A 56,810-nucleotide genomic window follows, 5' to 3' on the forward strand; every position below is an offset into this window, starting at 1 on the left:
CCGGTGCTGTGTTGCCTGCCAGGGCCTGCCGTGCTGTGGAGATTCGGAGGGGAGCTCCGGTAGCCGCCGGACTCCCCTCCCCCACACCCCTTGCGTGCGTGGGTGTCTGAGATGCGTGGCGGGCGTCGGTGCGCCAGCGCTGCGCCGTCTCACGGACCACGCCGAAGCGACGCATCAACTCCGCCGCGCTCATTCCCCCCGCAGCGGCGCGGCGGCCGGCCGCGGCCCGCTCGCGCTGCCCGTCCGGCGGGAGCAGCCCGAGCCGGGCGTCCACGAGCTCGAGGCCGCGTTGGTGGCGTAGCGCGTTCCGTTCGGCCGGGGTCGTGCCGCCGGCGATGCCCTCCGGCAGCACCCGCAGGGCGTAGTCGAGGCACTGGGTTCGGACGGGGCAGCCCGCGCAGACCCGCTTCGCTGCGGTGACCTGACGGTCGAAGGCGGTGCCGCGGTCGGTCTCGGGGAAGAACAGGTCCGGGTCGACCTGGACACACAGCGCGTCAGCGCGCCAGTTCCGGGCCTCGTTACGCGCGGTGGTCATCCCACCGCCTCCGAACCCGCCGGCGGCTGGTGGTTGAGCGCCGGGGTGGTCGAGTCGTCCACCGTCGACAGGAACGACGCCACCGCCTCCGGCAACCCCTGCCCCGCCGGAGTCGCCACGAACAACACCAACGCGACCAGCGAGAACACCACCGCACCCGCCGGGACGCGGCACTTCGCACAGATCACCGCGCCGACGATCGCGAACACGATCAGCACACCCACGCTGCTCACGCCACACCGTCCGGGACTGTGCGACCCCAGGTGTCCACGACGTCCGAGCACTCGACACACCCTCCTGCCGCGCGTGCCCTCCTCAGAAGTTCGTCGACGGCCTCTGCGGGGACCACGTAGCGCCCTTGGCCGCGTCCGGCTCGCATCTGGACCGCAGGAAAGGCGTCGGCCTGGACAAGCCTGTAGAGGTGCTCCTTCGAGACGCTGAGGAGCGCCGCGGCTTCCGGGATCGAGTAGGTAGGCACCCCATCTGCACGCTTTTGCAGCGCCTTCCGCAACGTTCGTGCTTGAAGAACGTCCCTCCAGCTTTCGGCCTGAACGGCGTCGTCACTCATAGTTCCCTCCTGCGTCTGCAAACGGGTGCATTCACAATTGCGAACGCCATCCCGTCACACTCTGTACAAGTCGTGACCTGCACAGACAACAGAACCGCAGTTTGCAGTGCAGGAACAGGAGACTCCGTGTAACTAGACGTAACGGGGCAGCAGTTACGCCTTCTCGTCGTAGGCAAGATATGCAACAATTGCTTCTCATCCACCCCGCCGGAGGACTAATGTCTTCTCCACTCCGGGACGCACGCCTCTCCCGCGGTTGGTCTTCGACGAGATTGCGACATGAACTCACCCTCGCCGCCAGACGCCTGAATGTCCCGATCGCGACGGACGCGAGCCTCCGCGTCCTCATCTCCCGTTGGGAGAACGGTCACGCCTCTCCGGACCCGGTGAACCGACTGCTCCTTCTGGAGGTCCTGCACCTCGACGCCGCAGCTCTCGGGTTCGAAGAACCGGTTGACTCATCGCACAGCGACGTCGCCGGGCTACTGACACAGGCCATTCGACGGAACCAACCGCCAGTAGCCGTCGTCAACTACTTCGCCCGACAGCTGGCGGACCACGTCATGCTGGACAACCTCGCCGGCCCGGCCCACCTGCTGGACACGGTGATCGGCCAGCTCCGCCAAGTTGAACTGCTCGCGGAGTGCGGCGCGACTGATGTTGCCGAGGTCGCCTCTCGTTATGCGGAGTTCTGCGGCTGGCTCCACCAGGACGTGGGGCGCAACGGCGAGGCTCTGCGGTTGACCAGCCGGTCGGTGGATTTCGCTGAGATGGCGGGGAATCTTGAGCTTGCGACATACAACCGGATGCGAAAGGCCAACTTGCTAGCGGTGGCCGGCGAACTCCAGCTGGCAGCGTCGGTGGCCGGTCGAGCCCTGGACGACGCCTCGAGGCACTTCCCACATCTCGTGCCTGTCTGCCTTCGCCAACACGCCCTCACGTCGGCCCGGCTGAAGGATGAGCATGGGGCTCGCGCATCGATCGAGCGAGCATTAGCGCTGACAGCCGAGTCCGTCGATGGGTCCGGCCTCGCCACCTACTGCACGACCGGCTACGTGCAGATGGAGGCTGCACTGTGCCTCCTGGTACTGCGGCTGCCTGCTGAGGCAGCCAACGTGTGCGCCGAGGCGCTCAGCACCTGGCCATCCACATTGGTTCGTGATCGCACCGTGTGCCATGCCCGGCATGCCATCGCGCTCCTTGAACTACGTGAGTTCGAAGAGGCGTGCCGGACAGCGATGCTGGCGCTCGACGGCGTACGGTCGGCACCGTCGGGACGGGTGCTGCAACAGCTGCGCCTCGTCGTAAATCGCCTCCATCCGGTAGGCCGCAACGCGTATGTTCGTGAGCTGACCGAGGCGCTTGCGGAGGTCGTCTAAGCCAGGAGGATCCGCCGGTGCTCATCTCGACCGCGACGTCGACGGACGAGGCGACGCGGTCGGCGAAGGTCGCAGTTCTGCCGGTGGGCAGCTTCGAGCAACACGGGTCGCATCTGCCTCTGTCGACCGACACCTTGATCGCTGCGACGATCGCTCATCGGATCGCCACCGACTACCGTCTACTGCTTCTTCCCCCCGTGACCATAAGTTGCTCGCACGAGCACTCCGGATTCGCCGGAACGGTAAGCATCTCGGCGAGCACACTTAACGCGATAGTCACCGATATCGCTGCGTCACTCAGGCAGGGAGGAGTGCCGCGGCTCGCGATCGTCAACGCGCATGGGGGAAACTACGTCCTCTCGAACGTTGTACAACAAGCGAATGTATGTGGAACATCGACCATCCTCTTTCCTCGGTCAGACGATTGGTCCGACGCACGTCGCAGGGCCGGCGTGACGACGAACAACCACGAGGACATGCACGCCGGTGAGGCTGAGACGTCCATTCTTCTCGCAGCGCACCCGGAAAGCGTTCGACCTGAGTACAGAGATGCCGACAACAGTGTCGACGATCGACGCCATTTGCTGACCATTGGTATGTCCACTCTGGCGCCAGATGGGGTCATTGGGCGACCGTCGCTTGCCTCAGCCGAGAAGGGCAAAGCACTCCTGGACGCATTCTCGGAGCTATTTGCTTCACACCTCGAGTTACTGAAGGATCTCGAGTAAACAAGCAACTCACCACTCTCGCGGTCAGCGGTTGGAGACCTTGAGGAACCCGCCGAAACGGACCTGGAGCCCGAGGCCGCCCTACCTACTGCTGGGCCTAACCTTCGACGCGCGACTGCGGCAGCGTCATGCGGCTCCCCAAAATCTCGGACGCTTTGCGGTCCGACTCACCCACCCATGCCGCGTAGACGCGAAGCGTCGTAGTGCCGCCGCCGCCGTGGCCAAGGCGGCCAGCGACCGTGCGCAGGTCCACGCCCGCAGTGAGAAGCTCCGTCGCCGAGTAGTGCCGCAAGGCGTGCAGACGAGTCTCGATGCCGACGCCCCTGCACATCCGGCCGTAGCGATGCGTCACGGCGCTGGGATCCGCCGGCCGAGTCCGCAGCGGATCATACGAGAAGAGATACGTGTCATTCCGTGGCTCGGCGCCCACTGCTCGCACTTGTTCTTCATAACGCTGCCGGTGCTCGGCAAGCATGGCCACCGTCGCCGTATCCAAGGCGATCCGACGCATCTGGTGGGTCTTTGTATCCTTCTCGATCCGCTGGGCTCCGGAACGTATGAAGTTCCGCCGGATGGCAACCATGCCTGCGTCAAGCTCGACATCGGACCAACGAAGCGCGAGTGCTTCTGCGCGACGCATCCCTGTCACCATCACCAGCCAGACGAGAGCGCCCCAGTCCGAGTCTTGTCGCCACGCAGTTTCCAGAATCAACGCAGCCTCGGCAGCACTCGGCGGGTCAGGCTGCGGCCGAGGCTGCCGCGGCTTGCGCGCCTTCTCCGCCGGATTCGTGCGTATCCATTCCCACCTGACAGCGGCGGCCAAGGCGGCGCTGATGATCCAATGGACCTGCCGGATCGTCGACGCCGCCATCGGACGGCACGAGTGCGGCGGGCATTCGACCACCGTGCAGCCCGCTGCGTCGCACTCATGCGGCTCAGGCCCTGGTCGTCCGGGACGCCGTTTATGACGCACCACTCGGCATTCGTGCGGCCTACTCGTCCGGTGATCCACGGCGCCTTCACGCCCGTCGCACAGCTGACCGCAGCGACGGAGGTCCGCGTAGAACTCCTCCAGGACCTGCGTGGTGACCTTGGCGATCGGCACATGCCCCAGCCGGGGGTCGATGACGCGCCGGACGTATCCGCGATACCCCTCCATCGTCGACGCTTCCGCCTCATGCGTGCGCAGCCAGGACGTCAGGGCAGTGCCGAACGTCGCCTTCGTCCGAGGGTTGCGCTGCTCGTCGACAGTTCCCAGCAGGCGCGTGAGGATCTTTTGCGCCTCGCGCTCGTCCCGCGTGGACTCAGTGAGGTAGTTCGGTTTGCCCGTCACCGGGTCGACACCCGCGTACACAAGGACCTGGAACGAGTTCCCACGGCGGCGGACGTGACCGCGAGGGCGCGAAGGCTTTCCGCTGGTCCGGGCCACGGGTAAAGCATAGCCGATGACACTGTCATTGACAGGCTTCGCTCGGCAGCGCCGTAGACGACATGAACGTGCAGGTCAGTAACGGTGGGCCCCCGGGGGATCGAACCCCGAACCCGCGGATTAAAAGTCCGCTGCTCTGCCGATTGAGCTAGAGGCCCCGCGAGCGCCGCAGCGCCCACGCCAGACTACGACGTACCACCACCTTGCACCGCGACCCCACCGGGACGAGCCGGTGACCTTCGTCGCGCCGCCACCCCTCCCTGACGTCTGTCACTGTGCGTCATCGGCGATCCTGCTCCGATGCGTGCATTGCGGACTTCCGCGACGTTTCTGATCGCCGCCCTCGTGCTCGTCGGCTGCGCGAACTCCGAGCGCCCGTCGGACGCGCCCGCCACCGCGGCGACCGCCCAGACCCGCACCGCGGACGTCGCCAAGGAGTTCTCCGCCTCCGACACGGCCGCGATCACCTACAAGCCCGATCTCGTGCCGGTGGGCGCCTCCGTGGCGGTGTCGTCGCGGTCGGGGGGCGGGTCGTCGACTGTCACGCTGACGGTCACGGGCCTGGAGCCCGACCACCACTACGGCGCGCACGCCCACAGCAAGCCCTGCGGCGCAGCGGCTGCCGACTCCGGGCCGCACTTCCAGAACAAGAAGGACCCGGTGACGCCCAGCGTCGACCCCGCCTTCGCCAACCCGCAGAACGAGATCTGGCTCGACCTCTCGACGGGTGGGTCGGGCGCCGCCTCGGCGACGTCGACGGTGGCGTGGGACTTCACCGACGCGGCGGCGCCGAAGTCGGTGGTGGTGCACGCGAACCACACGTCGATGGAGCCGGGCAAGGCCGGTACGGCGGGTGACCGGCTGGCCTGCGTGAACGTCGCTTTCTAGACGGAGGACAATCGGCCGGGTGAGCGTGCAGGACCTCGACACCCGCCCGGCCGTCGCCGAGGCAGCACCGGCCACCGCGCCGGTCCTGCCGCCGTTGCGTATCGGGAAGTTCTCCGTCGACACCCCGGTGGTGCTGGCGCCGATGGCCGGGATCACGAACCCGGGTTTCCGACGGCTGTGCCGCGAGCAGGGCGCGGGCTACTACGTGTGCGAGATGATCACGTCGCGCGGCCTGGTGGAGCGCAACCCGCTGACGTTCCGGATGATCGCGTTCGACGCCGACGAGCACCCGCGGTCGATGCAGCTGTACGGCGTGGACCCGGCGACGATCGGGGCGGCGGTGAAGATCGTCGCCGAGCGGGATCTGGCCGACCACCTGGATCTGAACTTCGGCTGCCCGGTTCCGAAGGTGACGCGCCGGGGCGGCGGGGCGGCGTTGCCGTACAAGCGGAAGCTGTTCGAGCGGATCGTGCGGGCCGCCGTGGAGAACGCGGCCCCCGCCGGCATCCCGGTGACCGTGAAGATGCGCATCGGGATCGACGACGAGCACCACACGTTCCTGGAGGCCGCGCACATCGCGCAGGGGTGCGGCGTGTCGGCCGTGGCACTGCACGCCCGCACGGCGGCGCAGCGCTACTCGGGGACGGCGGACTGGTCGATGATCGCCCGGCTGCGCGATGCGATGCCCGCGGAGCTGCCGGTTCTCGGCAACGGCGACATCTTCTCCGCCGACGACGCGCTGGCGATGGTGTCGGCCACGGCCTGTGACGGTGTGGTGATCGGGCGGGGCTGTCTGGGCCGGCCGTGGCTGTTCGCGGACCTGGAGGCGGCCTTCGCGGGCCGGCCGTTGCCGACCCCGCCGAACCTGGGTCGGGTCGCGGCGACGGTGCGGCGGCATGCGGTGCTGTTGTGCGAGCACATGGGCGACCACAAGGGCATCCGCGACGTCCGCAAACACATCGCCTGGTACCTGAAGGGCTTCCCGGTGGGCGGCGACATCAGGAAGCGTCTCGGCATGGTCGAGAGCATCGACGAGCTCGACGAGCTGCTGGCGATGCTCGACCACGACGAGCCGTTTCCGGCCGACGCGGAGGGCCCGCGGGGCCGGCAGGGATCGCCGGGGCGCGTGGTGCTGCCGGAGCACTGGCTCGACGACCCGTGCGATCCGTCGGTCCCGTTCGGCGCGGAACTGGATCATTCCGGCGGGTGATCACCTCTACGGCCGGTGCATGCGTTCTCGCCCGGTCGTGTGGAGTCGCGCGCTAAAGGGTTGTCAGGGCCCGGAAACCTCAAGGGCCACACCCGTCACGACGAGACAATCGGCATGGCGACGGGGGTGATGACGTGGGGGACGTGACCGTGACGGCGGGACCGGTGCCGATCGGTGACGTCGAGCAGACTCCTGCGGCGGCCGCCGCCCGCGCCGCGATGCACACCGCCGAGGCCGAGAAGCTCGCCGCGCAGGGCCTGTGGGAGCAGGCGTACACGCATCTGCGTGCGGCGGTCCGACTGCACCACCTGGCGGGCAGCGCGACGACGGGCCCCGACGAGCTGGACCGGCTTCGCCGCGAGCACGCCGAGGCGCGGGAACAGAGCCTGCGCGACAGCCTGACGGCGAGCTACAACCGTCGTTATCTCGACGAGCGGCTCGGTGCCCTGCTCACCGACCTGGCCGGGCTGGGCGACGACACGGCTGGGGCGACGGGCATCTGCGTGGCGCTCGCCGACATCGACCACTTCAAGCTGGTCAACGACACCTACGGCCATCTACTGGGCGACCGGGTGTTGCAGCGCATGGTGTCCGAGCTCGACGCGGCGCTCCCCGACGGCGCGTTCTGCGCCCGCTACGGCGGCGAGGAGTTCGCGTTGGTCATGCCGGGCCGTGACCTCGGCGACGCGGTGCGCTGGTGCGAGGCGGCGCGGGAGCGCATCGCGCAGCACCCGTGGCACGAGCTGCACCAGGACCTGCGGGTGACGGTGAGCATCGGGGTGGCGCACTCCGACAGCCGCCCCACCGACGTCGAGCGCCTCATCGGAGCGGCCGACGCGCATCTCTACACCGCGAAGCAGGCCGGCCGGAACGCCGTGGCGTACCGCGCGGCGCGCACGGGGCTGGTGCGGCTGGCGGGTCCGGCGTCACGCCGCCGGTCGATCCCGCAGCCGGTGCGCACGACCGGGTGATCACGCCCCGGGGCGGTCACGGGGAGTCGGCTCCGTAAACTCGACGGACGCGGGGGCGGATCGTTCGGTCGACAACGACCGGGTCCGCCCTCACGCGTCTGGCCGAGGAGGTGACCGTGCCGAACGGGTCGGACCGTCCGCGAGACCCCTCGGCTCGTCGCCGCCCACGCCCTCCCGCCGACCCCGGTTCGCCCGATCCGCGCGACGACAGGTCCGCCGATCGGCGCAACAACGGCACCCGCCGAGGCGAACCGGCCGACCGGAGTGCCCGCGGGTCAGGGCACTCCGGCCCCGCAGATCGTGCGCTACCAGACGACCGTCGCCCTCGGGACGACCCGGCGCCCCGCACCTCGGCACTGCCCGCCGTCGGCCGGGATCCGGTGACGGAGCAGTTCACGCAGCTGCAGCCACGTATCGACGACGCCCCCCCGCGCCGACCCGACCGACCCCCGGCCCGCGACGAGGCCCGCGACGGCCCACCGACGACCGCGATCCGCCCGGCGACGCCCCCGACGCCCCCGACGCCCCCGACCGAAGCGATCCCGACGACGCGGAACCCGGCACGGCACGGCTCGGGACCTCGTACACCTCAGGACCCGACGCCGCAGGACCCGACATCGCCTCCCCCGGCCCGGCCACGGGAAACGGGCCGCCCCGCGACCCGCGAACCCGACCCGGACCCCGGACCCGGCTCCGGCAACCCCCGTCCCGCGCCGGCGGCGGCTCGGCTGCCACGACGCCCGAGCCCGCTGCCGCAGGCCTCGCCCTCCGGCGAAGCGGCCCCCGCCGAGCCGCGACCGGCCGCGAGCTCCCTCCCGCCGGGCCTGCTCGAGGCGATCAGCGGCAGTGACGGGGCCGCACCCAGATCCGGCAACGAGCCCGACGACGACAGCGACGACGACGAGGGGCCGCAGGACGCGCCCGTCGACCTCGCCACCCCCGACGACGGCCATGCCCGCCGACGCCGGATCGACGAGAGCCTGACGCGGTTGTCGGCGGCACACCGGGGCCCGGTGGAACCCCGCACCGCCGGCGACGAGGACGACGACCCCCGCGACACACCCGACCCCCGTGACGAACCCGAGGACCACCCGGTGGGCCCCGTCCCCGCCGGCGGACCCTGGTCGCAGGACATCGGCCACCGGGCGCGCAGGCTGCGCTGGGCGGCGGTCGCGGTGGCGCTGGTCGTGTTCGTCGCGATGACGGTGGGCTGGTCGTCGAAACTCGGGCTGGACGAGGGCATCCACCAGGTCGCCGGCCTCGACCCCGAGTCGGCGGCGGTCCTCGACGCCGACGCCCAGGCCGGCAGCCACAACGTCCTCCTGCTCGGCGTCGACACGACGACGGGAGCCGATCCGGGGGCGGACACGATCGTCCTCGCCCATGTCCCCGCCGACGGCGGCGCGGTGACGCGGCTGTCGTTCCCCCGGAACCTGGAGATCAACCGGCCGCCCTGCCAGGGCTGGGACGCGGCCACCGGCGCCTACCTCGACCAGACCGTCCCCGCCGAGACGCGCACGACGATCGACTCGGCCTACCGCTCCGGTGGGCCCGCGTGCGCGGTGCGGGTGGTGCAGCAGCTGACCGGGCTGTCGCTGTCGGGGTTCGCCGCCGTCGACCTGGGCGGGCTCGGCGACATGGCGGGCGCGCTGGGTGGGCTCCCGGTGTGCCTGGACCGCCCGGTCGTCGACGGGGTGCTGGGCACGGTGGTGCCCGGCGCGGGCGAGACCAGTCTCGACACGACGACCGCGGCCGGAGTCGTGCGGGCCCGGCACGTGCAGGGCGACCCGGGTACCGACGAGGGGCTCGTCGACCGTCAGCAGCGGGTGCTGGCGGCCGCGCTCGACGGCGCGTTGTCGACGCCGGCGTTGCTGAACCCGTGGCGCAGTCACGCCTTCGGGCAGGTGCTGGCGCGGTCGGTGGTCGCCGACGGGATGGACGCCGACCAGCTGCTCGCCACGGCGTTGACGTTGCGCGGCATCGGGGGCGGGCCGTTCGTCACGGTGCCGACGTCGGCGGAGAACAACTCGCGCGGTAACGCGATGATGCGCGACCGGGACGCATCGGCGCTGTTCAAGGCGTTGCGGACGGGTGCGCCGATCCCGGACTCCGCGTCGGCGCCGCCGAGCACGGCGTCGGTGCCGTCACCGTCGACGATCACGGTGGACGTGCTGAACGCGTCGCAGCGCCAGGGACTCGCCCAGGAGGTGGCGTCGCGGCTACGGGCGGTGACGTTCGGCATCGGGTCGGTGTCCAATGCGTCGCGGCCCGCGGCCGACACGGTGATCCGGTTCTCCCCGGACCGGGCGGCGGAGGCGCAGGTCGTGGCGTCGGCGGTGCCGTCGGCGAGGTCGGTGGCGGATGCGACCGCGAGCGGGGTGCTGCAGCTGGTGCTGGGCGACTCGTTCGACGGGATGATCCGGGCGATCCCCCCGAACTCCCCCGCCACGGCAACGGCCGGGCTCACGTCGGGCGCCTGCTCCTGAGTGGACCGCCGACGCCCGTGAGCAGGGGGAATACGTCGATCGTTCACCCCGGGTTCACCCGTAGGAACGGACTTCGGGGACGGTTCATCGTAGGCTCCCTCTCATGCGTGACCACTACCAGGAACAACTCGACGGGCTGGCCAACCGGCTGGCGGACATGTGCGACGGGGTGGCGGCTGCGCTCGACAAGGCTTCCCGCGCGCTGCTGAACGCCGATCTGCAGCTCGCCGAGGAGGTCATCTCCGAGGACACCGGGATCGACGGCATCCGCGCGCAGGCCGAGGAGCAGGCGTTCGCACTGCTGGCCCTGCAGGCGCCGGTGGCCACCGACCTGCGGATCGTCGTGTCGGCCATCCACGGCGCCGGCGACATCGAGCGCATGGGCGACCTGGCGCTGCACGTGGCGCAGGCGGCCCGTCGCCGGCACCCGCAGCCCGTGCTGCCCGACGAGATCGCACCCTACTTCGCCGAGATGGGCCGGGTCGGTGTCGAGCTGGCCACGAAGGCCGCAGCCGTCATCCGCACCCGCGACCTGACGGCGGCGGCCGAGCTCGAGACCGACGACGACGCGATGGACGACCTCCACCGGCACATGTTCACGGTGCTGATGGACCGCGACTGGGACCACGGGGTCGCCGCGGCGGTCGACGTCACGCTGCTCGCGCGCTTCTACGAGCGCTACGCCGATCACGCTGTCGCCGTGGCGCGCCGGATCGTCTACGTGGTCACCGGCCAGATGCCGGGCCCGATCACCGTCTGACGTTCCGCCCGCCCCGGACCGGTCCAGCCGTTTGACGCGGGTCCGGTCCGGGGACACAAGCGTCATGCCGGATAACTCGAGCAACGTGTACCGCGTGACCGAGATCGTCGGGACCTCCACGACGAGCGTCGACGAGGCGATCACCAACGGGGTGACGCGCGCGTCCCAGACGTTGCGCAACCTGGACTGGTTCGAGGTCACGGAGATCCGCGGGCATCTCGCGGAGGGTGGCGTCGACTACTACCAGGTGGGCCTCAAGGTCGGGTTCCGTCTGGACGACTGACGGTCGGAGGCCTTGCGACGCATGGCGTTCACCGGCCGTTCACCTGGATCACCGGATCCGGCGACGTCCGTTTCCTAGCCTGTCGCGGTGCGTGATGCGCTGCAGGTGCAGCTGACCGATCTGACCGCCCAGCTGTCGGTGATGGCGCGCGACGTCGCCCAGGCGATGCGCGACGCGACCACGGCCTGTCTCGACGGCAGGGTCCGTCTCGCGGAGCGGGTGATCTCCGGCGACGCGGCGATCGACGCGCGGCGCGACCAGATCGAGGAGCAGGCCGTCGCGATCCTGGCGCTGCAGCAGCCGGTCGCGACGGACCTGCGCCGGGCACTGGCGGTCATCCACGTCGCCGACGACATCGAGCGGATGGGCGACCTGGCCCGGCACGTGGCCAAGGCTGCCCGGCGCCGGCATCCCGGCACAGCCGTCCCCACCGAGGTGCACCCGCTGCTGGAGCGCATGTCCGACACTGCGATCGCCATGGCACTCAAGGCGTCCGAGGTGCTGCGGACGGGCAATGTGCTGCTCGCCGCCGAGCTCGACGGTGACGACGACGAGATGGACCAGCTGCACCGTGACGTGTTCGGCGTCCTCATGGACAGGAGCTGGCCGCACGAGGTGACGGCGGCCGTCGACCTGACGCTGCTGGCCCGGTTCTACGAGCGCTACGCCGACCACGCCGTGGCGGTCGCGAAGCGCACCATCTACGCGGTGGTCGGCGGCGGGCCCGACCCCCTCCCGACCTGACCCGCCGCCACTCGCGGTCTCCCGCCACCTCGGCTCAGCCGAAGCGGCCGGAGATGTAGTCCTCGGTGGCCTGCTCGGTGGGGTTCGAGAACATCTTCGGGGTGTCGTCGATCTCCACGAGACGACCGGGCTCGCCCGTCGCGCGCAGGTTGAAGAAGGCCGTCTGGTCGCTGACGCGGGCGGCCTGCTGCATGTTGTGCGTGACGATCACGATCGTGTACTCGGTCTTCAGCTCGGAGATCAGGTCCTCGATGGCGAGGGTCGAGATCGGGTCGAGCGCCGAGCACGGCTCGTCCATGAGCAGGACGTCGGGCTGCACCGCGATCGCGCGGGCGATGCAGAGTCGCTGCTGCTGACCACCGGAGAGGCCGCCGCCGGGCTTGGTGAGCCGGTCCTTGACCTCGTTCCACAGGTTCGCCCCGCGCAGGGCGCGCTCGGCGACCTCGTCGAGCTCCTTCTTCGCCTTGCGACCCTGCAGCTTCAGCCCGGCCACGACGTTGTCGCGGATCGACATCGTCGGGAACGGGTTGGGCCGCTGGAACACCATGCCGATCGTGCGGCGCACACCGACCGGGTCGACCGACGGCCCGTAGATGTTTTCCCCGTCGAGAAGGATCTCCCCGTCGACGCGGGCGCCGGGGATGACCTCGTGCATGCGGTTCAGGGTGCGGAGGACGGTCGACTTGCCGCAGCCGGACGGGCCGATGAAGGCCGTCACACTCCGCGGGGGCACCGACAGGCTGACACCGTCCACGGCGTGGAACTTGCCGTAGTAGATGTCGACGTCCTTCAGGTCCAGACGCTTGGCCATCAGGCGCTCTCTCTCACTTGGTCTTCGGGGCGGTGATCTTGGACAGGACCGCCGCCAGCAGCTGGAAGATCGTGATGATCAGGATGAGGGTGATCGCGGCACCCCAGAGCCGGTCGGCGCCGGCGTCGGTGGGGTTGGCCCGCTCGACGGTCATCATCAGCGGCAGCGACGCCATGTTGCCGCCGAAGATGTCGAAGTTGATGTACGGGGCGTACGCCACGAGGATCAGCACCGGCGCCGTCTCGCCCATGACGCGGGCGAGGGCCAGGACGATGCCGGTGAGCATGCCCGAGAGCGCCGTCGGGATGACGATCTTCACGATGGTCTTCCACTTGGGCACGCCGAGTGCGTAGGACGCCTCGCGCAGGTCGTCCGGGACGATGCGCAGCATCTCCTCGGTCGACCGGACGACGACGGGCAGCATCAGCAGCACCAGGGCGAGCGACACCGCGAGCGCGCTGCGGGGCAGGCCGAAGATCGAGATCCACACGGCGTAGACGAACAGCGCGGCGACGATCGACGGGACACCGGTCAGGATGTCGACCATGAAGGTCGTCGCCCGGGCGAGCCGGGTACCGGCGCCGTACTCGACGAGGTAGATCGCGACCATGATGCCGATGGGCGTCGCGATGACCGCGCAGACGAGCCCTTGGAGCAGGGTGCCGATGATCGCGTGGTACGCCCCGCCACCCTCCTGCCGGGCGAGGAGGCCGTTGAGCGACTGCGACCACCAGGTCGAGCTGACGACCGCCGCGATGCCCTGACTGACGACCGTCCAGATGACCCACACCAGCGGCACGAGCGCGATGAGGAACGCCAGCGTCATCAGCACCGTGGCGACGCCGTTGCGGGCCTTGCGGCCGGCGCTGATGCCGGTGAAGGTCGGCGCGGTCGCGGACTTCTCGAGATCGACGGTGGTGCTCATGCCTTGGCCCCCGATCGGCCGATGACCCAGCGGGCCGCGGCGTTGACGAGGAACGTCAGCACGAACAGGACGAGGCCCGCCGCGATGAACGCCCCCGCCGACAGGTTGTTGTTGAGCTCGGCGAACGACAGGGCGATCTTCGATGCGAACGTCGCACCACCGTCGAACAGGCTGCCCGTGAAGATCGCCGGCGTAGCCGCCAGGATGATCATCAGGGCGATCGTCTCGCCGAGCGCGCGGCCGAGGCCGAGCATCGACGCGCTGACGTAGCCGGCCCGGCCGAACGGCCACACCGTCATCCGCACGACCTCCCACTTGGTCGCGCCCAGGGCGAGGGCCGCCTCGATCTGGGTGCGCGGGGTCCGCTGGAACACCTCGCGGCTGATGGCGGTGATGATCGGCAGGATCATGACCGCGAGCACGATGCCTGCGGTGAAGACCGTCGCCCCGGCGATCTGGACGTTGCCCGGGGAGAACAGGAAGAACCAGCCGAGGGTGTTCTGCAGCCACAGCGCGAACGGCTGGATCGCCGGCGCCAGTACGAACAGGCCCCAGAGGCCGAAGATGATCGACGGCACGGCGGCCAGCAGGTCGACCAGGTAGCCGAACGGGCGCGCCACCTTGGCCGGCGCGTACTGGGTGAGGAACAGGGCGATGCCCAGTCCGACCGGCATGGCGAGGACCAGCGCGAAGATCGACACCTCGACGGTGACGAGCAGCAGGTCCAGGATGCCGAAGTGCAGGTTGTTCGGGTCGCCGGCCTCGAACTGCCGGCTGGTCAGGAAGTTGGCGTTGTTCTGCAGGAGCGGCGGGACCGCCTGGATCAGCAGGAACAGACCGATGGCGCCGATGAGCGCGACGACGAAGGCGCCCGACCCGGTGGCGAGGAACCGGAAGATCCGGTCGCCACGCTGGACGAATGTCGCGCCTGCCGTGCCCTCTTCGGGGGGCGGCGGTTCGGTGGGAGGAATGCCTGCCTCCGGTACTGCGGCGGAGACGGAACCGCCCCACCGGTCACCGGGTTCACCGGTGCCGGTGGGGCCGTCCGTCACGGTCGGATCGCTCATCGCCCGCCCTCGCCTGAGCTCGGGCGGCGCTGCGCGCACGCGCTGTACTGATCGGTCGCTCGCTCGCGCTCGCTCATCGCGTCTCGGTCTCCGTGATTGTGCCAGTCGAGCAGATCAGGCGATGGCCTGAATGGCGGTCAGCAGCTTCTGCTGGAACTCCGCGGGAAGCGGGGCGTAACCCGCGGCGGAGAGGTTGGCCTGGCCGTCGGTGGCCGCGACCGTGAGGAACGACTTCACCGCAGTGGCGGTGGCGGCGTCGTAGCCCTTGGAGCAGACGATCTCGTAGGTCGCCAGGAACAGCGGGTACGAGCCGGCGGGCGGCTGCGCGTAGGTCTTGGTCAGGTCGAGGGTCAGGTCGTTGCCCTGACCGATGACCGTGGCGCCGGCGATCGCCTTGCCGACGTTGGCGTCGGTCAGCTCGACCGCACCCGAACCACTGTCGATCTTGGCCATGCCCAGCTTGTTGTCCTGCGCGAACGACAGCTCGACGTAGCCGATGGAGCCCTCGGTGGCGGCGATGGCCTGCGCGACACCCGCGGAGCCCTGCGCGCCGGAGCCGATGCCACCGGTGAACTTCTTGCCGGTCTCCTGGGTCCAGGCACCCTTCGAGGCGGCCTTCAGGTACTTCTGGAAGTTGTCGGTGGTGCCCGAGTCGTCGGAGCGGAAGACGACGTTGATGGGCGTGGCCGGCAGGGTCACACCGCTGTTGAGGGCGGCGATGGCCGGGTCGTTCCAGGTCTTGATCTGGCCGTTGAAGATCTTGGCCGCGACCTCACCGTTGAGGGTGAGCGAGTCGGCGCCGGCGACCTTGTAGGCGATGGCGACCGGACCGAACACCAGCGGCAGGTTCCACGCCGGGTTGCTCTGGCACCGGGTGGCCGCGGGGCCGGCTTCGGTGGAGCTGAGCGCGGAGTCCGAGCCACCGAAGTCGACGAGGCCGGCGGTGAACTGCTTGACGCCCGCACCGGAACCGGTCGGGTTGTAGGCGATCTTGCTGCTCGAGCACTTGGCCTGGTAGGCCTGCGCGAACACGTCCATCGCGTTCTTCTGGGCCGAAGAGCCCTCGGCGGTCAGGCTCGCCTTGCCGTTGCAGTCGACGGCGGGAGAGTTCGCCGACGACGTTCCGCCGGCACCCGAGCCGCCGGCGTTGGGGTCGCTACCGCACGCGGCCAGCAGGATCGCGCCTGCCGCTGCAAGAGCGACCACGAGCCCGTGACGCTGGAGCTTCACTGGAATTTCCTCCGCTTGGATCACGTTTGGACGGCTCGGGGCGGCCGTTCGCGGAGGACGCTAAGCAGGCTGAATGGACAACCGGCCCCGATCAGATGAACGAGAAATGAACTCATCACCGTGGGTGCCTGGGATCACTACCCGATCGTGATCATCGTGACCCGTTTGACCTGCGTCGACACCCCGCCGAGCGTGATTGCGCGACGGTGAACGACGATCAGCTGCGGTACATCGAGTGGACGCGCCACGGGGTGAAACCGAGCCGCTGATAGACGGCCACAGCGGGCGCATTGTCGGACTCGACGTAGAGCATCACGGCGTCGAGCCCGTGGGACCGCAGATGCTCCAGCCCGGCGATCGTCAGCGCCCCACCGAGACGCCGGCCCTGCGCCGCCGGGTCGACCCCGAGGACGTACACCTCGCCGATCGCCGGCCCCTCGGCCCCGGCCGGGTGGACCTTGGTCCAGTGGTAGCCGAGCAGCCGCTCGCCGGCCCCGTCGCCCTCGACGGCCAGCAGGAACCCTGCGGGGTCGAACCAGGCCTCCGTCTCGCGCTGCGCGACCTGCTCGTGCCCCCAGCCGCCCTGCTCGGGGTGCCAGTCGAACGCCGCGTTGTTGACGCGCAGGAACTCGGCCTCGTCGCGGGCCGGGTCGAACGCGCGCAGCCGCACACCCTCGGGGAACTCCGCGGCCGGCAGCGGCTCGTCGAGCTCGCGGCGCATCTGCCACAACTCCCGGACCTTGGTCAGGCCGTGCGTCGCGGCCAGCCGGGCCGCGCCGGGGTGCTCGCCGTGCGCCCACACCTCGAGCGGGCCGCCCGCGCGGGCGACGACGGCAGCGACCAGCGCCGTCCCGATCCCCTGCCGCCGGTGCCGCGGACCGACGACGAGCTCCGCCGTCCCCGCGCCGTCGCCCGACGTGGCGAGCTGCGCGTACCCGGCGACGACACCGTCGGCCGCGGCGACCACGTGCACGATCCCGTCGCCCCCGTGGCGAAGGTTGATCAGGATCTGCTCCGACAGCGGAGCGATCCCGTCGGCCTGCGCGGCCGCGTCGGCGAGGGCACGCACCGCAGCGGCGTCCTCGGCGCCGATGAGGTCCGAGATGGACGGTGAGGCGACTCCGGTCATGCCCGAAACCCTACGCGGGCAGGCAGACGGTCAGCCGCCGCGCGACACCGGCTCCGGGGCCCGGTGCTCCTCCTCGTCGTCGTCGACGGGACCGTCGAGACCACCCGCCGGCACACCCATCGCGCCCCGCGCCGGCCGCACGAACTTGTAGCCGACGTTGCGGACCGTGCCGATCATCTGCTCGTGCTCGGTGCCGAGCTTCGCGCGCAGCCGCCGCACGTGGACGTCGACCGTGCGGGTGCCACCGAAGAAGTCGTACCCCCACACCTCCTGCAGCAGCTGGGCCCGGGTGAACACCCGTCCCGCGTGCTGCGCGAGGTACTTGAGCAGCTCGAACTCCTTGTACGTGAGCTCCAGCAGGCGACCCCGCAGCCGTGCCGAGTACGTCGCCTCGTCGATCACCAGCTCGCCCAGGACGAGCGCGCCGCCCGTGGTCGCGGCGTCACCGCCGGGGCGGGCCCGGAGCAGACGCAGCCGCGCGTCGACCTCCGCCGGACCCGCGCCCGGCAACAGGATCTCGTCGACCGCCCACTCCGAGGACACGGCGACCAGCCCGCCCTCGGTGAGGATCGCGACGACGGGCACGTCGGTTCCGGTGCTGCCGAGCAGGCGGCACAGGCTGCGCGCGGCGACCAGGTCGCTGCGCGCGTCGACCAGAACGGCATCGTGGGGGCCCGCGTCGAGCAGGGCAGCCACCTCGGGCGCAGCCGTACGCACCCCGTGTGGCAGCAACGTCAGCGCGGGCAGGACCGCCCCGGGATCCGGATCAGCTGTCAGCAGCAGGAGTTCCACCGCCGGCTCCTCTCCGCCGGCGGCGCGACCAGGCAACCGGCACGTCACGCACGGCGTTCGACCCGCGGCGACAGGAGCCGGTCCGCCCGGTGCCCGCCTCCGCGCGACCCGGTCGGGGCTACCACGCGGAACGCTCGAACCATATCGGTTCAGTCGTGCGGTGTCCGGGTATCGCGGCGCACCTCACGGGACCGCCCCGTCGTTCGGAGGGGGCCAGCAGGGGCGGTGCGCGGCGCGCCCACTACCGTCGACTGGTTCGTTCGTCCGTGTCGGAGGTCTGAGTGAAGCGCCTGCTCATCGCGCTGGTGGTGCTCGTCGGTGCGCTGCTCGCCGCCGACTACGGCACGGCCGCCCTCGCCGAGTCCGCGGTCTCGCGGCAGATGCGCGCACAGCTCGCGCTCACCGACGACCCCGACGTCCGCATCAACGGGTTCCCGTTCCTCACCCAGGCGATCTCCGGCGACTACCGCAGCATCGACGTCTCCGCCACGCACCTGTCCGTCGGCCCGCTGCGCGAGGTCGAGGTCCGCGCCCAGCTGCGCGACGTGAACGCGCCGCTGTCGATGCTCCTCGGCTCCGGCCCGAAGTCGTTCACCGTCGCCGAGGCCGACGGGACCGTCCGCATCGACGCCGACGACCTGCAGCGGCTCATGCCCGGCGTCACCAAGATGCGCATCGAGAACATCGACCGGGGTACCGTCACCGACCTCGTCGACGAAGGTGGCCGGTCGTCCCTGCTGGGGATCGACCTCGACTCGTCGGCGCGGGTCGTCGGCACCCTGACGGTGCCGGGGATCGGTGAGAAGGAGGTCGCGGTGATCGCGTCGTTCCTGCTCGACGGACGCGACATCCTGATCGTGCCCCAGGACGTCCGCATCGACGACGGCCACGGCGACCGGCTGCCGCTGCCCACCACACTCGTCCGGACGCTGAGCGACGAGTTCGGCCTGCGGATCAGCCCCGGTACGTTGCCGTTCGAGGTGACGCCCCGGCTGCTACGGCCCCGTGACGGCACGATCGAGATCAGCGGCACCATCGAGAACATGACCATCGGCGGCGCGTCCCCGCTCGCCCGGTGACCCGGGCCCGCCGCGCTGACGCAGGAATGCCGGCCGCCCGTCCGACGTTGCGCCGGAGGTGAACACCACCGGGTTGTGGGTCGTCCTCGGCGTGCTCGTCGTCGCAACGGTCGCCGGTCTCGTCCTCCGCGCCCGGTCGGGCCGTGTCCGGACATCTGCGCGTCCCACGGGCCGGTCCGCACCCACGGCCGGCTGGTCGCTCGCCGGACACGCCCCCGCCGACGACGACCGCGTCCTGCTGCTGCAGGTCTCCTCGCCCGTGTGCACGCCGTGCCGGCAGACCGCTGCGCTCCTCGACGACCTCAGCACCACCACTCCCGGCCTCGTCCACGTCGAGGTCGACGTCGCCGACCGGCCCGAGGTCGCCTCCGAGCTGGGCATCATGCGCACGCCGACCGTCGTCGCGTTCGACCGGTCCGGCGCCGAGCTGCTGCGCGTCTCCGGCGTGCCCCGCCGTCCCGACCTCGAGGCAGCCCTCGCTCCGGCGCTGTCCGCGTGACAGCGGCCGGCGGCACCCCACGCGACCTGGTGACGAGGCCCACCCGTCCCGCCCTTCGGACCGGGCATTCCCGCTTTGCGGGATCCTCGGCTACCCTCGGCACCGTGAACTGGCCGCTGACCAAACGACGCGCAGTGGATCTGTGTCGCGTCGGCAGCTGCCTGTGTCGCGTCTCCTGACGCCGGCCACCTGAGTTCCGCCCGCACCTGCGCGGGCCAGGGTGTGTCCCGGACACGAACATCCGATCCTTCGTTCGTTCGTCCCCAGGAGTCCCCATGTCCACACCGGACGGCCCTGTCACGCCCGTGGCGGGTCCCGGTCACGTCCCCACCGAGCCCTCGCTCGACCCGCGCGGCGTGCGGTTCGCGGCGGCCCTCACCACCGTCGTCCTCGTGCTCGTCCTGCTCGCCGGCAGCGGATGGCTGGCCGCGGCGCAGGCCGTCGTGTTCGGCCTCGGAGCGTTCGCCGGTATGCGGTTCGCGCCCTACTCGCTGCTCTACCGGGCGCTGCTCGCCCGCCGGCTCGGGCCGCCCGCCGAGCGGGAGGACGCCGCACCCGTGCGGTTCTCCCAGCTCGTCGGTTTCCTCTTCGCCGTCGTCGCCGCGGTGGGCTACCTCACCGGCCTGACGACGCTCGGCATCGTCGCCACCGCGTTCGCACTCGCGGCGGCATTCCTCAACGCGGCCTTCGGCTTCTGCCTCGGCTGCGAGATGTACACGCTGATCTCCCGTACCCGGGCCCGGTTTCGGTCCCGCAACCCGCACACTGCAGAAGGAGCGACCGCATGAGCCGCGAAGACGTCCTGGTCACCACGGACTGGGCCGAGAAGAACCTCGGCGCTGAGGGCGTCGTCTTCGTCGAGGTCGACGAGGACACCACGGCCTACGACGGGGGCCACATCCCCGGCGCCGTCAAGTTCAGCTGGACCACCGAGCTGACCGACCCCGTGCGCCGCGACGTCCTCACCAAGGAGGACTTCTCCGCGGTGCTCTCGGCCAAGGGCATCGGCAACGACGACACCGTCGTCCTCTACGGCGGCAACAACAACTGGTTCGCGGCCTACGCGTACTGGGAGTTCAAGCTCTACGGCCACCAGGACGTCAAGCTCATCGACGGTGGCCGCAAGAAGTGGGAGCTCGACGGGCGCACCCTCACCACCGAGGTCGCCGACCGTCCCGCCGCCACCTACACGGCCAAGGACGCCGACCTGTCGATCCGCGCGTTCCGTGACGAGGTCGTCGCCTCGATCGGCGCGAAGAACCTGGTCGACGTCCGCTCGCCCGACGAGTTCTCCGGCAAGATCTTCGCCCCGGCGCACCTGCCGCAGGAGGTCTCGCAGCGTCGTGGCCACGTCAAGGGCGCCATCAACGTGCCGTGGAGCAAGGCGGCCAACGAGGACGGCACCTTCAAGTCCGACGAGGAGCTCAAGGCCCTCTACGGCGACGCCGGCCTCGACGACGGAAAGGCTGTCATCGCCTACTGCCGCATCGGTGAGCGCAGCTCGCACACCTGGTTCGTGCTGCGCGAGCTGCTCGGCCACAGCGACGTCAAGAACTACGACGGCAGCTGGGTCGAGTACGGATCGCTCGTCGGCGTGCCGATCGAGCTCGGGGCGGGCTCCTGATGTGCGGCGCGCCTGACCAGGCCGTCGCGCTGCCCGCGGGCACCGACCTGGAGAAGCAGACCGTTCTCGCCGGTCGCGTCGTCGCGGGTGAGAGCCCGGTCGGCGGCGCGTTCGTCCGGCTGCTCGACGGCACCGGCGAGTTCACCGCCGAGGTCGTCTCCTCGGCGTCGGGCGACTTCCGCTTCTTCGCCGCGCCCGGCACCTGGACCGTCCGCGCGCTGTCGCGCTCGGGCAACGGCGAGTCGGTCCTGACCGCCGACGGGCCCGGCCTGCACCAGACGAAGGTCGCGGTCGCCTGACCGGTCCCACCGGGACCAGCACGCAGCCGCAGCGAACGCTGCCACCGACGCCGCTCCGGGCACCCGCCCGGGGCGGCGTTCGGCGTGGGGGACGCGGCACGCGACTATGCTCCGCGGCCGTGCACTGGATGTTCACCGGACTGTTGATCGCGGTCAGCGTGGGGATCGCCGGCTACACCGGCCATCTCCTGCGCCGGCTGTTCACCACCGCTCCCGCCACGACCGCCACCCACCACGACGAGGCCTCGTGAGTTCCGACCTTCCCGACGACACCACCGACGACGCCGACCTGCGCACGACGATCCCGGGCCCGGCCCACGCCGCGCCCGACTCGCCGCAGCGCAACCGGCCCCGCTGGGACGACCTGCCCGTCCCCGACGACACCGCGAACCTCCGTGAAGGTCCCGACCTGAACGAGGCCTGTCTCGGGCTGCTGCCCCTGATCGGGGTGTGGCGCGGCACCGGTGAGGTCGTCTACCCGACGATCGACGGGCCGTTCCACTTCGGCCAGCAGCTCGTCTTCGCCCACGACGGCCGCCCGTTCGTCAGCTATGAGGCGCGCGCCTGGCTGCTCGACGACGACGGCAAGGTCATCCGCCCGGCGGCCCGGGAGACCGGCTTCTGGCGGCCCCAGCCCGACGGCACCCTCGAGGTGCTGATCGCGCACGGCACCGGGATCGTCGAGATCTTCTACGGCAAGGCCCGCACGCTGACGTCCTGGGAGATCGAGACCGACGCCGTCGCCCGCACCGCGACGGCCAAGGACGTCACCGGCTCGCACCGGCTCTACGGCCTCGTCGAGGGCAGCGACCTCGCCTACGTCGACGAGCGGGCGATGATGGGCCGGCCCATGCAGCCGCACCTGTCGGCGCTGCTGCACCGCATCGCGGGCTGACCCCCGACGGCCGCCCGCGTCGGCACACCGGCAGGCGGCCGCCGGGTCGGCACACCGGCGGGCGGCCGCCGGGTCGGCACACCGGCGGGCGTACGCCGGGGTCTGTGGGTCTGCTCGGGGCTGCCGGGTCGGCGCGGGCCCGCGGGGGCTTCTCAGCAGCCCGCAGGCCTGCTCACCAGCCGGGGGCCCGCAGGGTCCCCGCTCGGCGGCCGGCGGTTCGCAGGGTCCGCTCAGCGGCCGGCGGAACCGCTGGGTCCCGCTCAGGGGCCGGCGGTCCGCAGGGTCGACACCTCGGCGACCGGGATGCCGGCCAGGCGGGCGATCTGCTCGTCGCCGAGGCCGGCCGCGGCGAGCCTCTCGACGAGGCCCGCGAGGGCGTCCTGCTCGTGGCGGACCGCATCGAGGAGCCGGTCGAGCTGCCCCTGAACCCGGCCCAGCTCGACCGTGGCGCCGACGGCACGGTCCGGGTCCTCGAGCAGGACGGCGAGGAGCCGGTCGCGCGCGGCGACGTCGGGTTCCTCGGGCTGCGGTCGGCCCCGGTCCGCTGTCGCGGTGCGGTCGGTCGCGGTGCGGCCGGCCGCACCGCGACCGGCTGCCGCCTGGGTGGCCGCTTCCCGGTTCGCCAGCGCGTTCGCGACGGCGCCGGCGAGGCTGTGCCCGGCGCCCGGGGACTCGTCGGCCGGGGTCCGGTCGAGAACGGCGCCGGCCGCCGCCGGGACGGCACGCAGGACGGTGGTCGCAGGACCGGCCGGCTCCGCGGGGTCGTGACGCGCGGGGTCGTGGTGTCCCACAACCAGTCGCGGCCCGGGCACTTCCGGTTGTGCAGCAACGGGTTGCCCTGTGTCCGCCACGGTTGCGGCCGAGTCCTGGAGCCCGGCGCCGGGGGCACCGGCGCCGGGCTCGTCCCCGGCGGACGCCGTCGCGTCCCCGGTGGTCACGGGACCGTCGTCCGGTCCGGTCGCGTCGTCGGCGAGCGTCAGGTCGACGCGGAGCCACGGCGCGGCGACGTTCGTCTCGTCTGCGGGCCGCTCCGCGAGCGCCGCCGCACCGCGCTCGGGCACCCGCACCCGCACCGACGTCGACGCCCGGCGGGCCGCCGCCCGCTGCAGCAGCACGTCGGAGCTCACGGGTAGCGGCGTCGTGTCGGGATCGCGTCGCACCGGCGCGACGACAGGGCTCCCACCGCGTAGGGCGGCGAGGTCACCGACCGTCGCCACCGAGGGCGCCACGGCGGCCTTCGCCGCGGCGGGCACCTCGGCGACCGGCAGCGGCGCTGCGGTCTCGTCGGGAGCGGCAGGCTCGTCGTGAACCGCGGGCTCCTGCTGCGGGGCGGCGACGTCGGCACCGGCCGACGCCGGCTCACTCACGACGTGTGGCGGCTCCCCCGGGACGGCCGCCTCCGCGACGGGCGCCAGCAGCGCGGCGGTGGTCCGCTCCGCAGCTCGGCGACGTCGTCGGCGCAGCGCAACGACGACACCCACGACGACGGCGACGAGTACGACCCCCGCGACCACGAGCCAGCCGATGGGCACACCAAGCGGCGCAACCGCATCAGCCGAGGACGGCGACACCATGGCAGCGCACGGTACGCCAGGTGACATCACCCAGCGCAACCGTTGTCACCCGGAGCGTGACTGCGAGGTCGACCGCCCCTGACGGGCGTCCTCACCCCTGTCGGACCCCTTCGCGGACGTACCACCGTTGGCGTCGTTGCTGCCGGTGTCCGCACTCTCACCGGCCGGCGACGACCCCTGTGACGTGCGCTTCACCGCGTCCTTCGCCCCGATCGAGGCGGGCGTCGCGCGCGTGCCGGCCCGCTCGTCGGCCGTCGTCGAGGCGCTCGTCGAGCCGACGCCGCCGGTGCCGGACGACGACGCGGCGCCGCCGTTGCGGCCCTGCGATTCAACCGATCCGGTGGTGCCGTTGGCCTTGTCCCGGGTCCCGCCGCCGCCCTTCGGCGCGGACTCCGTCGCGGCCTGCTTCGCCTGGCCGGACGTCGGCGGTGGCCCGGTGAGGGCCGATCCCGACGCTCCCGCGGGCTTCGCGGTGTCAGTGCCGGGTGTGCGGTTGCGCGTGGTCGGCGCATCCTGGGACGCCTGCTCCGAGGCGGGCCGGAAGAGGTCGGCAACCTGGGCCGCGTCGCTGTGGGGGCGCATCGACACGGTGGCTCCGTCGCCCGCTCCCAGCCGCGCCTGGCCGGAGCGCGCTGCGGGCATGTCGGCGGGCGACGGGTGGCCCGCACCCTTCTGGGCGCCCTTCGGCGCCGTCGTGGTGCTGGGACGGGCCGACTGCGCCGGCGGGGTCTTCTGAGGAGTCTTCTGGGTCGCGCCCGGCCCGGTTCCCTGTGCGGACGCCGCCGGACGGTCCGCGTTCTGCGCGGGTGTGGCCGGCGCGGATCCGCCCTTCGTCGGCCCGGCCTGCGTCGGCCCTGGTGCACCCGTCCCGGACGACGTGGGCGCCGCCGGCAGCTTCTGCGCCGCGGGCCGGCCCGCCTGTCCTGAAGGCTCCTTCGGCGGCCGCGTGGCCGGGGAGTCGGAACCCCACGAACCCGCCGGCCCGGTCGGGACGGGGCGGGACCCGCCGGGCGGGGCGGAGGTTCCTGCAGCCGTCGGCGCCCCGGCCTGCGGCAGCCCGCCCGGCTTCGACCCGACCGACGGCTGCCCCCCGGGCCGCTGACCGCCCACGGGCGGCCCGGCAGGCTCCTGACCGGTGACAGGCGACCCGGCAGGCTTCTGACCGGTGACAGGCGATCCGGCAGGCCGCTGTGCCGTCGCGGGCGGACCGGCCGGACGCTGACCGCTTGCCGAGGCAGCCTGCGGCTGTCCGGCCGGGGACGTCCCGGCCTGCATCGCCGTCGTGGACTGTTGCCCTCCCGACGCCGCGGACCGCTGCCCGGCACCCGACACCCCGGGCGCCGACGTCCCCGTCGGCGACGACCCACCCGTCGACGATCCGGCCTGCGATCCAGCCGCCGGTCGACCGGCCTGCGGCGAGGGACCCGACGCGGCGGGGGCGCCGCCCGGACGACCGGATGCGCCGCCCTGGGCCGCAGGAGCGTTCGGGGGACGTTGCGGCGCAACGGGTGACGGCGCACCGGGCGTGCCCGGACGACCGGGCCCACGCTGCGCACCGGCGGCTCCCGGACCCGCAGCGGCGGCAGAGCCCGATGGACCCGCAGCGGCGGCAGGGCGGCCCCCGGCGGGAACGGAGCCGGCTGCAGGACCGGCAGCAGGACGAGCAGGGATCGGAGGCGCGGAGACGATCATCGGCATCGAGGCGGGCTGCCCCATGGGCGCAGCGGGGCCGGATCCTGCACGGCTCGGGCCGCGGGCCGCGTCGAGCTCGGCGCGCATCCGTTCCACGTCGCGGGCGAGGGAGTCACGCCGCTGCGTGAGCTCGTCGACCTCGCGGCGGGCGCGGCCGCGGATCTCCTCGGCCTCCTGCTCCGCGTGCGCGATGATGCTCTGCATCCGGTCGGACATCCCGTCGATCGGGTCGACCGGGCGGGGACGCGGCGATGGTGGGGGTCCGGGACGGGGCGTCGGAGCGCTCACGGGACGGGTGCGGTCGGCTGCCTGGGCCGCGTCGAGATCCGCGCGCATGCGGGCGAGGACCCGGTGCAGCCGCTGGATGTGGTCGTCGACCTGGCGACGTGAGTAGCCGCGGAAGACGACGTCGAAATGCGTGGCACCGGGTGACCGGTCGCCGGCGTCGGCAGACATCGCGTTACCTCCTGACCCGGGCGTCCACAACGCCGAGCGTACCGTCAGCGCAGCACCGCGTTCACCCTCTCGGAGCAGAGATCAGCCGGTCGGTTGGCTCGGGGCCTCGATGCCTGCAACGACGGAGCGGTACGTGAGGGTGCACGGTCGCCGGGTTTCCGACGGCTCACGTCGGCCCCGCCACCGCCGGGTGAGGTAGGCCTACGATCGGGTCGTGGACACCTCGCTGCGGCAGACGTTGCACCGGCGTGGCCTGCGCATGACACCTCAGCGTCAGCTCGTCGTCGACGCGGTCCGCCAACTGGGCCACGCGACGCCCGAGCAGATCTGCACCCGTGTCCAGCAGACCGCCCCGGCCGTCAACATCACCACGATCTACCGCACGCTGGAGCTGCTGGAGCGGATCGGTCTGGTCCGTCACACCCACCTGGGCCACGGCGCGCCGACCTACTCCGAGCAGGACCACCAGCACGTGCACCTGGTGTGTCATCACTGCGGAGCGGTGGTCGAGACGCCGACGGACCTGATGGACGCGCTCGCGACCCGGCTGCAGGACGAGTCCGGCTTCACCCTCGACGCGACGCACGTCGCCCTGTCGGGGCGCTGCGCCGACTGCGCCGAGGACGGCGAGGACGGCGACGGCGATGCTTCGGACGACACGATCACGTTGTCCGACCACCATGCAGAAGGGAACGCGCGGTGACCGAACCGCAGACGGACGTCGAGACCACCGAGCCGCAGGCCCAGGTCGACCCCGACGAGGCGGTTCCCGCACACCGCGGCGACCCGTTGGCCGAGCAGCGGGCGATGGCCCGGTCGGCGGCGGTGGTGGACCGCGGGCACCGCGAGGTGATCGCCGTGCCCGGCGAGGACCGGTTGAGCTGGCTGCACCTGCTGCTCACCCAGCACGTGAGCGAGCTGCCGGAGGACACCGGCACCGAGGCTCTCGTCCTGGATCTCAACGGCCGTGTCCTGCACCACATGTCGGTGGCTCATGTCGACGGCGTGGTGTGGCTCGACACCGATCCGGGCGGCTCCGCTGAGCTGTTCGAGTACCTGTCGAAGATGGTCTTCTGGTCGAAGGTCGAACCCCGGGACGCGACGGCGGAGCTCGCGGTGCTCAGCGTCGTCGGGCCGGACACGGCCGCCGTGCTGGCGGCGGCGGGCGTACCGGTGCCGGAGGCCCCGTCGGGGGCGGCGGCACTGCCGGGCGGCGGCTTCGTCCGCCGGATGCCGTGGCCGGGCAAGGACGCGGCGGACGTCGTCGTCCCGCGCTCCGAGCGGGAGGCCTGGTTCGCGACGTTGACGGCCGCGGGCGCCCGTGCGGCGGGGGCGATGGCGTTCGAGGCGTTCCGGGTGGAGTCGTTGCATCCGCGGCTGGGCATCGACACCGACGAGCGGACGATCCCGCACGAGGTCCGCTGGATCGACTCGGCCGTGCACCTGACCAAGGGCTGCTACCGCGGGCAGGAGACCGTCGCGCGGGTCGCGAACATGGGACGGCCGCCGCGGAACCTGGTGCTGCTCCACCTCGACGCGGGCGACGAGGAGCTGCCGGTGCCGGGCGACACCGTGTTCAAGGACGGCCGCGCGGTCGGCCGGGTCGGGACGGTGACGCTGCACCACGAGCTGGGCGCGGTGGCGCTCGCGCTGCTCAAGCGGTCGGTGCCGGTCGACGCGGAGCTGGTGGCGGGCGTCGAGAGCCGCGCTGCACCCGCCCGGATCGACCCGGACTCGGTGCCGCCGGAGGAGGCGGCGCCGCCGCCGGGGCGGGCAGCACAGTCGGGTCTGCGCGGCTGACCGCGCGCCGGGCCTGTGGTCAGCCGTTGCCCCTGTTGGCGGCGACGGCGCCCCAGTACTCGCGCAGCTGCTCGTAGCAGCTCTGCGCAGTGTCGCCGTCCCCGTCCTGGAGCGCCTGCAGCGCGTCCGCGACGAGCTCGGCGGAGGTGTCGGCGCGGAGGGCGTCGTCGTCGAGGAACGCGACGAGGCCGCCGTAGTCGAGCTCGACGACCGAGGAGCGGTCGAAGCGGGAGAGCCAGCTCGTGGTCTCGGCGAGGACCTCGGCGGGTCCGTCGTCGCCGATGCCGGAGCGGATCACCTTCTCGGCGCGTTCGGCGCGGGCGATCGCGGCGCCGATCGGGGCCTGCCAGTGGACCCGGCGTGGGACGTCGAGATGCAGGTTCCGGGTGTCGGCGTCGACGAGCGCGAACCAGGGCAGCGGCACGGTCCACGCGGACGTGACGACGTGCGCGGCGCCGGCGCCGATCTCGGCGAGAGCGGCCTCGGCGTCGCGGCGGGCGACGTTCTCCGGTCCGGTCAGCACGGCGGCGCGCAGCACCGGGGGCTCCTCGGCGAGGAAGGCGAGGAGCGCGGCGGCGGCGCGGGGGCGGGTGTCGAGGGGGCAGACGACGGTGTCGCCGGACTCCGACGTCGTGACCAGGACGTCGACGGTGGGGGCGGGCAGCAGCCGGGATCCGAGACCTGCGCGCAGGCAGCGTTCGCGGTCGTGCGCGCCTGCGTCGTCGGCGGCGAGAGGCCCCCGGCGGAGGGCTTCGCGGACGGGCGCACCGCTGGGGCCGTCGAACGCCCGGAGGGGTTCGTAGACCCGTAGGTACGACAGGAACGGCTCCGGCATGGGTCGGATGATTCCAGGCGGCGGGCCTCGGCGGGCCGATCCGGGTCACACCATCGATGCCACGTCGCACGGTCCTGGGTCAGCAATGTACGGTGGACCCCAGGATATTGATGACATGAATGGGGCCGCCGAGACATCCGGCCGCCCCTTCCCTGTTGTAAGGGGGACCAGCCATGGGGCGCGGACGAGCCAAGGCCAAGCAGACGAAGGTGGCCCGCGAGCTCAAGTACAGCTCCCACACGATGGATCTCGACGCGCTGCAACGCGAGATCGGTAGTGGGACGGCTCCTGCTGACGACGAGGAGCCCGACGAGTACGACTCGTACTACTCCTCGTACGCCTCCAAGGGCGACGACGAGGACGAGGACGCAACCCGCCGCTAGCCGGCGAGCCCTCGTTCCATCGCCGTCACACCGGGCGCTTCGGCGCCCGGTGAGGTGTGCCCGTGTGTCGCCGGAGCTTCGGCTCCGGTCGCCGCACGCTCCGAAACTTGTTATAGTTGCTACATAACAAGCAGTAAGATCGGATCGGGGTGACGCGACGATGGGACGGACGGCCAGAACTCTCCTCGCGGGGGGCCCGCACCTGGTGGCGGTACTGCCGGCCCTGGTGACCGCGCTGGTCGCGGCCGACCGGATGCCCGCGGAGGTGGGCACCAGGTTCGGGTTCGACGGCACCGTGGTGAGCTCGATGCCGCACGCTGCACTGGTGACGACGATCGTCGTGCTCGGTGTCGTCCTCCCCGCGGTGTTCGGCGCGATCGGCGGGCGCTCGGCCGCGGCGAGGGTGTCGTCGTACGACACGGCCCGGTTCTTCGGCCTGGTCTCCTGGGCGACGGCGGGCGTCCTGGGCACTGTGCTGTACGCCGCGACGGCGGCCAACGTCGACGTCGCCACCGCTGCCGACGCCCACCTGCCCGCCGACCGGCTGCTGATCGCGGTCGGGGTCGCCGTCGTCGCGGGCACCGTCGGGTACCTGGTGACGCCGTCGCTGCCGCCCGCCCCCGACGAGGCCGCGGGTGTCCCGCTGGTGGTCGGGGCCACGGAGCGGGTGAGCTGGTCGCGTCGCGTCGAGTCGCGGATGTCGTTGGCACTGGGGGCGGTGATGGTCGTCGCCGGCCTGGTGACCGGCTGGCTCGCCGGATGGCTCGCCGGTGCCCTGCTGCTGGTCGTGGGGCTGGCGGTGCTGCTGTTCGGATCGTCGGCGCTGGTGACGGTCGACCGGCGCGGGCTCGTCGTGGCGCTCGGCGCGGTCGGCCGGCCGCGACTGCGGGTCCCGGTGGAGGACATCGCGTCCGTCACGACGGGCGAGGTCTCCCCCGCGCAGTTCGGCGGCTGGGGCTACCGGCTGGTGCCGGGCGGCTCGGGTGTGGTGCTGCGCGGCGGCCCGGCGTTGATCGTGACGCGGCGGTCGGGGCGGCGGTTCACCGTCACCGTCGACGACGCGCAGACGGCCGCCGGACTGCTCGCCGGCCTGCCCCACGAGGCGGCCTGACGTGCTCTTCCGGGTCGACCCGGCCCGGCCGGTCCCCCTCGCCGACCAGATCGCGGCCAACGTGCGCCGCGGCATCGCCGACGGGACGGTCGTGCCGGGTGAGCGGCTGCCGCCCGCACGGGAGCTGGCGGCGTCGCTGGACGTCAGCATCCACACGGTGCTCGCCGGCTACCAGCGGCTGCGCGACGAGCAGCTGATCGAGCTGCGTCGGGGCCGCGGCGCGACGGTGCGGGAGGGCCTGCGTCCCGACCGGGCCGTCGTGGTGGGCCTGGTGCACGATCTGGTGGCCGCGGCGCGGCGGATCGACCTCGACGACGACGAGCTCGTGGACCTCGTGCGGTCCGCGGCATCGGGTGCCTCGGGGGCGTGACCCGACGGGCTGAGCGTCGCGACCAGGTGCAACGAGGCCGCCGCGCAGGGCGATCGTCCGGACAGGTACCCGTCATGGCGGGCTCCGGGAACACGACCGTGGCGGAGGAGTCGATCACGGGGGTAGTGTCACCCTGACGAGAATTTCGGACGTCAGGAACGGAACACGATGCGTGGCAACCTGTTCGCCGTAGGTGTGGACCTCGTGGTCCTCACCGTCCGCAACGACGAACTGTACGTACTGCTGGTACGTCGCGACGAGAAGCCCTTCGAGGGCACCTGGGGTCTGCCCGGCGGGTTCGTCGCCTCCGACGAGGACCTGCCCGACACCGCGGCCCGCGAGCTGGTCGCCCAGACCGGCACCGGCACCGCCGGCCGGGTCAGCGGCCATCTCGAGCAGCTCGCCGGGTACGCCGCGCCGGACCGCGACCCGCGCGGGCGCGTGCTGTCCGTCGCGTTCCTGGCCGTGCTGCCCGACATGCCCGATCCCGACCAGCCCGACGTCGTCAGCGGCTGGCACCCGGTGGCCGACGTCACCGAGCTCGCGTTCGACCACGCCCAGATCCTCGCCGACGGTGTCGAACGCGCCCGCGAGACGCTCGAGTACACGACGCTCGCCGCCGCCTTCTGCCCGCCCGAGTTCACCGTCACCGACCTGCGCCGGGTCTACGAGGCCGTGTGGCGCACCGAGATCGACCCGCGGAACTTCTCCCGCAAGGTCACCTCGACGCCCGGCTTCCTGGTGCCGACGCACCGCCACGTCACCGGCGGTCCCGGCCGCCCGGCGCAGCTGTTCCGCCGTGGGCCCGCCACCCGGCTGCACCCGGCGATGCTGCGGGAGCCCGCCGTCCGGGTCGTGGGCTGAGCGGCGCCCACCGCACCGCACGACTCGCCCGCGCGCAACCTGACGATCGTCCGGGAGGCGGATCGCAGCGCTGAGGTCGCGTACGGAGTCGGGTGGCGTCAGAAGCGCGGGTGCTCGCCCTTGAGCTGCACCCGGGCGCCGACGCCCGTCGGCTCGTCGCCCGTGCCGCGGCTGACCTCGCCGAGCACCCATGCGGGCACGTGCCGCGCGGTCAGCACGGCCATGGCCCGGTCGACGTCGTCGGGCGGGAGCACCGCGACCATGCCGACGCCCATGTTGAACGTCTTCTCCATCTCGGAGCGCTCGACGCGGCCACGCGAGGCGATCAGCTTGAACACCGGCGCCGGCGTCCAGCTGCCACGGTCGGCCACCGCGACCAGGCCCGGCGGGAGCACCCGTTCCAGGTTGCGGGCCAGCCCGCCGCCGGTGATGTGCGAGAACGTCCGCACCCCGGTCTCGGCCGCCAGCGCCAGGCAGTCGCGCGCGTAGATGCGGGTCGGGATCAGCATCTCCTCGCCGAGCGTCGTCCCGAACTCCTCGACGTGGCCCCCGAGCGGCATCCGCGCGATGTCGAGCAGCACGTGCCGGGCCAGGGAGTAGCCGTTGGAGTGCAGGCCGGAGGATCCCATGGCCAGCAGCACGTCGCCAGGGCGGACGCGCTCGGGGCGCAGCATGGCCTCGGCGTCGACGATGCCGACACCCGTCGCCGAGATGTCGTAGCCGCCGTCCTCCATGAGCCCGGGGTGCTCCGCCGTCTCGCCGCCCAGCAGCGCACAGCCGGCCTGCTTGCAGCCCTCGGCGATACCCTTGACGATCGACGCCACCTGCTCCGGGACCAGCTTGCCGACGGCGATGTAGTCCTGCAGGAACAGGGGCTCGGCGCCGCAGACGACGAGGTCGTCGACGACCATCGCGACCAGGTCGAGGCCGATCGTGTCGTGCTTGTCCATGGCCTGCGCCACGGCGACCTTGGTCCCGACGCCGTCCGTGGACGCCGCGAGCACCGGCTCGGAGTAGCGCCCGAGCTTGGGAGCGAACAGCCCGGCGAACCCGCCGATGCCACCGAGCACCTCGGGCCGCGACGCCATCTCGGCGTGCGGGCGGAAGGCCTCGACGGCCCTCTCCCCCGCCTCGATGTCGACGCCCGCCGACGCGTAGCTGGCCCGCGGGGTCTCCTCGCGGTCCTGCACATTGTCCTCGGGCACTGTCGGCGTGGGCGGCATGGGGTGATCGCTCCTGACGGCCGCCCGGGGCGACCCGTTCGTCATGGCCGCGACGCTGCGGCCTGTCTGTGAGGGCCGCGGGTGCGGCCTGTCGTCCGTCGGCCACACGGCCGTCGATCGGTCTCGTGGCCCCGGCCCGCGCCGGGGAGCCGGTCGCGACGGCGGTCGCCCGCGGGGTCGGGTGACCGTCCGGAGCCGGGATCGCTCGGGATCATCATGACCGGTCACCACCCGGGAGGTCGACCCCCGGGCGGACGCGGCCGTGTCGTTCCGGTCAGGGGCGGCGCAGCGCGTCCGCCGCACCGTAGCCGACCGACAGCGGCGTGGCATCACCAGACGACTCGGCCGCGACACCCACGAAGCTCGACGTCGCGCCGACGTCGGTCCGGTCGTCGCCGAGCTGTTCGAGCAGATGCTTGCCGAGCCGCGCCTCGTCGGGCAGGGCGATCGGGTACTCGCCGTCGAAGCAGGCGCAGCAGAGCCTGCTGCGCGGCTGCTCGGTGGCGGCGACCATGTTGTCGATCGACACGTAGCCCAGCGAGTCGGCACCGATCGAGCGCCGGACACCCTCGACGTCGAGGCCCCCGGCCAGCAGCTCCGCGCGCGTCGCGAAGTCGATGCCGTAGAAGCAGGGCCAGCGCACCGGCGGCGACGCGATCCGGACGTGCACCTCGAGGGCGCCGGCCTCACGCAGCATCCGCACCAGGGCCCGCTGGGTGTTGCCGCGGACGATGGAGTCGTCGACGACGACGAGCCGCTTGCCGCGGATGACGTCGCGCAGCGGGTTGAGCTTGAGCCTGATGCCGAGCTGGCGGATCGTCTGCGACGGCTGGATGAAGGTCCGGCCGACGTAGGAGTTCTTGACCAGGCCCTGCCCGTAGTCGATGCCGGAGCCCTGTGCGTAGCCGATCGCGGCGGGGGTGCCGGACTCGGGGACCGGGATCACCAGGTCGGCCTCGACAGGGTGCTCCTGGGCGAGCCTGCGGCCGATCTCGACGCGGGTGGCGTGCACCGACCGGCCCGAGATCGTCGTGTCGGGGCGTGCGATGTAGACGTACTCGAACACACAGCCCTTGGGCTCGGGGTTGGCGAACCGCGAGCTGCGCATGCCGTTCTCGTCGATGGCGATGAGCTCACCCGGCTCGACCTCGCGGACCATCGACGCGCCGACGATGTCGAGCGCCGCGGTCTCGCTGGCGGCGACCCAGCCCCGCTCGAGCCGGCCGAGGACGAGCGGCCGCACGCCGTGCGGGTCACGCGCCGCGTAGAGGGTGCGCTCGTCGGCGAACACCAGCGAGAACGCGCCCCGGACCCGCGGCAGGACCCGCATCGCGGCCTCTTCGAGGCCGGTGTCGGCCGCGTCGGCGGCCAGGAGCTCGCACAGCAGGTCGGAGTCGGTGCTGGACCGGAACGCACCACCGGAGATGCCGCGGGCGTTGATCTCGTCGCGCAGCTCCGCGGTGTTGACGAGGTTGCCGTTGTGGGCCAGGGCGACGCCGCTGCCGGCCGCGGTGGTCCGGAACGTCGGCTGCGCGTTCTCCCAGGTGCTGGACCCGGTCGTCGAGTAGCGGTTGTGGCCCACGGCGATGTGCCCGCGCAGCGACGACAGCGTCTGTTCGTCGAACACCTGGCTGACCAGGCCGAGATCCTTGAAGACCACCATCCGGTGGCCGTCGGACACGGCGATCCCGGCGGACTCCTGGCCACGGTGCTGGATGGCGAACAGCCCGTAGTAGGCGAGCTTGGACACCTCCTCGCCGGGCGCCCAGACGCCGAACACACCGCATTCGTCGTGGGGAACGTCGTCCTCGGGTGAGCTGTCGGTCTCGGGGTGGTGGGGGGCGGGGTGCTCGTTCCGACCGGAACTCAACGCACACACTCTCCTCGGCTGACGGCGGGCAACACCGTGAGAGGATTCTACGCCGCGCAGGGTCGAGAGCCCATCCCACGGGACCTGCGTCACCGATCGCCCCGTCGGGGGAATGCGGTGACCGGTCAGTGCTGCGAGCGCCGGACGAGGTCGGGCACCCAGGTCGCGGGGCCGGCATCACCGAACCAGCGGCCCTGCCCGAGGTCACAGCCCAACCGCCGCAACCGCTCGGCCTGCGTCCGCGTCTCCACCCACTCGGCCGTGACCTCGAGGCCGAGCGCGTGCGCGAGCTCCACGAGCGCGCGGACGATGCTCTCGTCGTTCGGGTCCGGGGCGGCGTGGCGCAGCCCGTCGATGAACGATCCGTCGATCTTGAGCGCGTGGACCGGCAGCCGACGCAGCCACGCGAGGCTCGACCAGCCGGTGCCGAAGTCGTCGAGGGCGAGGCGCACGTCGGCGCCGCGCAGCGCCGCCAGCACGTCGAGCGCGAGCGCCTCGTCGCCCAGGACGGCCTGCTCGGTGATCTCCAGCTGCAGTTTCTCCGGCGGCAGCCCCGACTCGGCGAGAGCCTCCTCGACCGCCTCGACCCAGCCGGGCGCGACGAGCTGCACCGGCGAGACGTTGACGCTGACATAGGGCGACACCGACCCGAGCGCGGCGTGCCACACCGAGGCCTGCCGGCAGGCCTCGCGCAGCACCCAGCGGCCCAGCTCGACGATCGCACCGCTGCGTTCGGCCAGCTCGATGAACCGGCCGGGCCCGATGACGCCCTCCACGGGATGCTGCCAGCGGACGAGCGCCTCCATGCCGAGCACCTGTTCGTCGCGGAGCCGGACGAGCGGCTGGAACGCGAGCCGGAACTCGCCACGCCGGACCGCCTCGGGCAGCCCCGCGAGGAGGGTGAACCGAGCCGCCTCACCCGCGTCGCGCTCTGGGTCGAACACCACCCGGCGCCCGCCGCCCTGCGCCTTGGCCCACGACAGTGCGACGTCGGCGGAACGCATCAGCTCCTCGGGGACCGTCGTACCCGTCGGCGCCTCGCTGACCCCGATGCTCGCCGTGACCGTCAACGACCGGCCTGCCAGCTGGAACGGCGGCGCCAACGCGTCGAGGAGCCGGTCGGCGAGGGCCTTCACGTCGTCGGCGCCCGTGGTGTCGACGACGAGGACCGCGAAGTCGTCGCCGCCGGTGCGGGTGACGAGGTGGTCGCCCGCGGCCATCTGCAGCCGGCCCGCCACTGCGAACAGCAGCTCGTCGCCGACGGCGTGACCGAGTGAGTCGTTGACGGCGCGGAACCCGTCGATGTCGACGGCGCACAGTCCGGCCCGCCGGGCTGCGCCCGGCACGAACGCCTGCCGCAGCTGCTCCTCGGCGACGGCGCGGTTGGGCAGGCGGGTCAGCCGGTCCTGCGTGGCCGCCCGTTCCAGCCGCGACCGCAGCCGGTGCCGCTCGGAGATGTCCTGGACGATCGCGACGACGCGGTCGGGTTCGCCGCGGTCGTTGCGCACCAGCGTCGCGTTGACCCGGGCCCACACGACGATCCGGTCGGGCCGCACGAGCCGCACGTCGATCTCGACGCTGTCGGGCCCGTCGGCTGACGCGACCCGGTGGTAGCTCTCGACGAAGGTCGCGAGGTCGTCGGGGTGGACGAAGTCGGCGGCCGAGTGCGGCAGCTCCGGCGGGTTGTCGACGCCGAAGAGCCGGTAGAGGGCGGGATTCACGTCGAGGATGTCGCCGGCGACGCTGCCGACGGCGATACCGACGCGGCCTCGCAGGTAGAGCGCGCGGTAGTGCAGGTCGCCGTCGGCGAGGACGCGCTGCAGGTCCTCCGCGGGCCAACGGGCGGCGGTCAGCAGGTCCTGACGTTCACTCTCGGCCCGCTCCCGCATCGCGCCGAGATAGCCGGCGACGAGCTGGTCGAGTGCGGTGGCCAGGCGCCGGGCACCGTCGGGGCCCGGGGTGCCGAGCATTGCCTGGGCGTCGCTGCGGAGCAGCGCCAGCGTCGGCGGGAGGAGCTCCTCGGGCTGGAGCCCGCCCGAACCGAGCGGCCGGCCGGCCGGTCCGCAGTGGTAGAACGAGGCTCCGATGCGCCGCGCGGCGGGCGGCCAGAACGGGTCGGCACGCAGTACGGTCGAGAGTCGGCGCAGGAGGGTGCGGAGCTGGCCCAGCGCGGGGCTGCCGGCGCCGGGGAGGAGATCGGACCAGCGGTCGGCCAGGCGGGTGACGGGGTCGGAGCTCGACGAACCGGTCGTGACGGGTTCCACCGGATCGACGGAGCGCAGGGCTCGGCCGGTTTCCGGGGTGGCCCTCTCAGCCGGCCCGGGCAGCCGCGCCACAACCATCTGCCCGTCCACCTCCGTCGCCCGGTGCGGGACGACCGCAAGATCGCGCTCCGCGGGCGCCATCTTTGACCTCCGGCGGCCTTTTGACCACCAACAGGTGTCACGGATCATCCATTCAGGTGACAGAGTCGTCACCTGAGGTCAGCGCAGCGGCAGCAACGTCGCCACCTCCGGTGCGCGCGATCCGGACGCGGTGACCGCGCCTGCGTGAACCGCATCACACCAACCCAGCGTACCCCTGGACAGTGCCAGCCATGTCCTGGGATCCGTCTCGACGACGTTCGGCGGGTTCCCCCGGGTGTGCCTGGGCCCCTCGACGCACTGCACCGCCCCGAACGGCGGCACCCGAACCTCGACCGTCCGACCGGGTGCCCGTTCCGCCAGGAGGGCGAGCGTCTGCTTGACCGCCGCCTTCACCACCGCCCTGCCGGGGTCCGGCCCGCCCGCCAGCCAGGCGTCGACCGGATCAGCGGTCGCGGGTACCTCGTCAGACACCGAAGAGCCTCGGCAGCGTGCCCTCCCACGCCTCACGCATCTCGTCGACCGACAGCGGGGGCAGCGTGTCGATGCGCAGCCCGTCGCCGCCCGTGGTGCCGATCCGCTCCGCCGGCACCCCGGCGGCCTCGGCCCGGGCCAGGAACGCGTCGGCGTCGGCCACCGTCACCAGCACCCGGCCCGCCGACTCGCTGAACAGCGCGACGAACGGGTCGAGCCCGGACGGCAGCGCCACCTCGGCGCCGTGCCCACCGACGAGGACCGCCTCCAGCAGCGCCTGCGCGAGACCGCCGTCGGACAGGTCGTGCGTACCGGTCAGGACGCCATCGCCGGCGGCCGCGGCCAGCAGCTCGGCCAACCGCTGCTCGGCGGGCAGGTCGACGGCGGGCGGCAGCCCGCCGAGGTGGTCGTGCACGACGTGAGCCCACTCGCTGCCACCCAGCTCGTCGCGGGTCTCCCCCAGCAGCACCACGGCGTCGCCCTCACCGGTGAAACCGCTGCGCACCCGGCGGGCGACGTCCTCGATCACACCGAGGACACCGATCACCGGCGTCGGCAGGATCGCGCGGTCGCCCGTCTGGTTGTAGAAGCTGACGTTGCCGCCGGTGACGGGGATGCCCAGCTGCACGCAGCCGTCGGCCAGGCCGCGCACGGCCTCCGAGAACTGCCACATGACGTGCGGGTCCTCCGGCGAACCGAAGTTCAGGCAGTTGGTGACCGCGGCCGGGACGGCACCGGAGACGGCGACGTTCCGGTAGGCCTCGGCCAGCGCCAGCTGCGCGCCGGCGTACGGGTCGAGCGCGGTGAAGCGGGCGTTGCAGTCGGTGGCGACGGCGATGCCGCGGCCGGTCTCCTCGTCGATGCGCACGACACCGGTGTCGGCCGGCTGCGCCGACGCGGTGTTGCCACGCACGTAGCGGTCGTACTGCTCGGTGACCCAGGCACGGCTGCACAGGTTCGGGCTGGCGGCCATCCGCAGGATCTCCGCGCGCAGCTCCGTCGGCGCGGCGGGCCGCGGCAGCCGGTCGGCCGCGTCGGCCTGCAGCGCGTCCTGGCCCGCACCGCGGACGACGGGGCGCTCGTAGACCGGGCCGTCGTGGGCAGCGGTGCGCGGCGGCACGTCGACGACCGTCTCGCCGTGGTGGCTGATCCGCAGCCGGTCGCCGTCGGTGACCTCACCGATGACGGTGGCGATCGTGTCCCACTTCGCGCAGACGGCCATGAACGCGTCGACGTCCTCGGGCCGCACCACGGCGCACATGCGCTCCTGCGACTCACTCGACAGGATCTCCGCCGCCGACATGCCCTCCGCGCGCAGCGGGACGGTGTCGAGCTCGACGTACATGCCGCCGTCGCCGGCGCTGGCCAGCTCGGTCGTCGCGCACGACAGGCCGGCGCCGCCGAGGTCCTGGATGCCGACGACCAGCCCCGCGTGGAACAACTCGAGGCAGCACTCGATGAGCACCTTCTCGGTGAACGGGTCGCCCACCTGGACACTGGGCAGCTTCTTGCGCCCGCCCGAGGCGTCGCCTGAGAACGTCTCACTGGCCAGCACGGACACGCCGCCGATGCCGTCGAGACCCGTCCGGGCGCCGAACAGGATGATCTTGTTGCCGGTGCCCGACGCGAACGCCAGGTGCAGGTCCTCGACCCGCATCGACCCGACACACATCGCGTTGACCAGCGGGTTGCCCGCGTAGCTGGCGTCGAACACGACCTCGCCGCCGATGTTCGGCAGGCCGAGACAGTTGCCGTAGCCACCGACGCCCGCCACGACACCGGGGAGCACCCGCGCGGTGTCGGGCGCGTCGGCCGGACCGAAGCGCAGCGGGTCGGCCACCGCGATCGGGCGGGCCCCCATCGCCATGATGTCGCGCACGATGCCGCCGACGCCCGTGGCCGCGCCCTGGTAGGGCTCCACATAGGACGGGTGGTTGTGCGACTCGACCTTGAACGTCACCGCCCACCCGTCGCCCACCTCGACGACGCCCGCGTTCTCGCCGATGCCCGCGAGCATCTTCGAGCGCATCTCGTCGGTGGTGGTCTCACCGAAGTAGCGCAGATGCACCTTCGACGACTTGTACGAGCAGTGCTCGCTCCACATCACCGCGTACATCGCCAGCTCGGCGTCGGTGGGGCGGCGGCCGAGGATGTCGCGGATCCGCGCGTACTCGTCGTCCTTGAGGCCCAGCTCGCGATAGGGCTGCGGCTGGTCAGGGGTCGATGCGGCGCGTTCGACGGAGTCGACGGAGTGCAGCTGGGGAACGGTCCCGGTCACGACATCAGGGTAGTCGGCCGCCCGGCGCGACCTGCCGCGGCCGAGACCGGTCTCACGGCAGGGCCGGCTGCTTCGCCCCGACGCCGCTCCAGGCGAAACCCGCCAGGCCGACGACGGCGGGATCGAGCAGGTTGCGTGTGTCGACGACGATCGCCGTGCCGACGAGCTCGGCGAGCCGCGACCAGTCCAGGATCCGGTACTCGGCCCACTCGGTGAGCACGACGACGGCATCTGCACCCCGGGCGGCCTCGTACGGGTCCGCACACACGGTCAACAGGGCCGGGTCGATCCCGGGCGCCGCTGGGCCGAGCGCGGGATCGTGCCCCGCCAGCTCGGCGCCCGCCTGTCGCAGCAGTGCCGCGACGCGCAGCGCGGGCGAGTCGCGCACGTCGTCCGTACCGGCCTTGAAGGTCAGGCCGAAGAGCGCGAGCCGCCGCCGGGCGAGGGAACCCGACCGGCTCCCCGTCACCGCGGTACGGACCTTGTCGACGATGCGCTGGAACTGACGCGTGTTCGTGTCGATCGTCGCCCGCAGCAGCCGGAACTCGAAGTCGGCCGAGTCCGCCACCTGCAGCAGCGCGTGGGTGTCCTTCGGAAGGCAGGAGCCACCCCAACCCGGCCCCGGGTCGAGGAATGCCTGCCCGATCCGCCGGTCGTAGCCGATGCCCTCGGTGACCGCGTGGATGTCGGCGCCGAGCCGCTCGCACAGCTCGGCCATGGCGTTGACGTAGGAGAGCTTCATCGCCAGGAAGCAGTTCGCCGCGTACTTGACCATCTCCGCGCTGGCGGCGTCGGTCAGGACAGCGGGTGCGCCGAGACGCGTGAACAGCGCCGCGACCAGCGCAGCGGCGTCCGGGTCGTCCGACCCGACGACGACCCGGTCGGGCTTGAGGAAGTCCTCCACGGCCGAGCCCTCGCGCAGGAACTCGGGGTTGCTCACCACCGCGATGTCCGGTCGGCCGAGCATCTCGCCGGTCCGGGCCGCCGTCCCGACGGGCACGGTGGACTTGTTGACGACGACCGCGCCGGCCGGCAGGTCGTCGCGGATCCCCTCGATCACCGCCTCGACCGCGGTGAGGTCGGCGACCCCGCCGACACCCATCGGAGTCGGGACGCAGAGGAACACCACCTCGGCGGGCCCGTCGTCGGCCTCCAGCTGCTTCAGCGCGATCCCCGCCCCGACGACGAACGACAGCCGACGTGCGGCGAGTCCCTCGGCCACCAGGTCGGCGAGCCCGGCCTCGCGGATGCCGACCTCGGCCCGGCGCAGGCGTTCGATCTTCACGGCGTCGACGTCGGCGCACACGACACGATGGCCGAGTGATGCCAGACAGGCCGCCGTGGTGAGCCCGACATAGCCCGCCCCGACAACCACGACGCGCCGTCCGAACATCGCGACCTGCCTCCCGCTCCATCACCGACCAGATGGGAGCTGTTGGTCCAATCAGGGCACCAGTATCGTCCGATCGTCGTAGAACGGATGCGTCGACCCACCGAGGTGCTCGTGCGAGTAGTAGTGACCGGCGGCGCCGGGTTCGTCGGGTCGCACCTCTGCGAGGCGCTGGTCGCCAGGGGTGACACCGTCGTGTGCCTGGACGACCTCTCGACCGGACGAGCGGCCAACGTCGCCGCGCTGACCGGACACAGGCGGTTCCAGCTCGTCGAGCACGACGTCACCACACCGTTCGACGTGGACGGTCGGGTCGACGCCGTGGCGCATCTCGCGAGCCCGGCCTCGCCGGTCGACTACCACGCCAGGCCGTTGCAGACGCTGGCCGTCGGCAGCCGTGGGACCGAGCACTGCCTGGAGCTGGCCCGGCTCAAGGGCGCGCGATTCGTCCTGGCCTCGACGAGCGAGGTCTACGGCGACCCACTGCAGCACCCGCAGACCGAGGACTACTGGGGCAACGTCAACCCCGTCGGCCCGCGCAGCGTCTACGACGAGGCCAAACGGTTCGCCGAGGCCCTGTCCGCCGCGTACCGCCGCACCCACGGCGTGGACGTCGGGATCATCCGCATCTTCAACACCTACGGCCCGCGGATGCGCCCGACCGACGGGCGGGTCGTCTCCTCGTTCGTGACGCAGGCCCTGCAGGGCGAGCCGATGACGATCCACGGCGACGGCGGCCAGACCCGGAGCTTCTGCTTCGTCGACGACCTGGTCCGCGGCATCGTCGCGATGCTCGACGGCAGCGAGCCCGGTCCGGTCAACCTGGGCAACCCGGCCGAACGCACGGTCACCGAGCTCGCCGCGCTGGTCCTGGCGCTGACGGGATCGACCGCCCCGGTCGTGCACCTCCCGCTGCCCGTGGACGACCCCACCCGGCGCCGGCCCGACATCACCGCGGCCCGCACCCGGCTCGGGTGGGAGCCCATGATCGACATCGACGAGGGCCTGCGCCGGACGATCGCGTGGTTCCGTGTCCACGACGACATCCGACCCGTCGTCCTCGACGCGGTCGAACCGCCGCGTGTCGTCCTGGACGCGGTCTCAGCGCGGCCCGCCGGGGCGCTCGGCGACGCCGGCCACTGACCCGGCGATGGAGCAGCCCACGTCCGACCTGCGGGCACCAGGTCGTCAACGGCCACGGCACGCGGCCGGTACGGCCGACGAGCTCCTGGACCATCTGAGGTCCCTGTCCGGCGGCGGGGTCGTCGACGCACCCCCGTCCGGGCCGACGTTCGCGCCCGGACCACCGGTCCGGCGCGACCTCGGCGCCGGCCTGCTCGTTCCCGTGGTGGGGCGACGAGACCAGGTCCTCGTGGCCGCGCTGAGCATCGGCTGGGCGTCGAGCCTGGTGATGTTCTGGGTGTGGTGGCTGCAGCCGGCCCACCGGACGAGCTGGGCGGGCCTCGTCGTCAACAGTGCCGTGCTGGCCTATCTGACGCTGCTGCCCGCCTACTTCCTGCTGACCGCGAACCGGGTTCGCCGGGTCGACCCACGGTTGCCGGTCCCGCTGCTGCGGGTGGCGTTCGTCGTGACAAAAGCCCCCTCGGAGCCCTGGGCCGTCGCCCGCCGAACCCTTCGGGCGATGTGCGCGCAGCGGTTCCCGTACGGCTACGACGTGTGGCTCTGCGACGAGGACCCGACGACGGAGACCCTGCGCTGGTGCCACGACCACGGCATCGGGGTGTCGAGCAGACGTGGCGTCGCGGCCTACCACCGGGACGTGTGGCCGCGGCGTACCCGGTGCAAGGAGGGCAACCTGGCCTTCTTCTACGACCGGCGCGGATACCGCGACTACGACGTCGTCGCGCAGCTCGACTGCGACCACGTCCCGGGGCCGGACTACCTCGCGCACATGGTGCGCCCGTTCGGCGACCCCGCGGTCGGCTACGTCGCCGCCCCCAGCGTATGCGACCAGGAGGGCACGGGCTCGTGGTCGGCGCGCGGCAGGCTGCACCGGGAGGCCGCGTTCCACGGCGCGATCCAGGCCGGCCATTCGGCGGGGCTGGCCCCGGTGTGCATCGGCTCGCACTACGCGGTACGGACCGAGGCGGTGGCGCGTATCGGCGGCATCGGCCCGGAGCTCGCCGAGGACTTCTCGACGGCGTTCCTGCTGAACTCCGCGGGCTGGCAGGGCGTGTTCGCCCTCGACGCCGACGCGCGCGGCGACGGCCCGCTCACCGTCGGAGCGATGCTCACCCAGGAGTTCCAGTGGTCGCGGAGCCTGACGACGCTGCTGCTCGACCTGGTCCCTCGCCACCTCGGCCGGCTCCCGTGGAGGCTCCGGGTGAGGTTCTTCTACGCACTGGTCTTCTACTCGCTGCTCGTGCTGACGACCACCGCCGGCCTGCTGCTGCCGCCGGTCGCGGCGGTGACCGGGATGCGGTGGGTACAGGTCGACTACGTCGAGTTCCTGCTCCGCTGGTGGCTGCTGTCTGCGTGGCTGGTCGCGGTGCTGCTCGTACTGCGCCGCAACGGACTGCTCCGGCCCCGGCGAGCGCCCGTCCTCAGCTGGGAGAATTGGCTCTACGCATTGGCCCGCTGGCCCTACGTGGCCTGGGGCGTGGTCGCCGCAGTCGGCCAACGGTTCCGACCTCGGTCCATCACCTTCCGCGTCACACCCAAGGCGCACGACGGCCTGGAACCGTTGCCCGTGCGGATCGTCGCGCCGTACGCGACGTTCTCGGCGATGCTGTCGATCAGCGCGTTCGCCGGGGAGGCGTTGACCGGCGCCGTCGGCTACGTGGGCCTGTGTCTGCTCGGCGCGGTGGCCTACGCGACCGTCACGACGGCCGTCGCGGTCCTGCACGGCGTCGAGGCGGCCCGTTCGGCCGGGGTGGGACGAGCACACGCCGTGCGACGGACGGCCGCGGCGTCGGTGCTCGTCGGCGCCGGGTGCTGGGCACTCCTCGCCGTCCCCGCCGTGTTGTTCCCGTTCTACGTCTCGATCGTCCTCGCGACCTGACCTGTACCGGAGGTACAGAACGTGTCCACCGTGCTCGTCACCGGCGGCGCCGGGTTCATCGGCTCGCACACGTGCGTGGAGCTGCTCGAACACGGTCACGACGTGGTCGTCGTCGACGACCACTCGACCGGTTCACCCGCCGCGCTCGACGCGGTGCAGGCGGTCACCGGGCGTACCCTCGTCGCGCACGACGTCGACGTGCGCGACCGCGCCGGGCTCGACGCAGTCCTCGCCGCCCACCGGGTCGACGCGGTGGTCCATTTCGCCGCGCGCAAGGCAGTCGGCGAGTCGGTCCGGATCCCGTTGGAGTACTACGACATCAACGTCGGCGGGACGGTCACACTCCTGCAGGCGATGCTCGCGAGCGGCGTGCACCGTCTCGTCTTCTCCTCGTCGTGCTCGATCTACGGCGACACCGGCGCGGGGCTGCTCGACGAGAGCCTCCCGGCCCGGCCGACCAACCCCTACGCACGCTCGAAGTGGATGTGCGAGCAGGTGATCGCCGACGCCGCCGCCCGCCACCCCGAGCTGGCCGCGGTGGCGTTGCGGTACTTCAACCCAGCCGGCGCGCATCCGAGCGGGCTGCTCGGCGAGGACCCGCGCGGCGCTGTCACCAACGTCTTCCCACTGCTCATGCAGGTGGCCGTCGGCCGACGGGACCGGTTGGAGATCTTCGGCGGCGACTACCCCACGCCGGACGGCACCGCCGTGCGCGACTACGTCCACGTCGTCGAGATCGCGGACGGGCACCGCGTCGCGCTCGACCGGCTGCAGCCGGGCATGAGGGTACTCAACCTCGGTACCGGAGTGGGGACGTCGGTCCGCCGCCTCGTCGCGGAGTTCGCCGAGGCCGCCGGACGGCCGATCCCCCATGCCGTGGTGGACCGTCGCCCCGGCGACGTCGCCGAGCTCGTCGCCGACACCGCACTCGTGGAGCGGGAGTGGGGCTGGCGCGCCCGGCTCGACGTGGCCGCGATGTGTCGCGACGCCTGGCGGTTCCAGCGGTCCCACCCCACGGGCTACCCCGGACGGCGGATCAGCGCCGTTGCAGCGCCCCCACGTCGGAGCCGGTGAGCGGCACCGGCGCGCCCGTCCGGTCGAGGAGACCGGCTTCCGGGGCGAGCAACGCGGTGAGATCGAGACCTGCACGCAGCAGCGGAGACCCCGCGCCGGGCACGAAACCCGCGTCCACTGCGGGGTCGTCGGCAACGGTCGCCGTCAGGCCGACGAGGGGGCCGGGCAGCAGCGGGTCCGCGACGACACCGGTCGGCGCACCGCTCTCGGTCTCCTGGCCGGTGCCGGCCCGCCAGGCCTCCGGGGCGCCGAAGGACCTGCTGCCCCAGCGGACCGACCAGGGCACGCCGTCAGCGGTGTAGCCGTTTCCCGCGAGCACCGCGACGGTGCGGCCGATGCCCTGCTCGGCCACGACGAGCGGCCCTGCACCGCGGCTGACGAAGAGGTTGTTCCGCACAACGACCCCCGAGATCCCCGGACCCAGTCGCAGCGCCGACGACGGGTCGCTCCGCTGGGGCGCCATCACGACGGTGTTCTGGTAGACCCGCACGTCGTCGGTCCGGCCGAGGACGGTGATGCCCCCGTAGATGCTCCACCGGCGTGCGTCACCACTGCTGACGTTGAACCGCACGACGCTGCCGCGGTGCACGTCGTTCTCCTGCCCGGTGTAGACGAGGAAGCCCGGACCGTGGTTGTCGTAGGACAGGTTGTACTGCATGACGGAGTTCGAGGTGTTCTGGTCGAGCCCGAAGCCGCCGCCGTCGGCGAGCCGGGCCGTCCGGTTGCGGTACGACAGGCTGTGCTCGATGACGACCTGGTCGGAGTCGTAGGTCCAGATGCCGACGGGGCCCTCACCGGACCCGCCCGAACCTCCGTTGTCGTGCGCCACCGAGCCCGACACGGTCGCGCCGCGCACGCTGCCCACCACGATGCCGCTGCCGGTGTTGTGCCGCGTATTGGCCGGGTCGCCGTGATTGCCGAACGCCGTGACACGCGAGACCGTCAGTCCCTCGTGCGCATAGGCCGGCGAGGCCGGGTCGAGCTCCGGCCCGTACACGGCGAGGCCGGCGTCCCGGTTGTCGTGCGTGACGACGTCGTCGACGACTGCGTCGCGGAAACCGGAGCCGATGTTCGCCGCGCCGATCTCGACCCCGTTGACGAACCCGCTGGCGTCCACGCCCGACACCCCGACGGCGTCGAGCATGCGACCGCCCGCCAGGTCGCTGTAGAACCGCACCCCGGCGGAGCCGGGAACGACCCCCTCCGCCCCCTTCCCGACGACGACCAGGTCGCCGATGCGCACGCCGCTCGTGTCGATGACGAGGACCGCGGCGTCCTGCCTGCTCTCGATGCGGGCACGACCGTCGCCGAAGCTCCCGACGACCACCGGCCTGCCCGGGTCGCCCGCGTCGTCGGCGTCGATCCGCAGCCGGCCCTCAAACGTCGCACCGCCCTGGAGCAGCAGTCGGTCCCCCGGCACGAGCCGCGCCGCCGACGCCCTGTCCAGCGTTCGCCAGGCCGTCCCCTGCGACGTGCCTCGGGCGGAGTCGTCGCCGGTGGGGCTCACGTAGAAGGTTCGCTCACCCGGCGTCCCGCCCAGCACCGAGCACGACGACACGAGCAGCGCAGCGATCACCGTCGCGACAGCCGTCGACCGCGGGGCACGAGGACTCGCCACCGTGTCCTCCTCGCCCTGGTCGCGCCGCGCAAGTCTAGACCGCGCGTGCTCCCGGCCGGGACGACGAACCTCCCCGGGTGGGTGATCCTCAGCCGGGCCGCTCGCCGCCGGGCAGCTGGACCACGCTGACGAAGAAGTGGTCGATCTGCTTGATCGCCTCGATGAAGCGGTCGAAGTCGACCGGCTTGGTCACGTAGGCGTTGGCGTGCAGCTGGTAGCTGCGCAGCACGTCCTCCTCGGCCTGCGACGTCGTCAGCACGATCACCGGGATCGCCGACAGGCTCGGGTCGGCCTTCACCTCGGCGAGCACCTCCCGGCCGTCGCGCCGGGGCAGGTTCAGGTCGAGCAGCACCAGGTCGGGGCGGGGCGCGTCGGCGTACTGCCCCTCGTTGCGCAGGTAGGCCATCGCCTCCGCGCCGTCGGTGACGACGTCGAGCCGGTTGTGCAGGTACTCGTCGAACGCCTCCCGCGTCATCAGCACGTCGCCCGGGTCGTCCTCGACCAGCAGGACGTTGATCACTCGCGCGTCGTCGGTCATCGCGTTCCTTCCCGGCCTGCGGACATGTCCGCCGGCTCGGCTTCGTCGGTCGGCGCCGCCACGGCCTGTCCACGGGGAACCCGCGGCGGGACGAGGGTGAACCGGATCGTGGTCCCCGGTTCGGGGCGCGGGTCGGTGTCGACCCAGATGCGGCCTCCGTGGAACTCGACGATCTTCTTCGCGAGCGCCAGGCCGATGCCAGTTCCTGTGTAGACGTCGCGGCCGTGCAGCCGCTGGAAGATCACGAAGACCTTGTCGACGTACTCGGGCTCGATCCCGATGCCGTTGTCCGACACCGCGATCTCCCAGCCCTCCTCCGGCCGGCCCACGGGCGTCGCCGCGATCCGGACGACCGGCGGCTCCTCGGGCCTGCGGAACTTGAGCGCGTTTCCGATCAGGTTGGCGAACAGCTGCAGCAGCAGCTGACGGTCCCCCATCAGCGACGGCAGCTCCCCGACGACGATCTCGCCGCCCGCCTCCGCCCGCGGCGCCTCCTGCTGCTCCGCCGCCGCGGCGACGACGTCGCGCAGAGCGAGCGTGGTGAAGCCGGCCGTCGTGCGGCCGACCCGGGAGAACGCCAGCAGGTCGTTGATCAGCCGCTGCATCCGCTGCGCACCGTCGACAGCGAACTCGATGTACTGGTCGCCGCGCTCGTCGAGCTTGTCGCCGTAGCGGCGTTGCAGCAGCTGGCAGAAGCTGGCGACCTTGCGCAGCGGCTCCTGCAGGTCGTGGCTCGCGACGTACGCGAACTGCTCCAGGTCGCGGTTGGACCGCTCCAGGTCGCGGGTCTGCTCGTCGAGCCGGTCCGCAGTGTCCTTGGCCCGGTCGAGCTCGCGGACGATGTGCGCACGCATGGCCTCGACGTCGTCGCCGAGCATGATGATCTCTCGGGGGCCGCTCGCCTCCACCTCGTCGGTGACCCGCCCCGACACCACGCCACGGACCTGCGCGGCCAGCCGCGAGATCGGGTGCAGCACCGCACGGCGCAGCACGACACCCGCGGCCACCAGGAACAGCAGGGCCACGACGGCCACCACGATCCCGACAGCGCTGACGAACGCCGACGCGGTGTCGAGCTTCTCGCGGGCAGCGAGGCGCTGGGTCTCGAGATCGGTCTGGAGGTCGTCGACCGCGGCGCGGACGGGGTCGAACAGACTGCGGCCGGTGTCGGGGGCGCCCGAGTCGACCGGCCGGCCCTCCCGGACCGCGGCGATCGCCGGTTCGGCGTAGCCGGTGTGCCAGGCGTCGATGCCGGTCTCGATGCGGTCGAGCCGCTCACCCAGACCCGGCACCCGGTCGCGCAGCCCGGTCAGCGTGGCCGTCGCGTCCTGTTCGGTGCGCAGCCCGCCGGCGTAGGAGGCGAGTGCCTCCTCGCGCCCACTGAGCTGGAACCCGCGCACGCCGGTCTCCTGGTCGACCAGGGCGGTCTCCAGCGTCTGGCCGGTGCGCACGGCGGGGCCGATCTCGTCGAGCAGGTCGGCCCGGGCGGCGTTGAGCCGCGACAGCGACACCGTGCCGACGACGGCGGCGATCACCGCGAGCAGCAGCGCCGTGGCGGCGACCACCCCGAAGATCCGCGCGAGCGGCCAGTGCCGGCCCTCGTCGGCCCGTGCCCTGCCGTCGACGGGCAGTCCGCCGCCCTTGCCGACGCGCAGCCGTGGCCGGCGGGGACGGGCCCGGCCCGTCCCGGTGTCGGCCGGACCGGTCACGCCAGGCCCTCGCCGGACAGCACCAGGATCGCGACGTCGTCGGCCAGCGGCCCGCCGTTGATGTCCTCGACCAGCTCCACCAGCCGCCCGGGCAGCATGTCCAGCGGCGTCGCGGCGTGCTCCGCGAGCAGGGCCAGCAGGCCCTCCTCCCACAGCAGCTCGCCGGGCACGCGGCCGCGGCCCTCGACGAGGCCGTCGGTGTAGAGCAGCAGCGACCACCCGGGGTCGAGCGTGATCTCCACGGGCTCCCAGACGGCGTCCGCGTGGATCCCCAGCGGCAGACCGACCTTCGGCGGCTGGGTGCCGGGGTGCGGCCCGAGCAGCACCGGCGGCGGATGCCCCGCGACCCGGACGAGCCCCCGGCCCGCGCCGCCCGCGCCGTGCGGGGTGAACGCCACGGTGCACACCGTCGTGAACAGGCATGGGTCGTGCCGCTCGCTGACCAGTACCTCCTGCAGCTTCGGAAGCAGCTGCGGCTCCGCGACACCGGCCAGCACCAGCGCCCGCCACGACACCCGCAGCAATGCACCCAGCGCCGCCTCGTCCGGGCCGTGGCCGCACACGTCGCCGACGATCGCGTGCACCGTGCCCGACGGGTCGAGGACCGCGTCGAAGAAGTCGCCGCCGATCACCGACCGCGTGCGACCCGACCGGTAGAACGTCCGCGCCGCGACACCCGAGCCGGCCAGCAGCGGCGTCGGCATCAGGCCGCGCTCCAGGCGCACCGACTCCGCCGCCGCGAGCTGTTCCTCACGCAGCCGGACCAGACCCGCCTCCGCCCGGCGCCGCTCGATCGCGTAGCGGATCGCCCGGATCAGCACCGGCCCGTCGGCCTTGCCCTTCACCAGGTAGTCCTGCGCCCCGATCCCGACGGCCGCAATGCCCAGGTGCTCGTCGTCCAGGCCCGTGAGCACGCACACCGCGGCGCCCGGGTCGGCGTTGAGCAGCTTGCGCAGGCCGTCGAGGCCACCCGTCGTCCCCGGGGTGTTCAGGTCGAGCAGGATGCAGTCGGCCGTGGCGTACAGCCGGTGTTCGAGCACGTCGCCCAACGAGCCCGACAGGCTCAGCTCGACCTCGGGATCGACCTCCGAGAGCAGCTCCTCGACGAGGAAGGCATCACCCGGATCGTCCTCCACGAGCAGGACCCGGCGGCCGGGCTCCGCAGGAAGGGCGCGCGTCACGTGATCGTGCTCCTCCCCAGGCCGGTACCGCGTCCGCGGCGGTCGCGACAGCCTAGAGCCGACCACCCCCGCCATCGCGACCCGGGACGGCGCTCAGGCCGCCGCGACCGCCCCGAGGACCGACGTGAACAGACCCAGCCCGTCGGCAGTCGGCCCGGTCAGCGAGTCGATCGCGTGCTCGGGGTGCGGCATCAGACCGACCACCCGTCCGTCGGCCGACGCGACCCCCGCGATGTCGGCCATCGCGCCGTTCGGGGCTCCGCCGACGTAGCGGAACACCACCCGGCCCTCGCCCTCCAGCTCGGCCAGCGTGTCGGTGCTCGCGACGAAACGGCCCTCACCCGACTTCAGCGGGACGACGATCTCCTGGCCGGCCTCGAAACCGCCGGTCCACGCCGTCGACGACGACTCGACCCGCAGCGCCTGGTCACGGCACACGAAGTGCAGGCCGGCGTTGCGCACCAGCGCACCCGGCAGAAGCCCCGCCTCGCACAGGATCTGGAACCCGTTGCAGATGCCCAGGACCGGCATTCCCTTGCGGGCCGCGTCGACGACCTCGCGCATGATCGGCGCGAGGCTCGCGATCGCACCCGCGCGCAGGTAGTCGCCGTAGGAGAAGCCGCCGGGGACCACCACCGCGTCGACCCCGCGCAGGTCGTGGTCGCCGTGCCACAGCGCCACCGCCTCCGCACCGGCGCGGCGCGCCGCCCGGCTCGCGTCGACGTCGTCGAGCGTGCCGGGGAAGGTGATCACGCCGATCCGCATCCCACTCGATCCGGGAGCACTCATACCCGGGTCACCGTCCAGTCCTCGATCACCGGGTTGGCCAGCAGGTCACCCGCGATGCGGTGGAGGGTCTCGTCGTCGAGCGAGTCGTCGACCTCCAGCTCGAAGTGCTTTCCCTGCCGCACGTCGGCGACGCCGCCGATCCCGATCCGGGTCAGGGCACGCGTCACCGCCTGTCCCTGCGGGTCCAGGATCTCCGGCTTCGGCATCACGTCAACGACCACTCGCGCCACACCGCAAGACTACGGGGGCGGTCGGCGCCGATCACGCCCACCTGCGGTGATGAACGGGCGAGCGGTTGTGACACTGCCGACGCCAGGCACCCGGATCGGGGCCGTTCGCTGGCGCAGGACCGGCCGTCGGGAGCAAAGTGGCCGCCGTGCAGATCACCCACTTCGGCCACGCGTGTGTGCTCGTCGACACCGGTGCCGCCCGGTTGCTGTTCGACCCGGGGACCTTCTCGTCCGGCTTCGAGAAGCTCGGCGGGATCGACGCCATCCTCGTGACGCACCAGCACGCAGACCACCTCGACGAAGACCGGCTGGCGCCGCTGCTGGCCGCCAACCCGGAGGCGCGGCTCATCGTCGACATCGGGACGTCGTCGATGCTGCACGACTACACCCACGAGGTCGTCGCCCCCGGGGAGTCGTTCTCCGTCGCGGGCGCCGCAATCGACGTCCTCGGCGGGGACCACGAGGTCATCCATCCCGACATCCCGATCGTGCCCAACAACGGCTACCTGATCGACGGCTCGACGCTGCACCCCGGCGACTCCTTCACCCCGGCGCCCGGCGAGCTCGACGTCCTGCTGCTGCCGACGGGCGCACCGTGGCTCAAGCTGTCCGACGCCGTCGACTACCTGCGCGCGGTCGCGCCGCGCACCGCGGTCCCGATCCACGAGGCCGTCCTCTCCCGCCCGGCGATGCACTACGGCATGTTCGAGGCCCTGGGCCCGGCCGGCACCACGGTCCAGGTCCTGGAGCGCGAAGCCGCGACCAAGGTCTGACACCGCCTCACCCGCGCGCAACCTCACTGTCGTCCCGGCCGCGCATCGCGACCGTGAGGTCGAGCGCGCGTTGTCTCCTGCGTCAGGCCGCGCCGGCGTGGACGCCCTCGGCGTAGGTGTGGGGGCGCGCGCCCGCCGCGAGGACGACGTCGACGGCCGAGAGCGCGGCGGCGACGCGCAGGGGGCGGCGCAGGTCCTTGACCCGCAGGCCGATCCGGACGAGCCCGCCACGACGGGCGACCCGAGCCGCCTCGGCGACGAGCAGCCGGCAGCGCCAGGTCTCGGGGGCCGGCCGGTCCTCGGCGCGGCGGTCCCCGGAGACGCGGAAGCCGAGCACCCGGGACGCCGTCGTCGTCCCCGCCCGGAGCACGCGGACGGCGGTCTCGTCGGCGCACAACGCGAAGTCCGCCTCAGCCAGCGCCTCCACCGTGCCCGGCGACGCCAGCCAGCGCGGCGGGGCGAACAGGTCGGTGTCGAGGCCGACGGAACGGGCGGCCCGACGGGCGGCGGTGATCCGCAGGCCGGCCTCGTGCCGCGGGAGCAGCGCGAACTCGGCGCGCCTGCCCAGCCGCACGGGCGACGACTGCCAGGCCCCGATGGGATCGGGCGTGTGGTCGTGGCCGTGCAGGAGCACGGCGTCGCCGACCGTCCGCCGCGCCTGCAGCCAGGCGACCACACCCGGGTCGGGGGCGTCGCCGCGGCGCATCCGCGGCCGGAACAGGTGCGAGACCGGCACCCCGCGGGCGTCGAGGTCGTCGACGAGCGCGGCGGCGAGGTCGAGGGCGTCGGGGTCGGCGGTCAGTCCGGACAGCGACACCATGAGTCGGGCGGCCATGTCACCATGGCGCCACACCGACGGTGAACCGCGCACCCCGTTCCCGGGGAACGGCTCACGAACCCCAGGTGGTCCCCGTGATGCGCTCGTAGACCTCGACGTAGCGGGCTCGGGTGGCGGCGACGACGTCGGCGGGGACCTCGGGGCCGGGCGGGGTGCGGTCCCAGTCGAGCGTGGCCGACCAGTCGCGGACGTACTGCTTGTCGAAGGAGAACTGCGGCCGCCCCGGCTCGTACTGGTCGGCGGGCCAGTACCGGGACGAGTCACTGGTCAGGACCTCGTCGCCGAGGACGATCTCCCTGGCCGGGTCGAGGCCGAACTCCAGCTTGGTGTCGGCGACGATGATCCCCGCCCGCCCCGCGATGTCCGCGCCGCGCGCGTAGACGGCGAGTGTCAGGTCCCGCAGCCGCTCGGCCGTCGCGGCGCCCACCGTGTCGACGACCTCGTCGAACGTCATGAACTCGTCGTGCTCACCGACCGGTGCCTTGGTGGTCGGGGTGAAGATCGGCTCCGGCAGCTTCGAGCCCTCGACGAGCCCGGGCGGAAGCTCGATGCCGGACACGGTGCCCTGCTTCTCGTACTCCTTGAGCCCCAGGCCGGTGAGGTAGCCCCGCGCGATGCACTCGACCGGGAGCATCTCCAGCTTCCGGCACCGGATCGCGCGGCCGGCGAACTCCGCGGGCACGTCGGTGGCGGAGACGACGTGGTTCGGGACGAGGTCGGCGGTGCGGTCGAACCACCACAGCGACAGCGCGGTGAGCAGGGCGCCCTTGTCGGGGACGGTCGTCGGCAGCACGACGTCGTAGATCGAGAGCCGGTCCGACGTGACGAGCAGGAGGTCGCCGTCGAGGTCGTAGACGTCGCGGACCTTGCCCGAGTGCAGCAGCTTCACAGGATCGCTCCGGGGGTGTAGGCGGCCGCGTCGGGGTGCGCGGCGGTGATCTCCTCGACGCGGGCGACGACGGCCGCGACCTGGGATCCGGCGGCGCCGGTGAACGACAGCGGGTCGGCGAGCAGCCCGTCGAGCAGGCCGGCGGGCAGCGCGAGGCGCTCGTCGCCCTGCAGGCGGGCGATCAGGTCGTTGTCGACCTGGCCCTTCTCCCGCATGGCCAGCGCGACGCCGACGGCGTGCTCCTTGATGACCTCGTGCGCTGTCTCGCGGCCCACCCCGGCACGGACCGCGGCCATGAGCACCTTCGTCGTCGCCAGGAAGGGGAGGTAACGGTCGAGCTCGCGGGCGATGACGGCCGGGTAGGCGCCGAACTCGTCGAGCACGGTCAGCGTGGTCTCGAAGAGGCCGTCGAGGGCGAAGAAGGCGTCCGGCAGCGCGACGCGGCGCACGACGGAGCAGAAGACGTCGCCCTCGTTCCACTGCGCGCCCGACAGCTCCGCGGCCATGGCGGCGTTGCCGCGCAGCACGACCATCAGGCCGTTGATGCGCTCGGCGGAACGGGTGTTCATCTTGTGCGGCATGGCACTCGACCCGACCTGGCCGGGCTTGAAGCCCTCGGTGGCGAGCTCGGCGCCCGCCATCAGCCGGATCGTCGTTGCCAGGCTCGACGGTCCGGCGGCGAGCTGCACGAGCGCGGAGGTGACCTCGTGGTCGAGCGAGCGCGGGTAGACCTGGCCGACACTGGTCAGGGTGCGGGCGAAGCCGAGATGCGACGCGACCCGGCCCTCGAGGTCGGTCAACTTCACGAAATCGCCGTCGAGCAGGTCGAGCATGTCCTGCGCGGTGCCGACCGGGCCCTTGATGCCGCGCAGCGGGTAGCGGTTGCGCAGGTCGGTGAGCCGGTCGTAGGCGGCGAGCAGCTCGTCGGCGGCCGAGGCGAACCGCTTGCCCATCGTCGTGGCCTGGGCGGCGACGTTGTGGCTGCGCCCGGCCATGACCAGCTCCGAGAGCTCTGCGGCGCGGCGGGCGAGCCGGGCCAGGATCGCGACGGTCCGGTCGGCGACCAGCTCCAGCGACAGCCGGATCTGCAGCTGCTCGACGTTCTCCGTGAGGTCGCGGCTGGTCAGCCCCTTGTGGACGTGCTCGTGGCCGGCGAGGGCGTTGAACTCCTCGATGCGGGCCTTCACGTCGTGGCGGGTGACGCGCTCGCGGGCGGCGATCGAGGCGAGGTCGACCCGCTCGACGACGGCCTCGTAGTCGGTGATCGCCTGCTCGGGTACCTCGACCCCGAGGTCACGCTGCGCCTGCAGCACCGCGATCCAGAGCCGACGCTCCAGCACGATCTTGTACTCGGGCGACCAGAGCCGGACCAGCTCGGGGCTCGCGTAGCGGGAGGCCAGCACGTTGGGGATCACGTGCACGAATCCTAAGCGTTGCCCGCCGCCTACAAGCGGGGGGCCAGCGTGGACGCCACCGCCGCGAGCTGCGACTCGAACGGGATCGCGCCCGAGTCGGAGTCGGACACCGACGTCACGGCGACGTACCCGCCCGACGCCGTGGGTGCTCCCGCGCGGGCCCAGCCGACGGGTTGCCCGTCCTCGACGGGCTCACCGGCGGGGGCGAAGACGACCGTCAGCACGCCGTGGGCGGGGCCGTCGTCGACCTCCAGGTGGACCTCGCGGCCGCCTCCCTGCTTGCACACCATGGGCACCGCGGCCTCCCGCGCCGTCGCAACCTGAGGCAGCGCCTCGTTCAGCAGCGCCCGCAGCCCGGGGTCCTGCATCGGCACGCAGCCGGTGTCCGACGCCCCGGGCACGGTGGGCGCGGCGGCGTTCGGCGGGACGGCGGCGTCGCCGCGTTCGAAGTTCGGCGTGCCGCCCGCGGCCGACGACGTCGCCGTCTCCGCGCCACCACCCGGCAGGCCCACGGCGAGGCCGATACCGCCGAACACCAGCACCGCCGCGGCCGCGCCACCCGCGATCGCCGACCGGCGGCGCGCGGTGGCCCGCTTCGAGGCGCGGACGACGTCGTCGACGCCGAACGCAGCGGGCGGGGCCGTCGGGCCCGCGGACCGCATCAGCTCGGTCAGGTCCTGGTCGCTCAGGTCACTCATGCCGCCCCCTCTCAACCGGCCGGACGCAGGTCGTCGATGCCGTCGCCGAGCGCGGCGCGCAACGCGGCCAGCCCGTGCGACGTCTGGCTCTTCACGGTGCCCTCCGAGCAGCCCAGCGCCTCGGCCGTGGCCGCGACGTCGAGGTCGTCGAAGTAGCGCAGCACGAGCACCGCCCGCTGCCGCGGCGGCACCGTCCGCAGCGCGGCGACGAGCGTCTCCCTGGTGGCGACGCCGTCCCCGGCGTCATGGGAGCGCACCGCCGTGTCGGGCACGTCCGGGGTGAACCGTTCACGCCGCCACGGACGCCGCGACTCGTCGACGACCGAGCGCATCAACGTGCGGCGCACCCACGCGTCGAGGACGCGGTTGTCGTCACGGCCCCGGATGCGGCGCCAGTGCCGGTGCAGCGCGACGAACGCGGCCTGGGCATGGTCGTCGGCGCGATGCCAGTCCCCGCACATCAGGAACGCGGTGCGCCGCACGGTGTCGCGCCGCGCGTCGAAGTACTCCGCGAACTCCTGTTCCACGGACGCCTCCACACCGCTCCCTCTTCTGTCGGCAGCCGATCCGTCACGCCCCGACGCATCCAGGACGGTCGATCCCGCGTACACGGTTGCAGCACCCGTCCGTCTTCACTCGAACAGACCAACTCCGTGACCATCTCGTGACGCAGACGCGACCTGACCGTCGTCGGGATGCTTGAATCCGACGGGTGCGACCCACCTCACGTGCCCGCCGCGCGAAGTCCGAGTCCGGTCCCGTCGATCTCCGTTCCGACACCGTCACCCAGCCCACCAAGCAGATGCGTGCCGCGATGGCGGCCGCGGAGGTGGGCGACGACGTCCTCGACCGTGACCCGACGATGCGCGCCCTGGAGGAGCGGGTCGCGGGGCTGCTCGGCGCCGCCGACTCGCTCTGGGTGCCGTCCGGGTCGATGGGCAACCTCATCGCGCTGATGGCCCACCTGACCCGCGGTGACGCCTTCCTCGCCCCCGCAGGCTCCCACGTGCTCGAGGCCGAGC

General features: G+C 72.3%; 58 protein-coding genes and 1 tRNA gene (1 of these 59 running past the window's edge). 29 read left to right on the plus strand and 30 right to left on the minus strand.

Translation table 11 applies throughout. The features are described from left to right. The 3 genes from TOK_RS35035 to TOK_RS10840 form a co-directional block, all read right to left on the minus strand. On the minus strand, positions 1 to 535 hold a 535-nt coding region (locus tag TOK_RS35035; RefSeq protein WP_216361934.1), incomplete at its 3' end, for a WhiB family transcriptional regulator. Further along, positions 532 to 768, minus strand: a complete 237-nt coding sequence (locus TOK_RS10835; RefSeq protein WP_098957704.1) for a hypothetical protein — start codon at positions 766 to 768, stop codon at positions 532 to 534. The genes TOK_RS35035 and TOK_RS10835, both read right to left, overlap by 4 nt. Next, positions 765 to 1,103: a helix-turn-helix domain-containing protein gene (locus tag TOK_RS10840; protein ID WP_098957705.1), complete on the minus strand. Its 339-nt coding sequence runs from the start codon at positions 1,101 to 1,103 to the stop codon at positions 765 to 767. The genes TOK_RS10835 and TOK_RS10840 overlap by 4 nt, the downstream gene beginning before the upstream one ends. A gap of 386 nt (positions 1,104 to 1,489) precedes the next feature. On the opposite strand from TOK_RS10840, the gene TOK_RS10845 reads away from it, so the two are divergent. Both TOK_RS10845 and TOK_RS10850 read left to right on the plus strand, forming a co-directional pair. Further along, positions 1,490 to 2,482: a hypothetical protein gene (locus tag TOK_RS10845; RefSeq protein WP_098957706.1), complete on the plus strand. Its 993-nt coding sequence runs from the start codon at positions 1,490 to 1,492 to the stop codon at positions 2,480 to 2,482. 17 nt (positions 2,483 to 2,499) lie between these two features. Then, positions 2,500 to 3,210 carry a creatininase family protein gene (locus TOK_RS10850; protein WP_098957707.1) on the plus strand — a complete coding sequence of 237 codons (711 nt, stop codon included), beginning with the start codon at positions 2,500 to 2,502 and terminating at the stop codon, positions 3,208 to 3,210. 97 nt (positions 3,211 to 3,307) lie between these two features. On the opposite strand, the gene TOK_RS10855 is transcribed toward TOK_RS10850, so the two are convergent. Next, positions 3,308 to 4,543, minus strand: a complete 1,236-nt coding sequence (locus TOK_RS10855; RefSeq protein WP_253258314.1) for a site-specific integrase — start codon at positions 4,541 to 4,543, stop codon at positions 3,308 to 3,310. A gap of 181 nt (positions 4,544 to 4,724) precedes the next feature. Next, a tRNA-Lys gene (locus TOK_RS10860) sits at positions 4,725 to 4,797 on the minus strand. Between the two features lie 142 nt (positions 4,798 to 4,939). Between TOK_RS10860 and TOK_RS10865 the strand changes: the two genes are divergently transcribed. The 7 genes from TOK_RS10865 (at position 4,940) to phoU (TOK_RS10895) (ending at position 11,981) form a co-directional block, all read left to right on the plus strand. Next, a complete protein-coding gene (locus TOK_RS10865) occupies positions 4,940 to 5,527 on the plus strand; it encodes a superoxide dismutase family protein (protein ID WP_098957709.1) in 588 nt (195 codons plus the stop codon). An 85-nt stretch (positions 5,528 to 5,612) separates the two neighbouring features. After that, complete coding sequence (dusB, locus tag TOK_RS10870) at positions 5,613 to 6,737, plus strand: tRNA dihydrouridine synthase DusB (protein WP_374754886.1); 1,125 nt, start codon at positions 5,613 to 5,615, stop codon at positions 6,735 to 6,737. Between the two features lie 134 nt (positions 6,738 to 6,871). Next, a complete protein-coding gene (locus TOK_RS10875) occupies positions 6,872 to 7,708 on the plus strand; it encodes a GGDEF domain-containing protein (RefSeq protein ID WP_253258315.1) in 837 nt (278 codons plus the stop codon). A gap of 1,013 nt (positions 7,709 to 8,721) precedes the next feature. After that, a complete protein-coding gene (locus TOK_RS10880; RefSeq protein WP_141566346.1) occupies positions 8,722 to 10,194 on the plus strand; it encodes an LCP family protein in 1,473 nt (490 codons plus the stop codon). 103 nt (positions 10,195 to 10,297) lie between these two features. Then, complete coding sequence (phoU, locus tag TOK_RS10885) at positions 10,298 to 10,954, plus strand: phosphate signaling complex protein PhoU (RefSeq protein ID WP_098957712.1); 657 nt, start codon at positions 10,298 to 10,300, stop codon at positions 10,952 to 10,954. A gap of 64 nt (positions 10,955 to 11,018) precedes the next feature. Continuing rightward, positions 11,019 to 11,237, plus strand: a complete 219-nt coding sequence (locus TOK_RS10890) for a dodecin (RefSeq protein ID WP_098957713.1) — start codon at positions 11,019 to 11,021, stop codon at positions 11,235 to 11,237. A gap of 87 nt (positions 11,238 to 11,324) precedes the next feature. Continuing rightward, on the plus strand, positions 11,325 to 11,981 hold the full coding sequence (phoU, locus tag TOK_RS10895; RefSeq protein ID WP_098957714.1) for a phosphate signaling complex protein PhoU: 657 nt from the start codon (positions 11,325 to 11,327) through the stop codon (positions 11,979 to 11,981). A 34-nt stretch (positions 11,982 to 12,015) separates the two neighbouring features. Here the strand turns inward: phoU (TOK_RS10895) and pstB are convergent, their stop codons facing one another. The 6 genes from pstB to TOK_RS10925 form a co-directional block, all read right to left on the minus strand. Further along, a complete protein-coding gene (gene pstB / locus TOK_RS10900; RefSeq protein ID WP_098957715.1) occupies positions 12,016 to 12,792 on the minus strand; it encodes a phosphate ABC transporter ATP-binding protein PstB in 777 nt (258 codons plus the stop codon). A 13-nt stretch (positions 12,793 to 12,805) separates the two neighbouring features. After that, entirely contained in the window at positions 12,806 to 13,717 is a 912-nt protein-coding gene (pstA, locus tag TOK_RS10905; RefSeq protein WP_098957716.1) for a phosphate ABC transporter permease PstA, read from the minus strand. After that, on the minus strand, positions 13,714 to 14,784 hold the full coding sequence (gene pstC / locus TOK_RS10910; protein WP_098957717.1) for a phosphate ABC transporter permease subunit PstC: 1,071 nt from the start codon (positions 14,782 to 14,784) through the stop codon (positions 13,714 to 13,716). The genes pstA and pstC overlap by 4 nt, the downstream gene beginning before the upstream one ends. A 114-nt stretch (positions 14,785 to 14,898) precedes the next feature. Then, entirely contained in the window at positions 14,899 to 16,014 is a 1,116-nt protein-coding gene (gene pstS, locus TOK_RS10915) for a phosphate ABC transporter substrate-binding protein PstS (RefSeq protein WP_098957718.1), read from the minus strand. A gap of 217 nt (positions 16,015 to 16,231) precedes the next feature. Then, positions 16,232 to 17,143 (minus strand): mycothiol synthase, encoded by a 912-nt coding sequence (mshD, locus tag TOK_RS10920; RefSeq protein ID WP_098957719.1) that lies wholly within the window; start codon positions 17,141 to 17,143, stop codon positions 16,232 to 16,234. Between the two features lie 30 nt (positions 17,144 to 17,173). Next, positions 17,174 to 17,935 carry a response regulator transcription factor gene (locus TOK_RS10925; RefSeq protein ID WP_098957720.1) on the minus strand — a complete coding sequence of 254 codons (762 nt, stop codon included), beginning with the start codon at positions 17,933 to 17,935 and terminating at the stop codon, positions 17,174 to 17,176. Between the two features lie 281 nt (positions 17,936 to 18,216). On the opposite strand from TOK_RS10925, the gene TOK_RS10930 reads away from it, so the two are divergent. The 8 genes from TOK_RS10930 to TOK_RS10955 all read left to right on the plus strand — a co-directional run bounded on the left by TOK_RS10930 (position 18,217) and on the right by TOK_RS10955 (position 22,331). Further along, positions 18,217 to 19,014, plus strand: a complete 798-nt coding sequence (locus TOK_RS10930) for a DUF2993 domain-containing protein (protein WP_098957721.1) — start codon at positions 18,217 to 18,219, stop codon at positions 19,012 to 19,014. 58 nt (positions 19,015 to 19,072) lie between these two features. Beyond that, positions 19,073 to 19,513 carry a thioredoxin family protein gene (locus TOK_RS10935; RefSeq protein ID WP_098957722.1) on the plus strand — a complete coding sequence of 147 codons (441 nt, stop codon included), beginning with the start codon at positions 19,073 to 19,075 and terminating at the stop codon, positions 19,511 to 19,513. A 104-nt stretch (positions 19,514 to 19,617) separates the two neighbouring features. Then, positions 19,618 to 19,692, plus strand: a complete 75-nt coding sequence (locus tag TOK_RS35320) for an Ms5788A family Cys-rich leader peptide (protein WP_374754887.1) — start codon at positions 19,618 to 19,620, stop codon at positions 19,690 to 19,692. 96 nt (positions 19,693 to 19,788) lie between these two features. Continuing rightward, on the plus strand, positions 19,789 to 20,301 hold the full coding sequence (locus TOK_RS10940; RefSeq protein WP_098957723.1) for a DUF4395 domain-containing protein: 513 nt from the start codon (positions 19,789 to 19,791) through the stop codon (positions 20,299 to 20,301). Then, positions 20,298 to 21,137, plus strand: a complete 840-nt coding sequence (locus TOK_RS10945) for a sulfurtransferase (protein WP_098957724.1) — start codon at positions 20,298 to 20,300, stop codon at positions 21,135 to 21,137. Before TOK_RS10940 ends, TOK_RS10945 begins: the two co-directional genes overlap by 4 nt. Continuing rightward, a complete protein-coding gene (locus TOK_RS10950) occupies positions 21,137 to 21,436 on the plus strand; it encodes a DUF1416 domain-containing protein (protein WP_098957725.1) in 300 nt (99 codons plus the stop codon). Before TOK_RS10945 ends, TOK_RS10950 begins: the two co-directional genes overlap by 1 nt. A gap of 119 nt (positions 21,437 to 21,555) precedes the next feature. Continuing rightward, a complete protein-coding gene (locus TOK_RS34685) occupies positions 21,556 to 21,687 on the plus strand; it encodes a hypothetical protein (protein ID WP_256387969.1) in 132 nt (43 codons plus the stop codon). Between the two features lie 38 nt (positions 21,688 to 21,725). Further along, a complete protein-coding gene (locus tag TOK_RS10955; protein ID WP_098957815.1) occupies positions 21,726 to 22,331 on the plus strand; it encodes an FABP family protein in 606 nt (201 codons plus the stop codon). Positions 22,332 to 22,591: 260 nt separating this feature from the next. Here TOK_RS10955 and TOK_RS10960 read toward each other — a convergent pair whose 3' ends face one another. Next, a complete protein-coding gene (locus TOK_RS10960; protein ID WP_172457520.1) occupies positions 22,592 to 23,905 on the minus strand; it encodes a hypothetical protein in 1,314 nt (437 codons plus the stop codon). Positions 23,906 to 24,089: 184 nt separating this feature from the next. Between TOK_RS10960 and TOK_RS31635 the strand changes: the two genes are divergently transcribed. The 3 genes from TOK_RS31635 to TOK_RS10985 all read left to right on the plus strand — a co-directional run bounded on the left by TOK_RS31635 (position 24,090) and on the right by TOK_RS10985 (position 27,853). Then, complete coding sequence (locus TOK_RS31635) at positions 24,090 to 24,641, plus strand: hypothetical protein (RefSeq protein WP_141566348.1); 552 nt, start codon at positions 24,090 to 24,092, stop codon at positions 24,639 to 24,641. Between the two features lie 1,671 nt (positions 24,642 to 26,312). Continuing rightward, positions 26,313 to 26,756, plus strand: coding sequence for a Fur family transcriptional regulator (locus TOK_RS10980; protein ID WP_098957816.1), 444 nt, complete (start codon positions 26,313 to 26,315; stop codon positions 26,754 to 26,756). After that, on the plus strand, positions 26,753 to 27,853 hold the full coding sequence (locus TOK_RS10985) for a folate-binding protein YgfZ (protein WP_253258316.1): 1,101 nt from the start codon (positions 26,753 to 26,755) through the stop codon (positions 27,851 to 27,853). The genes TOK_RS10980 and TOK_RS10985 overlap by 4 nt, the downstream gene beginning before the upstream one ends. A gap of 19 nt (positions 27,854 to 27,872) precedes the next feature. On the opposite strand, the gene TOK_RS10990 is transcribed toward TOK_RS10985, so the two are convergent. Further along, entirely contained in the window at positions 27,873 to 28,688 is an 816-nt protein-coding gene (locus TOK_RS10990; RefSeq protein ID WP_098957730.1) for a hypothetical protein, read from the minus strand. 173 nt (positions 28,689 to 28,861) lie between these two features. Between TOK_RS10990 and TOK_RS10995 the strand changes: the two genes are divergently transcribed. From TOK_RS10995 to TOK_RS11010, 4 genes are all read left to right on the plus strand, one after another. After that, a complete protein-coding gene (locus TOK_RS10995) occupies positions 28,862 to 29,071 on the plus strand; it encodes a DUF3073 domain-containing protein (RefSeq protein ID WP_098957731.1) in 210 nt (69 codons plus the stop codon). A gap of 160 nt (positions 29,072 to 29,231) precedes the next feature. Further along, complete coding sequence (locus TOK_RS11000) at positions 29,232 to 30,182, plus strand: hypothetical protein (protein ID WP_141566349.1); 951 nt, start codon at positions 29,232 to 29,234, stop codon at positions 30,180 to 30,182. Between the two features lies 1 nt (position 30,183). Next, complete coding sequence (locus TOK_RS11005) at positions 30,184 to 30,552, plus strand: GntR family transcriptional regulator (protein ID WP_098957733.1); 369 nt, start codon at positions 30,184 to 30,186, stop codon at positions 30,550 to 30,552. A 168-nt stretch (positions 30,553 to 30,720) separates the two neighbouring features. Beyond that, the gene (locus TOK_RS11010) at positions 30,721 to 31,416 is read left to right on the plus strand and encodes an NUDIX domain-containing protein (RefSeq protein WP_098957734.1); all 696 of its coding nucleotides are present in this window, start codon (positions 30,721 to 30,723) and stop codon (positions 31,414 to 31,416) included. Between the two features lie 98 nt (positions 31,417 to 31,514). Here the strand turns inward: TOK_RS11010 and purM are convergent, their stop codons facing one another. The 6 genes from purM to TOK_RS11040 all read right to left on the minus strand — a co-directional run bounded on the left by purM (position 31,515) and on the right by TOK_RS11040 (position 41,017). Continuing rightward, on the minus strand, positions 31,515 to 32,639 hold the full coding sequence (gene purM, locus TOK_RS11015; protein ID WP_098957735.1) for a phosphoribosylformylglycinamidine cyclo-ligase: 1,125 nt from the start codon (positions 32,637 to 32,639) through the stop codon (positions 31,515 to 31,517). 274 nt (positions 32,640 to 32,913) lie between these two features. Next, complete coding sequence (gene purF, locus TOK_RS11020; RefSeq protein WP_253258322.1) at positions 32,914 to 34,419, minus strand: amidophosphoribosyltransferase; 1,506 nt, start codon at positions 34,417 to 34,419, stop codon at positions 32,914 to 32,916. Positions 34,420 to 34,634: 215 nt separating this feature from the next. Then, positions 34,635 to 36,773, minus strand: a complete 2,139-nt coding sequence (locus TOK_RS11025) for a bifunctional diguanylate cyclase/phosphodiesterase (protein WP_098957736.1) — start codon at positions 36,771 to 36,773, stop codon at positions 34,635 to 34,637. 219 nt (positions 36,774 to 36,992) lie between these two features. Next, positions 36,993 to 37,382: a sterol carrier family protein gene (locus TOK_RS11030; protein ID WP_374754884.1), complete on the minus strand. Its 390-nt coding sequence runs from the start codon at positions 37,380 to 37,382 to the stop codon at positions 36,993 to 36,995. After that, the gene (gene purL / locus TOK_RS11035) at positions 37,339 to 39,624 is read right to left on the minus strand and encodes a phosphoribosylformylglycinamidine synthase subunit PurL (RefSeq protein ID WP_172457521.1); all 2,286 of its coding nucleotides are present in this window, start codon (positions 39,622 to 39,624) and stop codon (positions 37,339 to 37,341) included. Before purL ends, TOK_RS11030 begins: the two co-directional genes overlap by 44 nt. 52 nt (positions 39,625 to 39,676) lie before the next feature. Continuing rightward, positions 39,677 to 41,017 (minus strand): UDP-glucose/GDP-mannose dehydrogenase family protein, encoded by a 1,341-nt coding sequence (locus tag TOK_RS11040; RefSeq protein ID WP_098957738.1) that lies wholly within the window; start codon positions 41,015 to 41,017, stop codon positions 39,677 to 39,679. A gap of 87 nt (positions 41,018 to 41,104) precedes the next feature. On the opposite strand from TOK_RS11040, the gene TOK_RS11045 reads away from it, so the two are divergent. From TOK_RS11045 to galE, 3 genes are read left to right on the plus strand one after another with little or no spacing between them, the layout of a single operon-like run. After that, positions 41,105 to 42,157: a UDP-glucuronic acid decarboxylase family protein gene (locus TOK_RS11045; protein ID WP_098957739.1), complete on the plus strand. Its 1,053-nt coding sequence runs from the start codon at positions 41,105 to 41,107 to the stop codon at positions 42,155 to 42,157. A 7-nt stretch (positions 42,158 to 42,164) separates the two neighbouring features. Beyond that, entirely contained in the window at positions 42,165 to 44,036 is a 1,872-nt protein-coding gene (locus tag TOK_RS11050) for a glycosyltransferase family 2 protein (RefSeq protein ID WP_098957820.1), read from the plus strand. A 21-nt stretch (positions 44,037 to 44,057) separates the two neighbouring features. Then, positions 44,058 to 45,110 (plus strand): UDP-glucose 4-epimerase GalE, encoded by a 1,053-nt coding sequence (gene galE / locus TOK_RS11055; RefSeq protein ID WP_216361935.1) that lies wholly within the window; start codon positions 44,058 to 44,060, stop codon positions 45,108 to 45,110. Here the strand turns inward: galE and TOK_RS11060 are convergent. The 6 genes from TOK_RS11060 to purS form a co-directional block, all read right to left on the minus strand. Further along, on the minus strand, positions 45,073 to 46,728 hold the full coding sequence (locus tag TOK_RS11060) for a right-handed parallel beta-helix repeat-containing protein (protein ID WP_141566350.1): 1,656 nt from the start codon (positions 46,726 to 46,728) through the stop codon (positions 45,073 to 45,075). The two genes, galE and TOK_RS11060, sit on opposite strands and share 38 nt — an antisense overlap. 88 nt (positions 46,729 to 46,816) lie before the next feature. Continuing rightward, on the minus strand, positions 46,817 to 47,266 hold the full coding sequence (locus TOK_RS11065) for a response regulator (RefSeq protein WP_098957741.1): 450 nt from the start codon (positions 47,264 to 47,266) through the stop codon (positions 46,817 to 46,819). Beyond that, positions 47,263 to 48,975: an ATP-binding protein gene (locus tag TOK_RS11070; RefSeq protein WP_098957742.1), complete on the minus strand. Its 1,713-nt coding sequence runs from the start codon at positions 48,973 to 48,975 to the stop codon at positions 47,263 to 47,265. Before TOK_RS11070 ends, TOK_RS11065 begins: the two co-directional genes overlap by 4 nt. Next, the gene (locus TOK_RS11075) at positions 48,972 to 50,156 is read right to left on the minus strand and encodes a PP2C family protein-serine/threonine phosphatase (RefSeq protein ID WP_253258317.1); all 1,185 of its coding nucleotides are present in this window, start codon (positions 50,154 to 50,156) and stop codon (positions 48,972 to 48,974) included. The genes TOK_RS11070 and TOK_RS11075 overlap by 4 nt, the downstream gene beginning before the upstream one ends. Positions 50,157 to 50,249: 93 nt before the next feature. After that, positions 50,250 to 50,921 carry a phosphoribosylformylglycinamidine synthase subunit PurQ gene (purQ, locus tag TOK_RS11080; protein WP_098957744.1) on the minus strand — a complete coding sequence of 224 codons (672 nt, stop codon included), beginning with the start codon at positions 50,919 to 50,921 and terminating at the stop codon, positions 50,250 to 50,252. A gap of 20 nt (positions 50,922 to 50,941) precedes the next feature. After that, the gene (gene purS, locus TOK_RS11085) at positions 50,942 to 51,175 is read right to left on the minus strand and encodes a phosphoribosylformylglycinamidine synthase subunit PurS (RefSeq protein WP_098957745.1); all 234 of its coding nucleotides are present in this window, start codon (positions 51,173 to 51,175) and stop codon (positions 50,942 to 50,944) included. Positions 51,176 to 51,321: 146 nt separating this feature from the next. Between purS and TOK_RS11090 the strand changes: the two genes are divergently transcribed. Continuing rightward, positions 51,322 to 51,948, plus strand: a complete 627-nt coding sequence (locus TOK_RS11090; RefSeq protein WP_098957822.1) for an MBL fold metallo-hydrolase — start codon at positions 51,322 to 51,324, stop codon at positions 51,946 to 51,948. An 82-nt stretch (positions 51,949 to 52,030) separates the two neighbouring features. Here TOK_RS11090 and TOK_RS11095 read toward each other — a convergent pair whose 3' ends face one another. The 5 genes from TOK_RS11095 to TOK_RS11115 are packed head-to-tail and all read right to left on the minus strand — an operon-like array spanning position 52,031 to position 56,327. Next, complete coding sequence (locus TOK_RS11095; protein WP_098957746.1) at positions 52,031 to 52,783, minus strand: DUF2334 domain-containing protein; 753 nt, start codon at positions 52,781 to 52,783, stop codon at positions 52,031 to 52,033. 55 nt (positions 52,784 to 52,838) lie between these two features. After that, positions 52,839 to 53,675: a phosphoribosylaminoimidazolesuccinocarboxamide synthase gene (locus TOK_RS11100; RefSeq protein WP_098957747.1), complete on the minus strand. Its 837-nt coding sequence runs from the start codon at positions 53,673 to 53,675 to the stop codon at positions 52,839 to 52,841. After that, positions 53,672 to 55,090, minus strand: a complete 1,419-nt coding sequence (gene purB / locus TOK_RS11105; protein ID WP_172457522.1) for an adenylosuccinate lyase — start codon at positions 55,088 to 55,090, stop codon at positions 53,672 to 53,674. Before purB ends, TOK_RS11100 begins: the two co-directional genes overlap by 4 nt. A 29-nt stretch (positions 55,091 to 55,119) precedes the next feature. Then, complete coding sequence (locus tag TOK_RS11110; RefSeq protein WP_098957749.1) at positions 55,120 to 55,788, minus strand: hypothetical protein; 669 nt, start codon at positions 55,786 to 55,788, stop codon at positions 55,120 to 55,122. An 11-nt stretch (positions 55,789 to 55,799) separates the two neighbouring features. Beyond that, positions 55,800 to 56,327, minus strand: coding sequence for a SigE family RNA polymerase sigma factor (locus TOK_RS11115; protein ID WP_098957750.1), 528 nt, complete (start codon positions 56,325 to 56,327; stop codon positions 55,800 to 55,802). Positions 56,328 to 56,500: 173 nt separating this feature from the next. Here TOK_RS11115 and TOK_RS11120 point away from each other — a divergent pair, with 173 nt between their 5' ends. Further along, positions 56,501 to 56,810: the 5' end (the start) of a low specificity L-threonine aldolase gene (locus TOK_RS11120; protein ID WP_098957751.1), read on the plus strand. The gene runs 854 nt beyond the window's last position; 310 of the gene's 1,164 nt are visible here — the first part of the coding sequence; its start codon is at positions 56,501 to 56,503; the stop codon falls past the right edge of the window.

This window comes from Pseudonocardia sp. N23, from assembly GCF_002583555.1.
GTDB lineage: Bacteria > Actinomycetota > Actinomycetes > Mycobacteriales > Pseudonocardiaceae > Pseudonocardia.

Excerpts from the sequence above, each read along its gene's own strand:
- TOK_RS10890 (WP_098957713.1), top strand. The coding sequence starts at position 11,019 with ATGCCGGATAACTCGAGCAACGTGTACCGCGTGACCGAGATCGTCGGG.
- TOK_RS10840 (WP_098957705.1), bottom strand. The coding sequence starts at position 1,103 with ATGAGTGACGACGCCGTTCAGGCCGAAAGCTGGAGGGACGTTCTTCAA.
- TOK_RS11040 (WP_098957738.1), bottom strand. The coding sequence starts at position 41,017 with ATGTTCGGACGGCGCGTCGTGGTTGTCGGGGCGGGCTATGTCGGGCTC.
- phoU (WP_098957712.1), top strand. The coding sequence starts at position 10,298 with ATGCGTGACCACTACCAGGAACAACTCGACGGGCTGGCCAACCGGCTG.
- TOK_RS10980 (WP_098957816.1), top strand. The coding sequence starts at position 26,313 with ATGACACCTCAGCGTCAGCTCGTCGTCGACGCGGTCCGCCAACTGGGC.
- TOK_RS10865 (WP_098957709.1), top strand. The coding sequence starts at position 4,940 with ATGCGTGCATTGCGGACTTCCGCGACGTTTCTGATCGCCGCCCTCGTG.
- pstB (WP_098957715.1), bottom strand. The coding sequence starts at position 12,792 with ATGGCCAAGCGTCTGGACCTGAAGGACGTCGACATCTACTACGGCAAG.
- TOK_RS10945 (WP_098957724.1), top strand. The coding sequence starts at position 20,298 with ATGAGCCGCGAAGACGTCCTGGTCACCACGGACTGGGCCGAGAAGAAC.
- TOK_RS10960 (WP_172457520.1), bottom strand. The coding sequence starts at position 23,905 with ATGGTGTCGCCGTCCTCGGCTGATGCGGTTGCGCCGCTTGGTGTGCCC.
- TOK_RS10995 (WP_098957731.1), top strand. The coding sequence starts at position 28,862 with ATGGGGCGCGGACGAGCCAAGGCCAAGCAGACGAAGGTGGCCCGCGAG.
- TOK_RS11000 (WP_141566349.1), top strand. The coding sequence starts at position 29,232 with ATGGGACGGACGGCCAGAACTCTCCTCGCGGGGGGCCCGCACCTGGTG.
- TOK_RS11045 (WP_098957739.1), top strand. The coding sequence starts at position 41,105 with ATGCGTCGACCCACCGAGGTGCTCGTGCGAGTAGTAGTGACCGGCGGC.
- TOK_RS11095 (WP_098957746.1), bottom strand. The coding sequence starts at position 52,783 with ATGGCCGCCCGACTCATGGTGTCGCTGTCCGGACTGACCGCCGACCCC.
- TOK_RS10950 (WP_098957725.1), top strand. The coding sequence starts at position 21,137 with ATGTGCGGCGCGCCTGACCAGGCCGTCGCGCTGCCCGCGGGCACCGAC.
- pstC (WP_098957717.1), bottom strand. The coding sequence starts at position 14,784 with ATGAGCGATCCGACCGTGACGGACGGCCCCACCGGCACCGGTGAACCC.
- TOK_RS11050 (WP_098957820.1), top strand. The coding sequence starts at position 42,165 with ATGGAGCAGCCCACGTCCGACCTGCGGGCACCAGGTCGTCAACGGCCA.
- TOK_RS10940 (WP_098957723.1), top strand. The coding sequence starts at position 19,789 with ATGTCCACACCGGACGGCCCTGTCACGCCCGTGGCGGGTCCCGGTCAC.
- TOK_RS11010 (WP_098957734.1), top strand. The coding sequence starts at position 30,721 with ATGCGTGGCAACCTGTTCGCCGTAGGTGTGGACCTCGTGGTCCTCACC.
- purM (WP_098957735.1), bottom strand. The coding sequence starts at position 32,639 with ATGCCGCCCACGCCGACAGTGCCCGAGGACAATGTGCAGGACCGCGAG.
- TOK_RS10990 (WP_098957730.1), bottom strand. The coding sequence starts at position 28,688 with ATGCCGGAGCCGTTCCTGTCGTACCTACGGGTCTACGAACCCCTCCGG.
- mshD (WP_098957719.1), bottom strand. The coding sequence starts at position 17,143 with ATGACCGGAGTCGCCTCACCGTCCATCTCGGACCTCATCGGCGCCGAG.
- TOK_RS11110 (WP_098957749.1), bottom strand. The coding sequence starts at position 55,788 with ATGAGTGACCTGAGCGACCAGGACCTGACCGAGCTGATGCGGTCCGCG.
- pstA (WP_098957716.1), bottom strand. The coding sequence starts at position 13,717 with ATGAGCACCACCGTCGATCTCGAGAAGTCCGCGACCGCGCCGACCTTC.
- purQ (WP_098957744.1), bottom strand. The coding sequence starts at position 50,921 with ATGCGGATCGGCGTGATCACCTTCCCCGGCACGCTCGACGACGTCGAC.
- TOK_RS11065 (WP_098957741.1), bottom strand. The coding sequence starts at position 47,266 with ATGACCGACGACGCGCGAGTGATCAACGTCCTGCTGGTCGAGGACGAC.